Annotated in this window: 34 protein-coding genes, 2 pseudogenes and 2 CRISPR repeat arrays (1 of these 38 running past the window's edge); of the genes and pseudogenes, 19 read left to right on the plus strand and 17 right to left on the minus strand. The window is 59.8% G+C overall.

Features of this window, described 5'->3' with window-relative positions:
- From BMIN_RS02780 to BMIN_RS02790, 3 genes and pseudogenes are all read right to left on the minus strand, one after another.
- On the minus strand, positions 1-1,164 hold a 1,164-nt coding region (locus BMIN_RS02780), incomplete at its 3' end, for an IS3 family transposase (protein WP_034886263.1).
- A gap of 433 nt (positions 1,165-1,597) precedes the next feature.
- A pseudogene (locus tag BMIN_RS02785) lies at positions 1,598-2,548 on the minus strand (ketopantoate reductase family protein); the annotation flags it as partial.
- 781 nt (positions 2,549-3,329) lie between these two features.
- Positions 3,330-4,581: pseudogene (locus tag BMIN_RS02790) on the minus strand (IS3 family transposase); the annotation flags it as partial.
- Between the two features lie 138 nt (positions 4,582-4,719).
- Between BMIN_RS02790 and BMIN_RS02800 the strand changes: the two are divergent.
- Positions 4,720-4,968, plus strand: coding sequence for a hypothetical protein (locus BMIN_RS02800; protein WP_152595243.1), 249 nt, complete (start codon positions 4,720-4,722; stop codon positions 4,966-4,968).
- A gap of 123 nt (positions 4,969-5,091) precedes the next feature.
- Here BMIN_RS02800 and BMIN_RS02805 read toward each other — a convergent pair whose 3' ends face one another.
- On the minus strand, positions 5,092-5,757 hold the full coding sequence (locus tag BMIN_RS02805; RefSeq protein ID WP_022861859.1) for a DUF4232 domain-containing protein: 666 nt from the start codon (positions 5,755-5,757) through the stop codon (positions 5,092-5,094).
- Positions 5,758-6,056: 299 nt separating this feature from the next.
- Between BMIN_RS02805 and BMIN_RS02810 the strand changes: the two genes are divergently transcribed.
- Positions 6,057-6,893 (plus strand): HAD family hydrolase, encoded by an 837-nt coding sequence (locus BMIN_RS02810; RefSeq protein ID WP_162138772.1) that lies wholly within the window; start codon positions 6,057-6,059, stop codon positions 6,891-6,893.
- Positions 6,894-6,995: 102 nt separating this feature from the next.
- On the opposite strand, the gene BMIN_RS02815 is transcribed toward BMIN_RS02810, so the two are convergent.
- From BMIN_RS02815 to BMIN_RS02835, 4 genes are all read right to left on the minus strand, one after another.
- The gene (locus BMIN_RS02815; protein WP_022861860.1) at positions 6,996-8,528 is read right to left on the minus strand and encodes an MFS transporter; all 1,533 of its coding nucleotides are present in this window, start codon (positions 8,526-8,528) and stop codon (positions 6,996-6,998) included.
- 249 nt (positions 8,529-8,777) lie between these two features.
- Positions 8,778-14,120, minus strand: coding sequence for a metallophosphoesterase (locus BMIN_RS02820; protein ID WP_022861861.1), 5,343 nt, complete (start codon positions 14,118-14,120; stop codon positions 8,778-8,780).
- A 330-nt stretch (positions 14,121-14,450) separates the two neighbouring features.
- The gene (locus BMIN_RS02830) at positions 14,451-15,776 is read right to left on the minus strand and encodes an aminotransferase class III-fold pyridoxal phosphate-dependent enzyme (RefSeq protein WP_022861864.1); all 1,326 of its coding nucleotides are present in this window, start codon (positions 15,774-15,776) and stop codon (positions 14,451-14,453) included.
- A gap of 78 nt (positions 15,777-15,854) precedes the next feature.
- Entirely contained in the window at positions 15,855-17,282 is a 1,428-nt protein-coding gene (locus tag BMIN_RS02835) for a phosphotransferase enzyme family protein (protein WP_022861865.1), read from the minus strand.
- A 340-nt stretch (positions 17,283-17,622) separates the two neighbouring features.
- Here BMIN_RS02835 and BMIN_RS02840 point away from each other — a divergent pair, with 340 nt between their 5' ends.
- Positions 17,623-18,975 carry an MFS transporter gene (locus BMIN_RS02840; protein ID WP_022861866.1) on the plus strand — a complete coding sequence of 451 codons (1,353 nt, stop codon included), beginning with the start codon at positions 17,623-17,625 and terminating at the stop codon, positions 18,973-18,975.
- Between the two features lie 121 nt (positions 18,976-19,096).
- Here the strand turns inward: BMIN_RS02840 and BMIN_RS02845 are convergent, their stop codons facing one another.
- The 3 genes from BMIN_RS02845 to BMIN_RS08885 form a co-directional block, all read right to left on the minus strand.
- Positions 19,097-19,930 carry a transporter substrate-binding domain-containing protein gene (locus BMIN_RS02845; RefSeq protein ID WP_022861867.1) on the minus strand — a complete coding sequence of 278 codons (834 nt, stop codon included), beginning with the start codon at positions 19,928-19,930 and terminating at the stop codon, positions 19,097-19,099.
- 170 nt (positions 19,931-20,100) lie between these two features.
- Positions 20,101-20,937 carry an amino acid ABC transporter ATP-binding protein gene (locus BMIN_RS02850; RefSeq protein WP_022861868.1) on the minus strand — a complete coding sequence of 279 codons (837 nt, stop codon included), beginning with the start codon at positions 20,935-20,937 and terminating at the stop codon, positions 20,101-20,103.
- Positions 20,930-22,324, minus strand: a complete 1,395-nt coding sequence (locus tag BMIN_RS08885; protein WP_238565591.1) for an amino acid ABC transporter permease — start codon at positions 22,322-22,324, stop codon at positions 20,930-20,932. The genes BMIN_RS02850 and BMIN_RS08885 overlap by 8 nt, the downstream gene beginning before the upstream one ends.
- Before the next feature lie 710 nt (positions 22,325-23,034).
- Here BMIN_RS08885 and BMIN_RS02865 point away from each other — a divergent pair.
- The 9 genes from BMIN_RS02865 to BMIN_RS02905 all read left to right on the plus strand — a co-directional run bounded on the left by BMIN_RS02865 (position 23,035) and on the right by BMIN_RS02905 (position 42,596).
- A complete protein-coding gene (locus BMIN_RS02865; protein ID WP_022861871.1) occupies positions 23,035-26,238 on the plus strand; it encodes a CRISPR-associated helicase/endonuclease Cas3 in 3,204 nt (1,067 codons plus the stop codon).
- On the plus strand, positions 26,235-27,965 hold the full coding sequence (gene casA / locus BMIN_RS02870; RefSeq protein WP_022861872.1) for a type I-E CRISPR-associated protein Cse1/CasA: 1,731 nt from the start codon (positions 26,235-26,237) through the stop codon (positions 27,963-27,965). Before BMIN_RS02865 ends, casA begins: the two co-directional genes overlap by 4 nt.
- Before the next feature lie 117 nt (positions 27,966-28,082).
- Positions 28,083-28,652: a type I-E CRISPR-associated protein Cse2/CasB gene (gene casB / locus BMIN_RS02875; protein WP_238565592.1), complete on the plus strand. Its 570-nt coding sequence runs from the start codon at positions 28,083-28,085 to the stop codon at positions 28,650-28,652.
- 70 nt (positions 28,653-28,722) lie between these two features.
- Positions 28,723-29,889, plus strand: a complete 1,167-nt coding sequence (gene cas7e, locus BMIN_RS02880) for a type I-E CRISPR-associated protein Cas7/Cse4/CasC (RefSeq protein WP_034886259.1) — start codon at positions 28,723-28,725, stop codon at positions 29,887-29,889.
- The gene (gene cas5e, locus BMIN_RS02885; RefSeq protein WP_022861874.1) at positions 29,886-30,713 is read left to right on the plus strand and encodes a type I-E CRISPR-associated protein Cas5/CasD; all 828 of its coding nucleotides are present in this window, start codon (positions 29,886-29,888) and stop codon (positions 30,711-30,713) included. Before cas7e ends, cas5e begins: the two co-directional genes overlap by 4 nt.
- The gene (gene cas6e / locus BMIN_RS02890) at positions 30,713-31,393 is read left to right on the plus strand and encodes a type I-E CRISPR-associated protein Cas6/Cse3/CasE (RefSeq protein WP_033395818.1); all 681 of its coding nucleotides are present in this window, start codon (positions 30,713-30,715) and stop codon (positions 31,391-31,393) included. Before cas5e ends, cas6e begins: the two co-directional genes overlap by 1 nt.
- Positions 31,394-31,405: 12 nt before the next feature.
- Positions 31,406-32,425: a type I-E CRISPR-associated endonuclease Cas1e gene (gene cas1e / locus BMIN_RS02895; protein ID WP_022861876.1), complete on the plus strand. Its 1,020-nt coding sequence runs from the start codon at positions 31,406-31,408 to the stop codon at positions 32,423-32,425.
- Between the two features lie 6 nt (positions 32,426-32,431).
- Positions 32,432-32,782 carry a type I-E CRISPR-associated endoribonuclease Cas2e gene (cas2e, locus tag BMIN_RS02900; protein ID WP_026647650.1) on the plus strand — a complete coding sequence of 117 codons (351 nt, stop codon included), beginning with the start codon at positions 32,432-32,434 and terminating at the stop codon, positions 32,780-32,782.
- 208 nt (positions 32,783-32,990) lie between these two features.
- A CRISPR array of direct repeats spans positions 32,991-37,163; the repeat unit is 28 nt; unit sequence GTTTGCCCCGCACTCGCGGGGATGATCC.
- 91 nt (positions 37,164-37,254) lie between these two features.
- Positions 37,255-42,034: a CRISPR direct-repeat array (repeat unit 28 nt; unit sequence GTTTGCCCCGCACTCGCGGGGATGATCC).
- A gap of 271 nt (positions 42,035-42,305) precedes the next feature.
- The gene (locus BMIN_RS02905; RefSeq protein WP_022861180.1) at positions 42,306-42,596 is read left to right on the plus strand and encodes a hypothetical protein; all 291 of its coding nucleotides are present in this window, start codon (positions 42,306-42,308) and stop codon (positions 42,594-42,596) included.
- Between the two features lie 224 nt (positions 42,597-42,820).
- On the opposite strand, the gene BMIN_RS02910 is transcribed toward BMIN_RS02905, so the two are convergent.
- Both BMIN_RS02910 and gdhA read right to left on the minus strand, forming a co-directional pair.
- Positions 42,821-44,518 (minus strand): aryl-sulfate sulfotransferase, encoded by a 1,698-nt coding sequence (locus BMIN_RS02910; RefSeq protein ID WP_238565593.1) that lies wholly within the window; start codon positions 44,516-44,518, stop codon positions 42,821-42,823.
- Between the two features lie 1,071 nt (positions 44,519-45,589).
- Positions 45,590-46,936, minus strand: coding sequence for an NADP-specific glutamate dehydrogenase (gene gdhA / locus BMIN_RS02915; protein ID WP_026647470.1), 1,347 nt, complete (start codon positions 46,934-46,936; stop codon positions 45,590-45,592).
- 491 nt (positions 46,937-47,427) lie between these two features.
- Here gdhA and BMIN_RS08020 point away from each other — a divergent pair, with 491 nt between their 5' ends.
- Positions 47,428-48,549, plus strand: a complete 1,122-nt coding sequence (locus BMIN_RS08020) for an MFS transporter (protein ID WP_162177100.1) — start codon at positions 47,428-47,430, stop codon at positions 48,547-48,549.
- 395 nt (positions 48,550-48,944) lie between these two features.
- On the opposite strand, the gene BMIN_RS02925 is transcribed toward BMIN_RS08020, so the two are convergent.
- Positions 48,945-49,313 carry a pyridoxamine 5'-phosphate oxidase family protein gene (locus tag BMIN_RS02925; protein WP_022861175.1) on the minus strand — a complete coding sequence of 123 codons (369 nt, stop codon included), beginning with the start codon at positions 49,311-49,313 and terminating at the stop codon, positions 48,945-48,947.
- 398 nt (positions 49,314-49,711) lie between these two features.
- On the opposite strand from BMIN_RS02925, the gene BMIN_RS02930 reads away from it, so the two are divergent.
- Positions 49,712-50,656 (plus strand): YihY/virulence factor BrkB family protein, encoded by a 945-nt coding sequence (locus BMIN_RS02930; protein WP_081928450.1) that lies wholly within the window; start codon positions 49,712-49,714, stop codon positions 50,654-50,656.
- A gap of 342 nt (positions 50,657-50,998) precedes the next feature.
- Here the strand turns inward: BMIN_RS02930 and BMIN_RS02935 are convergent, their stop codons facing one another.
- Positions 50,999-51,613: an NADPH-dependent F420 reductase gene (locus tag BMIN_RS02935; protein WP_022861173.1), complete on the minus strand. Its 615-nt coding sequence runs from the start codon at positions 51,611-51,613 to the stop codon at positions 50,999-51,001.
- A gap of 253 nt (positions 51,614-51,866) precedes the next feature.
- Between BMIN_RS02935 and BMIN_RS02940 the strand changes: the two genes are divergently transcribed.
- The 3 genes from BMIN_RS02940 to BMIN_RS02950 all read left to right on the plus strand — a co-directional run bounded on the left by BMIN_RS02940 (position 51,867) and on the right by BMIN_RS02950 (position 54,426).
- Positions 51,867-52,418 (plus strand): PadR family transcriptional regulator, encoded by a 552-nt coding sequence (locus BMIN_RS02940; RefSeq protein WP_022861172.1) that lies wholly within the window; start codon positions 51,867-51,869, stop codon positions 52,416-52,418.
- 167 nt (positions 52,419-52,585) lie between these two features.
- Complete coding sequence (locus BMIN_RS02945; protein ID WP_022861171.1) at positions 52,586-53,827, plus strand: trans-sulfuration enzyme family protein; 1,242 nt, start codon at positions 52,586-52,588, stop codon at positions 53,825-53,827.
- Between the two features lie 68 nt (positions 53,828-53,895).
- Positions 53,896-54,426, plus strand: coding sequence for a pyrroline-5-carboxylate reductase family protein (locus BMIN_RS02950; RefSeq protein WP_051126300.1), 531 nt, complete (start codon positions 53,896-53,898; stop codon positions 54,424-54,426).
- An 81-nt stretch (positions 54,427-54,507) separates the two neighbouring features.
- Here BMIN_RS02950 and BMIN_RS02955 read toward each other — a convergent pair whose 3' ends face one another.
- Both BMIN_RS02955 and BMIN_RS02960 read right to left on the minus strand, forming a co-directional pair.
- The gene (locus BMIN_RS02955; protein ID WP_022861170.1) at positions 54,508-55,290 is read right to left on the minus strand and encodes a VOC family protein; all 783 of its coding nucleotides are present in this window, start codon (positions 55,288-55,290) and stop codon (positions 54,508-54,510) included.
- Positions 55,291-55,362: 72 nt separating this feature from the next.
- Positions 55,363-56,166: a pyrroline-5-carboxylate reductase family protein gene (locus BMIN_RS02960; protein WP_022861169.1), complete on the minus strand. Its 804-nt coding sequence runs from the start codon at positions 56,164-56,166 to the stop codon at positions 55,363-55,365.
- Between the two features lie 343 nt (positions 56,167-56,509).
- Between BMIN_RS02960 and BMIN_RS02965 the strand changes: the two genes are divergently transcribed.
- Both BMIN_RS02965 and BMIN_RS02970 read left to right on the plus strand, forming a co-directional pair.
- Complete coding sequence (locus tag BMIN_RS02965) at positions 56,510-57,559, plus strand: uroporphyrinogen decarboxylase family protein (RefSeq protein ID WP_022861168.1); 1,050 nt, start codon at positions 56,510-56,512, stop codon at positions 57,557-57,559.
- Positions 57,560-57,649: 90 nt separating this feature from the next.
- Positions 57,650-57,671, plus strand: partial view of an ABC transporter substrate-binding protein gene (locus BMIN_RS02970; RefSeq protein WP_022861167.1) — the start only. Its footprint extends 1,148 nt past the window's final position; only the first 22 of its 1,170 coding nucleotides appear in the window; the start codon lies at positions 57,650-57,652; its stop codon lies off the right edge, out of view.

A 57,671-nucleotide genomic window follows, 5' to 3' on the forward strand; every position in this document is an offset into this window, starting at 1 on the left:
GAATCCCTCGGCGGCGGAGTTGTCCGGGGAGCAGCCCTTCCTGCTCATGGAGCGGATGATACCGTGCTCCTGGCAGATCCGGATCCACTCGGGCCACCGGTAGTGGCAGCCACGATCCGAGTGCACGATCACCCTGGTATCATCGGGCAGGGTTCCGATCGCCTTTCTGAGCATGGTGTCGGCCAATCGGGCGTTCGGGTGCAGTCCCCTCGTGTAGGCGACGATCTTGCCGTCGTAACAGTCGATCATGGGCGAGACATACACTTTGCCGTCACACGCCTTGATCTCGGTGATGTCGGTCAGCCACTTCATATTGGGTTCTTTGGCACTGAAATCCCGGTGGATCAGGTTGTCGGGGGCTGGCGTGGTCTCACCCTGGTAGGAGCTGTAACGCCTGCGGCAGGGGATACGAGCCACCAATCCCTCCTCCCTCATAATCCGGCGCACCACCTTCTCAGAGAGGTGAATACCCAGAGCGTGATGAAGCCTACGGTAGCCGTAGCGTGAGGACGACTCCTTGAACAATGCTCTCACGCGTACTCGGATATCCGAGTACTTATCCCCGTCTCTTCGAGCGTGGTGATAATGGTAGCTACTCAAGGGGATCGTGAGCCTGCGGGCCAAACAGTGCAGTGAAAACATTGGGCGCAGCCGGTCGATCAGCCTGGTCTTCTCCCGGTTCGAAAGGCGCCCCAGGCTGGCGCCTGGGTCTTTTTTTACCACGTTGACCACCTGGCGCATCAGCGCGTTCTCCAGCTCAAGTTCTCTGATCCGACGGTGCAGCTCACCAACATCATCAGAAACAGGGTGAACCCCGGGTTTCTCTTCTTCGGGCATCGGGGACCTCCTTTGGGGTTGCAATGCTGCCATACCACCCTCACGATACAAGGCCATCCAATGATTCACCACACCAGCACTGACACCCAACTGCGCCGCCGCTGCCTGCTGTTGCAAGCCGGTAAGACACAGGCGTACGGCTCTCACCCGCATGGAAAGCGGGATGATTGGCTTGGGGATTCTCTCCATATACCGGGGATCCTGGTGCAGCCAGCGTTCCAAACACTGACGCGTGGGATAACCTAGATGCTCCACGACCTGCTGGGTCGTCATACTAGTGGAGAGATACAACTCCACGGCACGACCACGCTCCTCTTGACTGAACATAGAATCCTCTCGTTCAATCTCCAAGAAAACGTCCGCAGCCCCCTACCGCTCCATGCCCATTCCAACATATTGTGGATGGCCGAAAAACATGGCTCTCCACTCATGTTTTTCAGAGTAATCTGGTTTTTCCTTAGTTGTCATCCTCGCGCATGTTATGACCGAAAGTAAAAAAATGAATTCGGCGCCTGACCTGGGTCAGGCGCCGAATTCAGTCAGAAACCCGTACAGGATCTGCCAATCTCCAAGGGACGAACCGTCTGCGTGCGGCTTCCATCACGCGTCAATCTGCATTGCCACGCCTAGCCGTCTCAGTCCTCTAATCCTCTGAGTCTGCACTCCTGCTCTGTGCCGTCTTGACGAGGTCCTCGGCATCCTGCACAGCCGTCGCATTCGCCGAATTATTTGCATTGTGCGCTGCCTGAGCAATGTCTGGATTGTGGATTCTGAATGCAAGCTCGGCGAGGTGCACGCCATGCGTGAGGAATTCATGCGTCCTGCATACATAATCGTTTTCGCGTCCGATCTTCGCGATGCATCCGTTGATGAAGTCGACCTCGGTTTTGCGTCCACGGGACATATCCTGATACATCGAAGGATAATGCAGCGGATTGGCGACACGGCTCACATAATCGATGGACTTGAGCTCTTCCTGACGAGTCTCGATAAGCCTGATTCCTGCACGGTCGCATGCATCATACGCCTCGTCGATCAATTGCTTCGCCATGTCCATCGATCCTGGATATTCAATGAACTCGCCCATCGTGATCTGATACATCGTGCACAGCGTGTTGACGACCGAGTTGAAGATTACCTTCGCCATGCACGTGCCGATGAAGTTGGTCGTGATGATCGGATTCATGTTCGAAGCCTTGAAATCCTCGAACATCTCACGCTCGATGTCGGTCGTCTTCTCGTTAAAGGCGCACATATGCATCTCACCGGCACCTGACTTGCCAATGAAGTCGACGTCTCCGGGGCCGTTCAGCACTGTTGCGACCATGGCGGTGCCGCCATAGATGCGATCGTCGCTGAAGTACTTCCTGATTTTCTCGAAATGACCCCATCCATTCATCGCCGAGAACACGACCTGGTGATCCTTGAACAAGGGCGCGCAGCGTCTCAGGATATCGTCGAGCTGCATCTGCTTCACGAAGATGATCCAGACATCAGGATCGCCCTTGTAGCTTTCCGGCGTATAGATGTCTATTGGAACCAGATGACGGTTCTTGCGATCCCGCGATACATAGACTCCGCCCTGCTGGCGAACTGCCGCGATGTTCGGCTCCCATGCATCGATAAAGTCCACCTTGCGCCCGGCATGCTCCTGAATGAGCACACCATAGCGATATCCCATTGCACCTGCGCCAATAACTGCGTATTTCATATTTGTCTTTCCATCATGAGTGCAGCCCGTCGCCATCGCGAGGCATGGCATAGGCGGTCAATCCATGGAATCCGGATCGATTCCGTGCAGAACCCTGCCCATGCTCGCCGTTGCGAGCCCCTTCTTCACCGCGCACTACGAAAGCATGCCACGTCCCATGCACGCATCGCGATCTCATCACATCGTCAATGAAGATGAGGTTGTTAACCTCTGGCAAGACCCCCACTGGCAGTGTCCCAATCCCAGTCTTAAGTCTTCTTCTCAGCGTTTCATAACTGGTGCCAATATGAGCTGATGCAACTGTCATTGGAGATGTTCCAGGAACCTCATTTTTTAACATTTCGTAAAGAGCTGAAGTTACCTTCTTCGTGTGTTCTTGCATCATGCTCACAATAGTATCACAAATATCAAATAAATCGATGCATATGTATCTATTTATTTATAAATAGGTAATTTATGTATCTTATTGATCAATATTAAAATAATCTATGACTGAAATATAGATACTCTAGTAATGTGTTTATACCTTCTATTAGATACTTTTGTTTATGGTTATAAAAGTAGTGATTTTTTGTCAATTGTGAATCCGTAGACTTCTTTTATGATTAAAAGTTCGTGGAGCGACATTGACAGGACAGCAATAGATTTTGTCAAGTCATGGGCCAACGAAACCGAGCCAAGAACGAGCCGAACAAAAGTGGCAGCAGCACTTGGCTTTACTTACCAAGCCATCAAGAAAAAATTCAACTACGAAAATGCACCACTCACTCTGGGCGAATTTGAGGTGGACTGGGTTTTGTTCCCTGTGTTTTATTGGGTGACTGGTGTCACTTGTGATTGATAGTAGCGTGCTTCCACTTCGGCTGGTGTCTGGTAGCCGAGGTGTTCGTGCAGGCGTTCCTGGTTCCACCAGGAGACCCATTGGAAGGTGGCCTGTTCGAGCGCCTGCACGCTGTCGAATGGTTTGCAGCGTTTGATCAGCTCGCTCTTGTAGGCGCCGTTGACGGTTTCGGCCAGCGCGTTGTCGTAGGAGTCGCCCACGCTGCCCGTGGAGGCGAGGATGCCGTGCTCGTTCAGGCGCGTGCCGTAGATCGTGCTGATGTACTGGGTGCCGTGATCCGAGTGGTGGATCAGACCCTGTGTGTCCCCATGCCGGGCCGTCCACGAGATGGACTGGTCCAAGGCGACCAGGGGAAGCTCGCGCGTGCGCTGGCTGGCGGAGACCGCCCAGCCCACGATCCTTCTGGCATACGCGTCGGTGACGAACGCCACATAGGCGAAGCTCCCGTCGGCCAGGCGCACGTACGTGACGTCCGCCACGTGCAGGCGACCCGGGGCGTCGGCCGTGAACGCCCTGTTCACCAGATCCTCGCGTCCTCCCGTGCTCCTGGCGGGCCGCGTGGCGACCGGGATCCTGCCGCGGCGCACGCCCCGGATGCCCAGCCCGCGCATCACGTGCAGCACCTGGTCACGCCCGATGCCCTGCCAGCCCTGACGTTGCAACTGGGCGAACATCTTCCTGTACCCGTAGACCGCCTGGAACCGGTGGGCGTGGATCATGTGGATGTCACGGGCCAGCGTCTCGTGACGCGCCCGCATCATGCTGGAGGCACGACGCTTGGCTTGCCAGTAGGCTCTGGCGGTGATGAAACCGCAGTCCAGCGACGCTTTGAGCGTGCGGCAGATCGGCCCGACCCCGAACCGTGCGCGATACGCGTCCACGTATGCGATCATCAACGCCGTGTCGGGTCGAGCCTTGAGGCGAAAAAAGCCGACGCCGAACTCAAAATCTCGTTCGCTCGACGCAGTTCCACGACCTCCTTGCGCAGTCGCTTCAATTCAACGGACTCCTGCGGGCCTGCGGCGCCCTGGTCGTCCGCCTGAGTGCGCCAGCGGCGCAGCGACTCCGTGGAAACCCCCAGATCCCTGGCCACACCGACCAGCGCCTGCGTCTCCGACGAGTAATTCTCCCGGCTGTCAGCCAACAGCCTGACCGCCCGTTCTTTGAACTCCTTGGTATATCTCGTACTCATAATTCCATCATTCCTTATCGAGGGGAAATCAGGAACAAAACCCAGTCCATATCATACCCGCGTTGATGACCAGTCCATTAACCCGGCCGTGGTTACCACGCTGACAAATAAAACTAGTAATAATGAATAGAGGTGAACATGCAGGTGTTGAATGAGGCGCAGGCCCAGAATCTGGCTGAGACGCTGGTTAGGCAGCAGGGTGACAAGCTGCTGGGCTTTGATCGCATGTACGGCAAGCAATACATCTATAATGTGCTGCCCAAGGAGGCCGCATCCGTTGACGACTGCATCGGGCCGCCGACGCTGGTGCTGGTGAGCGCCAATGGATCGGCTAGGTATGCCACGCCCAGTGAGCAGGAACGATACATTACTGGCAAACTGGTATGACGGCGTGTTTGCCCCGCATGTGCGGGGGTGGTCCTGGGTTGGTTATGTGTCCTTCGTCCGCGTCTGTCTGCCCCGCATGCGCTAGAACGGCGTCGTGCCGTGGCGGAACTCGATCGAGATTCCTCAGCTCTCATCCGCCTTCAGCGCGGTGATCGTGAGAATCGACAGTTTCGTGGAGGCGCAGCCGGTGTAGGCGGTGGTGGCGATGTCGATCGCCGTGGTCTGGTCCGGCGGATAAACGCGGATCGCGGTGGCCTTGCGGGGCTGGCATGTTGTCGTGTCGAAGTTTCCGGTCTGGGTGATGCGCAGCGTGGCGGTCGCCGATCGTCCCGTGGCGAGAACGATCCGCGTGGGGGAGACGGAGGCGTCCCGTTCCGCGGCGGCGCCGATCTGTGAGCCCGATCGTACGAGGGAGACGCCAGGATACCCTTTGATGGCGCACGTCGACCCGGTGTTGGTCAGGACGATGGGGACGTAGACGCTTCCGGCGGCGCCGTCCGCTCTGCCCAGCCGCGCGGTGAGCTGGCTGGACCGGCATGTTGTCGTGGCGGAGTCGGAGGACTGCGACGATGATTCGTCTGATGATGACGAATCGGAATCCTGCGTGGATGATGCGGATCCCGTGGGGCTGGACGTCGTCGATGATGGCGTCGTCGATGTGGTGGAGGTGGATGCCGTCGATGTTCCGGATGATCCGCCGCATCCCGCCAGTGCGAGGACCAGGGCGCCCGTCGTCGCCGCAACCGGCAGAATGCGAAACGTGCGTCCATGTATTGTCTCGCGGCGCATATCGTCCGGATTTGTCGTTCCTCTTCTCATGAGTCCAGTCTAGGCGTCTCATTGGGGTTGAGAGAATAGACCATGATTATCGCTATGGCTATGGCTATGGATGGCTCTGACCGTGATCGGGGACGGCCATACGAATGGACGGCCATGGAATAACGAATGAACGTTGGGCGTATGAATGACGTGCGGTTGGTCTGGGTCCATCCTGTCGACAAGAGTTTGATATGACGCGATGAATGACGACGATGACGATGACGATGACGGGCGGCGACGCCGGCGGCGTGGCAGGAAGGGATACGGACATGACATCGATGGACGGCGATATCGACAACAACGTGGCGGACGATGCGGTATCGGAGTCCGGCATGGCAATGGAACCCGGTGGGGCGACGGGATCCGGCAAAGAGACGGATTCCGACGACCGGCGGCGGTCCTCACGGACGCATGATTCGTCTCAGCGTCCTCGTCAGCCTCGGCCTTCGCATCCAATCCAGCCGCATGAATCCCCGCGTGATCCCATCGACACGGTCATGTTCGATCTGGGCGGCGTCATCTCCATCTGGTCGCCGCAGGACGCCTTATGCTCGCGCTATAGGCCGGAGACGATCCGGCGCTTCTTCGACGCGGTGGACTTCGATCGTCTCAACAGCGATCTCGATGAGGGAATGTCATGGGAGGAGGCCTATGAGAGGGTCGCGTCCCTGCCGTCCGGCGATCCGATATATCCGGAGATGCTGCGCTGGTACCATGACCATTTCGACGACACTCAGGCGGGTCGCATCCCCGGCGCCGCCCAGATGGTCCGCGATCTCAAGGCTGCAGGAATCCGCGTGTTCGGACTGACGAACTGGAACGCCGAGACCTTCCTCAAGGCCGAACCCGCCGCGCCCATCATCGGGTCGTTCGACGACGTTCTGGTATCCGGACGCTGCCATCTGCGCAAGCCGGATCCGCGCTTCTACCAGCTCGCCATCGAACGGTTCTCCCTGATCCCGGAACGGACGCTGTTCGTCGATGACCGGCAGGAGAACGTCGACGGAGCGGCGCGCGAGGGCATAGGCGCTGTTCTCTTCCCAGGAATGGGGGAGCTGCGGCGGATCCTGCGTGACCGGGGAGTGGCGATACCCGCGCTACGGTAGTCGGGACCATGTTTCTCACGCCTCAGCCCTCAAATGTTTCGTACCACTACCGTTCCGATCGTCACCGTTCCACATCTCTGCCGTCGTCATTCTCTTATCCTCTTACCGCACGACCGACCTGTTCGGATCCCGCAAGTTGAGCACCATCATCACCAGCATGATGACTACGACGATGGAGAACACGCCATGCGATCCGTTCAGGATCGCGGAGTCGACCACCGGGTCGTGTGCGGTCGCGGTGCCGGAGCTGATGGTCTCGTTGGCCACGGAGAACGGGATGCCGTGCAGATTGGCACGGATGATGAGAGTCAGTGCGGTGCCGTAGCTTCCCGTCATCACGGTCTGTCCCAGGGATCGTCCGAGCGTGAGAATGCTGGTTGCCGATCCGACGTAGCGTTTCGGCACCAGATGCTGACTGAGCACGGTGTTCATGCTGATGACGATGCCCATGACGGTCCCGTTGAGCATGGCGATGACGTAGAACGCCCAGATGGGGAAGTGCGGCGAGGCGATCGTCAGCGTTAGATAGGTGACGGTCAGCGATCCCGTCAGCCAGAGCGTGACGGTTCGCGGAACCATTCGTGCGATTATGCGTCCGACGAGGAGCGACGCCGCAAGCCACATGACCGAGCTTGACGTCACCACGAGCCCCGCCTGAATGGAATCTACGCGATACAGAGACTGCAGCCAGATGGGGAAATACGACTGGTAGGAGATCAGCACCCCGCTCAGCAGCGTGGTGGTGAGGATCTGGATGCCGAAGGTGGGATTGCGGAACATCTCCGGGGCGATCAGGGGGTCGTCGGCGGAGCGTTCCCGCCGATGCAGCATCACGGACGACAGGATCGCCGCCACGATGAGAGGCACGGCGACGAACGGCCGTCGAACAAGCATCTGGATGCCGAGCAGCAGCGCCACCAGAGCCGTTCCCAGCCAGAGGATTCCGGGAGCATCCAGAGACAGGTGGCCGTTCCTGGATGCTCGGGTGGGTTCGCGGTATCCGAGCAGGATGAGAAGGGTCACGATGACGCCCAGGGGGACGTTGATGAAGAACACCCAGTGCCAGGACAGCCTATCCACGAGGAATCCGCCGATCAGAGGCCCCACCAGTGCGGACAGTCCCCATGCGGTGTTGTTGAGGGCAAGGACGTTGGCCCTCCGCGAGTAGTCGTAGAGATCGGCGATGATTGTGAAGGTCAGCGGCATGACGGAGCCGGCGCCTATTCCCTGAATGGCACGGGCCAGAACGAGTAGCAGTATGTGCGGCGCCAGCCCGCTGAGCAGCGTGCCGACGGTGAAGATGACGACGCCCCACAGGAAGATGCCGCGTCGTCCGACGGTGTCGGCGAGCTTTCCGAACACGGGCGTGGCGATGGCGGTCGTAAGCATGTATGCGCTCATGATCCAACTCTGGTATTCCAGACCATGCAGACTGCTGATAATCGATGGCAGCGCCGTCGTCACGATGGTGACCTCGACGGAGGTCATGAAGGTGGCGATGAACACCGCAGCCATCGTGAGGACCCGATTGCCGGATTGATCAATCGGAGACATCTCGGTGTCCGCGATCCTCTCGTCCGTGATGCCCGTGCCCGTGATGCCCGTGCCCGTGATGTCGTGTCGTTTCCGCTTCATTCTTTCCTATCGCCGTGGTTCACGACGATTATCATGGACCGGTCGGACGGGGCGAGCCGTGAGGACGGCGTGATTCGTCCTTTGGGGAGAACACGTTGTGGCGGTTGCGGCTTGTCCGCGGTCCTCCCATGGACGACCGGGACTGACGACGGGGCCCGGGATGCCGTCTTCCGCATCCCGGGCCCCGTCGGTTACGTTCCCGTCGGTTACGTTCTCGTCGGCGCCGTTCACGTCAGTGGCGCCGACGTGTCAGTGGCGGCGTCTGGAGGAGGAGCGTCGTGAGACGCTTCGAAGAATCGCTCCCGCCAGCACCGTCAGGACGGTCGTGGCGACGATGGACGTCACCGTCGTGCCCGTCGCGCTTAGAGCCGTATCGGCAGTCCCGTCGGACTGCGCGGATGATGACGATGTCTGCGAGGGAGAGCCGGATCCGGGGTTGGATGACCCGTTTGATCCTGTCCATGAATCGCCGTCGGACGTTCCCGAACCCCCGTTCCCTGTTCCGGCTCCGTTGTCCGTGTCCGTGTCCGTGTCCGTGCCTGTGGATCCGTCGGACGTCTGTCTCGACGCGACTGTCACGGTCGACACGGGGCTGACGACGACGCCGGAACCATCGGCGGAGTCATCCGAGGATTCGGCGTATTCGCCCTTGACGACGGCATACCAGCCCTGCGTGCCGGTGGGAGCATTTTTCCATGTCAACGTCGCCGTGCGGGTCGCCGACGTCGCGGATGCCGCCGCCAGCAGCGACCGGCTGCTCGCCAGTGCCCTGGCCTTCGTCGCCTTGACGGTCACCGTTCCGATGACGCTCGCCTTTCCTCCCCGCAGATCGGTGTCGAAGGAGTCCGTCGTCAGCGTCTTCTGGCGGCCCGATGAGGTCACCGGTGTGATTCCGAGCTGCGTGAGGTCGATGGTGAACTCCTCGTCCGACGGCGTGAAGTCGGACGATTCGACGGTCTGGGAACCGTACTTGTCGAGCGACGGCGAGTAAGTGCGCACCTGCATGGTGGCGTTGGCCGTGTTGATGTGCATGAGACGGATGAATCCCATGCCGCCCTCGGTCATCGCCTGATAGTCGAACAGCAGGTTGACGACGTTGCGGTCCGCGACGCCGTCGCCGTCCGTATCGATCTTCGACACGGTCTTCTGCGCGCTGTGGTAGTGACCGGACAGCACCATCTTCACGTTGGCGTTGGGCACGACCACGCGCTTGTAGACCTCCTGAGGGACGAGACCCAGACCTCCCGAGGCGAGCAGATACTCATGGAAGTCAAGGATCGCTATGCGGTTCGAGTACTTTTTCAGCACCTGGTTCATCCAGTCGATCTCGCTGTCGTCGATGCCCCAGCCCATGGAGACCACGACGAAGTCGAGTCCGCCGGCGGATATCAGGTCGTAGTGTCCGCGGTTGTTCTCGTAGCTGCCGCCGTACCAAGGATTCGAGGAGTAGCGGCTTTCGCCGAAGTACGTGGAGAAGCTCGTGTAGTCCTCCTCCTTGTGGCTGACGTCATGATTGCCCGCCAGAACGCCGTAGGGGAAGTGCGCCTCGTCGAGCTTCGCGTACTGGGCGTCGGCGCGTTCCCACTGGTCGCTCTCCTGCGCGTTGTCGACGATGTCGCCGGTATGGAACAGGTACTGGATGTTCATCGCGCTGCGGTTCCTGATCAGCCAGTTGTGGATGTTCTCCTGATGCTGGTAGTAGCCGTCGTTCTCGTAGTTGGCGTTGTAGTACTGGGTGTCGGATTCCCACGCGAAGGTGAAGTCGTAGTCGCTGCGCGGCGTGTCCTCCTGCGAGATGGCATCGTCGTCCATCGTGACGACGGCCTTGCCGTCCGCACCGTCGATCGTCGAGGCGGTCGAGCTGGCGGCGTAGTCGGGGAAGGTGGACGAGGCGGAGGCGTCAGATGCCCCGTCGGTCAGGTCGCCGGAGGAGTAGCCTGTGCCGTTCTGGACGACGACGGTCATCTTCCCGTCGGACAGATGGTTTGCAAGAGCTACCGTGACGTCGATGGATGCATCGCCGTCATCGTCCGCCGTGACCCTGGCGACCTGGTCCCAGACGTTCGTCGACGTGTTCTTCACGTAGGCGTAGATGTCCGACCCGGCCTCGGCCGATCCCTTCCATCGCAGGGCGGTGGAGGCATCGGCGTCCGACGAGACGGAGTCGGGGACCGTCACCGTGAAGCTCTGGTAGGGGAAGCCGTCGTCGGTGCCCGTGGTGGTGACGGTGGCACCGTCATCGGATTTCGCGAGCTTCCTCGCGTCCGAGTCCCCGAGCGCCGTGCCGCCGGTCCCGGTCGAACCGGAGGTCGCCGCGACCAGCCCGGCCTGGGTCGTGGTCCCCTGCGAAACCGTGACGTCGCCGGTTGCCGTGGTCGCCCGCGAGCCCTTGTAGAAGGTCACCGTCAGGGGGTCGTCGCCGTCGTATGCGGCCGTGACGGTCAGCGTAGGGTCGTTTGTGGCCGTTCCCGCCGTGGAGCTCATCGACTCGATCGTCGGCGTCTCGTTGAGCGTGAGGAAGGTTTCGGTTCTGGTCGTGGTGTTCCCTGCCTCGTCGGTCGCAGTGAAGGTTACGGTGTGCTCGCCCGCCGGAAGATCGGCGGAGGAGACGCTGTAGGGCAGGGTGATGGCGGTCGCGTCGTCGGCTCCGTTGGCTAGCGTCGCCGACAGCGCTCCGGTCCCAGAGGAGGGGACTCCGGAGGTCTCGTCGGAGGCCGTGGCGCCGATCGTGATGGTGCCGCGGCGATAGCCGATTCCGGTGGTGGCCGTGGATGAGATTGACGGAGTGATGGTCGGCCTGGTGTTGTCCACCGTGACCGTCGTCGTGGACGACCCCTCCGACGTGGAGGCCGTCACCGTATGCGTGCCGTCCTTCAGCGCCGTGGTGTCCCATGCATAGGCGTTCGTCGTGACGGAGGACGCCGGGATCTCGAAGTCCAGGCGGATGTACTCGTACTGTCCCGCAGTGTCCCCCATCTTGATCGAGCTGGAGGAGTCCGCGACCTCGTCGGTCACGTCCTTCTCCGTGACGGCACCGGAATCGCCGGGGCTCACCGCCGCGGTGGCCTTGCTCGCGGACAGATGGGTGCCGTCGGACAGCACGAGCCGGATGTTGGAGGCGAGGTAGTTGTCCGCGTTCTCGGAGTTGACCGTCCCCGCGTCATCGAGGATGTCGGTGGCGCTGGATTTGGTTCCCGCGTTGAGGTACAGGGACAGCGTCCGGCCGCCGTCGGAGGATTCCTTGAGCAGGCTCAGGGAGACGGGGAACGACACGGTGCTCGTATTGCCGTAGGTACCGTCGTCGAAGCTTCCGATGACGCTGCTCTTCCAGTCGTCGCCGCTGGGCGTTCCGCTGATCGTCTCCTTCGTGGTGAAGGAGTTGAGGAAGAAGATGTCCGTCTGCGTCACCTCGGCCGCGATGTACGGCTCCGATTCGATGGAGGGCGTGATCTTCGACGAGTCCACGGACTTCCCGTCGACCTTCAGCGAGGGCCTGTCGGAGGACGAGGTGCCGGTGGCCCGCACCGTGACCTTGCCGCGGGCGTACTGGCCGTCGCTGAGGTTGAGACGGACGGGCGACCCGTCGTACGACGTCGAGGAGACGGTCCTCTCGTCCGTGCGCACGACGGCGTTGATGCCGTCGCTGGCTTCGAGGTAGTACTGCAAGGACTTCCTGCGCAGCAGGTCGATTTTGTTGATCGTGTAGGAGTACGTGTCGCTTCCCGACGTCTTCGTGAGGTTGTGCTCGGTGAAGCCGTCCTCTCCCGTCGCCTTGGTGAACAGGCTCACCCGCGTTATGGATCCGCCCGTGGAGGTCGCGTCGAAGGAGAACGTGAGGTCCTTATCGGTCCCGAAGGTCGTGGGTGTGGAGTCCGTGACGTCCGGTGTGGATACGTTGGTCGGGAATTCGTAGGCCGTCGCCCGGATGTCCCCGTCCTCCACGGTTCCCGGAGTCGGGTCCTCGCCGGTGCGCACGATGCTGGATTCGGAGGTGCCGCCCGCGTACATGTACTGGATCGAATGCGTGTCGCCCGTCAGGTTCTTCGAGGCGTTGTCGGGATAGGATGCGCTGGACACGAGCGTTTTCGTCTTCGTCTCGATTTTCAGGGCCCGTGCGGAGTTGTTGGCCATGCCGGCCGACTCGATCTCGAAGAGGTTCCTGCCAAGCGTCAGCGCATCCGAGCCCTCCAGACCATAGTTGGAGTTGAAGTCGCCAGCCGTCAGCGCGTCGTTCGAACCGTTGCGGATCCAGAAAACCGCGCTCTCGTGGGCGGCGATGGTGATCCCGCTCTGCTTGGGCGCCCACTCGACGTCGGCCGTGTCCCCCTTGGTGGGGTAGTTGTAGTAGAAGGTGTAGTTGTCGGAGAAGTCCACGGTTCTGCCGGAGAGGTTCGTCACCTCGATGAACTCGTAGGCGTCGGAGCCGGAGCCTTTCGCGTTCGCCGTGTCCACGGCCAGCTCGGTGATCGCCAGCGGCACGGTGGCCGCCTTGACGTCGCTCTGGTCGGCGGTGAGCTCGATGGTCGATGCGCCGTCCCGGCGGGTGACGGTCCCGTCGGAGGCCGTGACGAGGAAGCGGTAGCCGAGGGACGTCCTGCCGGTCAGGGTGCCGGCGGGGATCGTGAAGGACCAGACGTCCCCGTCGTTGTTTCCGTCGAAGCCGGAGTCGACGTAGTCGGAGTCGACGTTCGTCTTCGTATACAGCCGCACCGATCCGATGGTGTCCTTGCCCTGGGAGGAGGTGACCGTCGCCTTGAGATGGATGGCGGCGTCGTCCTTCGTTCCGGCGGGCACGGAGGAGCCGTCGGTGATGGTGATAGTCGGCGAGGTTTTGATGCTCGGCCAGGAGTCGGGGATTTGACTGCCGATGGTGGTGCCGGGTGTGGCGGTGTTGTCGGTGCCCATCGACGCGGTGCCGTCCGAGGAATAGGAGTAGACGAGCGTGGTGTCCGTGGCGCTGCCGCCGTTCGAGTAGCTCACGGTGCTCGTCGCGCCCGTGGACCGCCGGGTGACGGACAGCGTACGGGCCGACGTGTTGGACATCCCCGCGCCCTTGGAGGTGGTGAACAGCGTCGATCCCATGACGAGGCCCGGGTCCGTCCCCGTGACGTTCTTCCAGTAGGCGTTGAAGTCGGAGTCGTCGCTGAGCGCCGGGGTGATGCCGGCATGGGTGACGTTCGCGTAGTTGTCCCAGATGACGATCGACTTGTGGGCGGGGATCGAGACGTCCTTCGTGGAGTCGGAGGCAGCCGACTCGAAGGCCTCGGGCGTCCAGTCGACGCCGTTATACGTCAGGGAGAGATCCCCGATTCCGACCGGTGACGACGACATGTTCGTCAGTTCGATGAACTCGCCGATGTTGACCTTCTTCGTGGCGCCCGAGTCGTCCGTGAAGGTGCCATTGCTCGTCTTCACCGCCAGCTCGGTGATGACGACCGGCATGGCGTTGGTGATGGAGCCCACGTCCGCGGAACCCGACCCCTCATCGGCCACGGCGTTGTCCGCCGGGACGACGGTTATGCCCACTGCCATGGCGGAGATCACCGTCAGAGCGACGAGACACTTCGCCGCACCCATGATTGATGCCGTCATCCGTCCGTGACTAATCCGATTCGTCCAATCCATCCGCGCCGTTCTCTTCCTTGCTTACGCCATCGATCCTTATGCATCCGTGAACCGTTCGGGTCATGCGTCTGACGGATCCGCCCTCGAGGGCGGCGTCAGGGGAGCATCCCATCGATGGGATGCTCCCGTCGACGGATGATCGTTGCATGGTCCCGAACAGTGATAACGGTAGGATCTTCGGCTTTCGCAGCGCGCCGGGCGAATGGGGAATTCATCAGAACGTCGTCGACGATTCACCCGAATTCACCGTGGCGTCATGATGGCAGAAACTGTCGTTCAGATCCCGTGCGCTGTCTCCTAGTCCTCTACGCCCACCATGGCCGCGGCCTGGGGGAGCGCAGTGTCGAGCGCGTCGAGTACGCGGTTGGCGGTCGACTCGTCCATAAGCAGCCCGGCCTTGAACTGGAGAACGTGCTGGTCGAAGTTCGCGCGCATGGCCCACACCCCATTGCGATACAGGGCCGCCATCAGAGCCGTCGAACCCTGCGGGTGGGCGAGTTCGAGTCCCATGATGACGCCACGCTGGCGCACACCGGTGAGGAATCCATGACGTGACTGGATGTCGGCGAGACGGGTGGAGAAGAGGTCGGTGAGCATCGACACGTTCGCCACGGTCGATGGTCTGCTGGTGATGTCGAGTACCGTCGTGGCCACGTAGCAGCCGAGCTCCGAGGAGCTGAACGAGGTGGTCTGCGAGAAGCCGTCGTCCCTGAGCCATTGCCCGGAACGTTCGTTCATGATCACCGCGCTCATCGGGTAGTATCCGCCCGACAGGCCCTTTCCCGTGACTATCATGTCGGGTTCGGCCCCGTATCCGACGCTGCACCACATCGTGCCCGACCTCATGAGCCCGGTCTGGACCTCGTCGGCTATGTATAGCGCACCATACTTGTGCGCAAGTTCGACGGCGTCCTTGAAGTACGTGTTGTGGGGGATCGGGAATCCTGCCGTGGCGGGCAGGCTTTCGATCAGCACGGCGGCCGTGTCGTTGCGGCGCAGCACGTCCTCAAGCTGGTTGAGGTCGTCGTAATCGACCTGGGAGAAGTCGCCCGCGCTTCCCGTGGAATTGAAGAACGCCGCCTGATCCTGTGGTCCGGCCTGCATGGCGAAGCCCGTGGCTCCGTGGAAGCAGCCGTGGACGGTGACCACGCGTCGGCGTCCGGTGGCGTGACGCGCGAATTTGATGGCGGAGTCGATGGACTCGCCGCCGCCGGTATTCACGTTGACGTATTTCATGGAGTCCGGCGAGACGGACAGAAGCCGTTCGACGAAGCGCATCTTGACGTCGGAGGGGAAGTAGTGGTTGCCGGCGTCGTATCGTTCGGAGCCCTCGATAAGGGCCTGACGGACCTCCGGGTTGCAGTGTCCCAGATTGAACACGCCTCCGTTGATGTGCATGTTGATGATGCGCCGCCCGGTCTCGAGGTCCTCGAACTCGTAGCCGTCGCGTTTGCCCAGCACGACGGTGAGACCGTACTGGCGGAAGATGTCGACCCTGTTCGGCTGCCAGTGCTCGTGGGCCTGGTCGTAGATGTCGCGGACGAGCTCAGCCCGATCCGTTGTGGTCGGCGCCGTCGATTGCCCGGCGGACTCCGATGAGGATGGTGCTGTCGTGCTGCTCATGATGCTTTCTCGTTTTCCGTAGTCGTGTCATGTCGTCATGTGGGTTATGTGCGTGTGTATGTGCTTGTGCATTTTCCGTTATGCCGCTCTGGTCGTGGAGGTCGGCGTGGGGACGCTGGCTGTGGGCTCCGGGGGAGTCGTCGTCGCATCGTCCGTCATCGTGATGATCGTCGCGATCGTGTCGCCCGTGGCGGATTCGGGGGCGGGTTTCGGCCGTTTGCCGAATTCCGAGCAGTAGCGTCGGGCGAGCATGGCGGTGCCCTTGCCGTAGAAGGCGACCAGCTCGGGGGATATCTCGGCTCCCTCGTTGCTTCCCGGTGCCGTGTTGTGCATATGGTAGAGGAGGGATTGAAAGAGTCCTACTCGACGCATGAGGATGAACGTCGGTATCTCCGCGCGTTCCACGGGATCGAGCGGCCATACGGACTCGTAGCCGCCCAGGACCTCGGCAAGGACGTCCTGAAGATCCGGGCGATGCTCCATGAATCCCACGATTCCTGCTATGTCGGTCATGTACCACCCATAGGCGCAGTCATCGAAGTCCAGAACCGCCAGGGACGTGCCGTCGTCCAGCATGTTGGAGGGGCGCAGGTCGGAATGGATGAGCCCATATCGCCCGCTTGAGGTGCCATAGGCCTCCAGTCGTCCTCGCATCAGCCGTCGTGCCCTGTCGATCGCCTCGACATCATGGCGGGATAGGGTGCTTGAGCAGTCCCAGTAATGCGATCCGTAGTAGTTGTTCCACTGCGGGCCGAAGGCCGCCTGCCAGTCCCATGAGGCTCGTTTGGAGATCATCGAGGAGTGGGACGGAGCCCATTCTTCCTGATTACGGCGCAGAACGGCCGCTATCTCGCCGAGACGACGATAGAGCCTCCTGTCGGAGTCGTTCATCGCGCTGCGGTGGTTTCCCCGATGGCCGAGAACGTCGTAGATCGCCGCCGCGCCCCGGACGAGCGGAAAGGTCAGCGAATCGGGAGCCGTGCCCAGGGCGGCGAGCAGCGAGCTCATGGATTCTGTGTCATCGGTGGAATCGAGGGGTGCGGTTCCCTCAACCCAGCTGAAGCACACGACGTTGCGGTTCTCGGTTATATCGGCCAGATCGTACATGTGGTTCGTGAGGATGGTCTCCACGAGATTCCCAGCGGTGCTGGCCAGCGGCGTGGCGAGACGAAGATCGGTCGTCTCGTTGAGATGGAGGAGCCATCGCAGTTCGACTTCGATGGAATCCCTGTCCGCATAGTCGAGACGATGCACGCGCATCGCGATGCGAGGAAGACCGGAGTCGTGAGGGGGATCAACCCGGAACGTCGCGTTCTCCGTGAGATTGAGCAGTCTGAGTGTGCTGCCGTCGGGATATCCCCATAACGGCAGCGCTCGCCGGGCGACGTCATGGAGATGGGCCTCCTGACGTGCGAAGGGAAGATCGTTGAACCGCAGCTGCGCGCCGGATCGAGTGTATTTACGGGGTTCATCGTAATCGATGACCATCGTTTCCTCGTCTCGCATGCCATCTCCTCTATCGTCCTGCGTAGACCACCGTCCTGCGTGGGCCACACCTCGGTTCACGATGAATCAGGATTGTTGCCGAAATGTTGAGAGCGTAATAACGATGCTCGCGATCGGTGCTTGTGCACGGTGTGTCCGTTACCCGCAGGCCGCTTGGGCGAAACGTCGTCGGGAAACACTATCTGCACAGGAGAGCGTTGACGTCGTCCGGGAAGAGTCCGGAAATCTCGTTCGTTGGGGTCTTCCGGTTCACGGAATCCGTCCACGGTCATGGGCTGGGACGTCGTGGACGGCGAAAGGATTCGTCTGCTTACCGGTGGAATCCCATCTAAGGAGAGATATGTCGAACACACTGTCACCCGCGGCGCAAGCGCGAGGCGTTTCGCCATTGCCTGCGCTGGAGTTGGATTCGTCGGATGCGGACGATGTGGAAAAGGACCCGACGATGGCGGGACTTCATGAGACCGGTTCGTATACGACCACGGCATACCGGTGGATCGTCCTGGTCAGCGTCGTGCCGATACTCATGATCACCCAGATGTATTGGCTGACTTTCTCCGCGATCGCGCCGCAATCGCAGGCGTATTATCACACGACGCCGTTGGCGATATCCGCATTGTCCATGAGCTATATGGTTGCCTTCGTCGTGTTCACGCTTCCCGCGTCCCTTCTGGCCGATAGGCGGGGTCTGCGTGCGTGCTTCCTGATCGGCGCGCTGATCACCGCCGTCTTTGGCGTGATGCGTGGGTATGTGGCGTCCAGTTTTCCGCTGGTGGTCGTCAGCCAGCTGGGTCTGGCCGTGGCACAGCCGTTCGTGGTGAATCCCATTACGAAGCTCGCCGCGCAATGGTTCCCCGTCGACGAGCGCGCCACCGTGTCGGGTATCGGTTCGGTGGCGGGGTATGTCGGGCTGGCCGTGGCCATGGTCGTCACGCCGATGATGCATGATGCTCTGGGAATGGAGGGGATGCTGCAGGCGATGGGATGGATGGCCGTCATCGTGGGTCTTCCCGTTGTCTTTCTGCTCCGTGAAAGACCGGATCGGCCTGCGGGCCCTAGTGTTCCCGATGATGGTCGGTTCTCCATTCGGGACGTCTGGGGGCTGCGTGCGAACCGTAATTTCGTCATGCTGCTCGTCATCGTGATGATCGCGTTGGGGGCCTTCAACGCCGTGCTCACCTGCCTGTCCGACATGCTTCTGGCCCGTGGGATCGATTCCGAACTGGCGGGTGTGGTCGGCGCGGTGATCATCGTCGCCGGCATCGTGGGCGGAGTCGTCTACCCGCTTCTATCCGACAAGGCCGGACGCCGCCGACCGTTCATCATTCTGGCGACCGCGGCATCCCTGCTGCCTCTGGTCGGACTGTTCTTCCTCGGGTCGTTTCCACTTCTCATCGTCTGCGCCGCGGTCGCCGGATTCCTTCTTATGGGTGCCGGGCCGCTGATATTCGAGTACGGCACCGAGGAGGGCTATCCGGTTCCGGAGGGCACGACCTATGGGCTGATGATGGCGTCGGGCCAGATCAGCGGATTGGTGTTCATCCTGATGGTGTACGGACTCCAGGGTGCGCTTTTCGGCGATGATTCGATGACGCTGCCCATGCTGCTGCTTATGGCGGTGATGCTCGTCGCCACCCTTATGGCGCTGCGCGTCAGGGAGTCGCGGATCGTTGGCATGCCTGGTGCGCGGTAGCCGGAAGGTCCGGGTCTGTCGTGCGGTTCCGCGACCGGTTTTTACGCGAATCTTTTCCGTAAATTCCACGGGGGCGGCGCCATCGGTATGATGACTCCGCCCCCGTGATTCGGTATGGCGATTATTCGATGATGACGTCGTCCGCCTTGATGTCACTGGTGAAGGATGGCGCCAGTTCCGTGTCGTACGCCTCCTTGAAGAATCCGGCCGTGGTCAGCTTCTTGATCTCCTTGTTCGTCCAGGCGAGCAGGCTGGCGTTGCCCTTGCGCACCGCGGGGGCGATGGTCGACTCGTCGCCGAGCGTTTTGATGCCCACCGTGTATCCGGAGTTGTCCTTCGCCCAGGCGTACAGGTACGTGTTGTCGTCGGCGAGCGCGGCTACGCGTCCATCCTTGAAGGCTTGGAACTGCTGGGTTTTGGAATCGTATTTCTTCAGTTCGACGTTGGGATAGTTCTGCGTGAAGTAGGTCTCCGCTGTCGTTCCCTTGGTCACGGCCAGGGCCTTGCCGTCAAGCTGCTTGGCGCTGGTGATCGTCGCGCTGGTGGGCGAAACCACGCCGATGGACACCTTCATGTAGGGGCTGGCGAAATCGACGACCTCCTTGCGTTCGTCGGTGACGGTGAAGTTCGCCAGAACCAGATCGACCTTGTTCGATTTGAGGGAGTCGACGCGGCCGTCGGCGTTGACCTGCACCCAGGTGACTTTGACGCCGAGGTCCTTGGCGATGCGTTTTCCGAGCGCCACGTCATAGCCGGCCCGGGTTCCGTCGTTCTTGACGTAGCCATAGGGGGGCAGATCGCCGAAGGTGGCGATGCGGATGGTTCCGGCCTTTTTTATCTGCTCGACGGTCGATCCCTGCTGCGTCCCGTCGGAGGACGATGATCCGCAGGCGGCGAGCGACGCCGCGGTGACGATGGCGAGTGCTCCGGCGAGGATCTTCTTGATGGTTGTCATGGTTGTTTCTACCTTCTTTTTCTTCTTCTCTGGTTTGTCACGTCTGGTTTGTCGGGGCCGTGCTTTGTCGGGTCCGGTTCTGTCCGATCCGCTTTGCCGGTCCTGATGGTCTGCCGTCGCCTGATCGTCTGATGACTCCTGCTGGTCTGCCGCAGCCTGATCTCCGCGGACTAGTCGTCGGCTATGGGCGCCATGCTTTCCAGGAATCCCCGTGCGCGGTCGGTGCGGGGATCGGTGAAGAAATCATGCGCCGAGCCGCGTTCGAGTATGGTGCCGTCGTCCAGGAACATCACCGTGTCGGCGACCCGTCGTGCGAATTCCAGCTCATGCGTGACGACGATCATGGTCATATGACGTCCGGCAAGCCGCAGCATGAGCTCGAGAACCTCGCGGACCATCTCCGGATCCAACGAGGCCGTGACCTCGTCGAACAGCATGAGCCGGGGGTTCATGGCAAGCGCTCGCACGATGGCGATGCGCTGTTTCTGACCTCCCGACAGTTCGCGTGGATAGGCGTTCCGGTATTCCGTGAGACGCACGTCCTTCAGCAGCGCGTCCATCTGCCGCTCGACATCGGCCTTCGGCCTTTTCTGCACCTTGAGCGGGGCGAGACGGATGTTCTCGGCGACGGTGAGGTTGGGAAAGAGGTCGTAGCTCTGGAACACCATGCCGATGGAGTTCCGCAGACGTCGCCATTCCTTCTCGCTGGACGTGTCGACGGGGGAGCCGTCGAAGATGATGTCGCCGCCCTGGATCGTCTCCAGCCCGTTAAGGCATCGGATGAGGGTGGATTTCCCTGATCCCGAGGGGCCGAGGAGGACGACGACGCCGCCTTCGGGCACGTCGAAGCTTACGTCGTGGAGAACCTCATGGTCCCCGTACGATTTGGAGAGATGCCGGACGGACAGAAGAACGGGGGTCTCGTCGGTTTTCGCCTTGCCCGCGCCGGTTGTTGCGGGCGTATCTGGTGTGGTGGGCGTACCGGTCGTGACGGGTGAATCAGCCATTGTTGCGCTCCTTGGCTCGACGTTCCAGGCTCTGTGCGAGTTTGGCCAGAGGCCAGCAGACGATGAAGTACAGAAGGAATATGAATCCGTAGACCCAGAACGCGGCGTCCGGATGGGTCATCCGGTTCGCCTCCATGATCTGCTGGCCAACCGTGACCACGTCGATGACGCTGATCAGCAGCAGAAGGGAGGTGGTTTTGATGACGCGCGTGGCGAGGTTGATGGTCGCGGGAATCATGAGGTTGATCGATTGGGGAAGCCGAACATGCCATAGCAGCTGCAGGCCGTTCATGCCCAGCGCCTTGCCCGCATCGATCTGATGGTCGGGGACGGAGGCGAGTGCGCCGCGAACCGTGTCGCTCGTTTCGGCCGACACCCAGAGTCCGAACGCGACGACCGCGACCGTCGGACCGGACACCTGCGCGTTGAATTCGGCGGGAAGGATGTAGTAGGCGAGGAACAGCAGCACCAGTGTGGGGATGATTCTGAAGCATTCGAGATAGACCTTCAGAACGGCTCGCACAAGGCGGTTCGGCATGATCCGCAGGGCGCCGAGAACGACCCCCAACGGGACTCCGACGAGAAGCGCGAGCCCGGCGATGCTGATGGACGTCCACAGGCCGCCCAGAAGACGGGTCAGATTGTCCCCGGCGACGAGCACCGAGATGCCGGATCCGGTGGAGCCGGCGAGCGACAGAACGTCAGGCAGAACGTCAGAAAGAACGTCAGGCAGAACGGAAGGAAGCACGGCGCACTCTCCTTTCCAGCAGGTCAGCACAAGCGACAGGGGGATGAGGATGATCGCATAGGCGACGACAAGCTCAAGCAGATACTCGTTCGTGTGGTAGTACATGCCGATGAGGTCCCGGGCCGTATTGGTGAGCTCGGGCACGGCGATGACGGTGAACACCGACGTCTCCTTGACGATGAAGATGGCGTTCGCGGCGATCGCCGGAACGCTGCGCGTGAGTCCCTGGGGCAGCGTCACGTAGCGGATCATCTGCGGCACGGACAGTCCCAGCGCCCGCGCCGACTCGGTCTGCACATGCGGGATTCCACCGAACCCTCCCCGGAACGCCCCCGACATATACGCCGCTCCGAGGATGGACATGCCCAGAACGGCGCAGAGCTCCGCGCTCAGCCTGACGCCGATCGATGGCAGGCCGTAGTACATGAAGAACAGTTGGATGAGCAGCGGGGTGTTGCGGAAGAGCTCCTCGACCGCTGCGCTGATCTGCGAGAGCACTGGAACCCGGTATTCGCGGAATAGGGCCATGACCAGACCAAGAACGGTCGCGAGGACGATGCTGATGGCCGACAGGCGCAGCGTGACCACGAAGGCACGTCCGAACAGCGGCAGGCTTTCGGCGATGACGCTCCAGTCCATGTCCCTCTCTATCCCCTCTTTCTTGGCCGGTCCGGTGTGGTCTGTTGTGGTCTGCTGTCGTCGACGGTGTTGGTTGTCGGCTGTGGCAGACGGTGCTGTTAGTGCTGCCGGTGCTGTCCGTCCGTGGCCGCTCGATTCTCCGTGGTCGTGCGGCAACGTTGGATCAGTCCAGAAACGCCCCCCAGTAAGACTAATGGCTTTTGGAGACCTGTGCCGACGGATGGACAATGGATGGGAGGAAGGACGCGCGGGGACTGGACTGGCGATAGATCCGGAAAGAGGCAGGTCCGGGCGACGATCTCTTTCATCCGTACGCGATAGCGGCTCATTGGCGGCAGACCTTTATGACCTCAGGTTATGCCCGGTCATTACCGATATGTATGGCCGCATTGTGGCGGTGGGGGTGGGGGGAGTGTGTTCGTATAGTCGGTGGCGGAGAGTCAGCATTTCCTCTTATACTGAGTGTGTCATTCAGGTGTGATTGCTTAGATTTGTGCGCCGCACTCGCGGTGGTGAACCTGTTGAGGAGTTCATTCTGATGGCATGCCCCGCACTCGCGGGGTTTTAGTTTATAGATGTAAGATTATCGATATCAATGTTGAAGAGTTAAGAACCTAGGTATATACTCAACGGCGTCGGAGGGGTTCCGATTACGGCGTGGGGGACCCAAGACAGGTTGTCTTTGGGGCCGCATTATTAAGGGGGTTGCTATGGCTCATCGGCACGAGCTTTTCGAGGATGGGATCCCGCGGGATCTGTCCAACACGGCGCGTGCCGTATGGGCCAAAAGCAATATGCAAGATCCGACGGATCGTCATTACCTACGACTGTGGCAGCATCTTGAAGACACGGCATCGACCGCGTCTTTGATATGGGGGGATTTTGTTACCTCTGATGTGAAACGTCTTCTGGCAGATGATCTTGGAGGAGAGGATCTCGCCCGGTGGATTTACCTTTTCCTTGCTTCTATCCATGATGTTGGGAAAGCCTCGCCGGCTTTTCAGGTTCAGTGCTCGTGGCAGGCTGACCGCGTCCGGGAGACGGGGATGCATATCGACCCGGTGTTGGCAGCGAACGAGCGTCGCCATCTTTACCGGCATGAGTTGGTTGGGTATCAAACCATCCTTGAATGGATGAGGACGAAAGGCTTTAGCACCGGCACTCATTCCTTGGCGTACGGATTGGCTTCCATCGTCGCTGGTCATCACGGCTCGGCGATAGATCTCAACAAAGTCAAGTTTCTTGATCAATGGGATGCCTCCATCTTTATAGGTGGAACGGAATGGTCGTCAATCAGAAACGAGCTCATGGATTGGACGGCCCGCGCAACCGGATTTCTGGACGTTGCGCATGAACGTGAGGGACGTCCCATTCCGCCTCGCTCACAGATACTCCTCACCGCCTTGGTCATCATGGCTGACTGGATGGCAAGCAATTCGTATCTGTTTCCTCTTAACGAACCCCTAGAGGACAATGCTGGCGGGAATGATTCCTGGAATGAGACGCATTTTAATTCCACTTCTCGAGCCGAATCCGCATGGCGAAAAATAAATCTTCCCGGACCGTGGCGGCCGGCGCTTGAAACATCCGATCCCGATCGTCTCTTTACGAGTCGGTTCGCCATACCAAACGCGAAGCTGCGGCCCATGCAGCGCGATGTGGTCGATTTGGCCATGACGATGCCTGAGCCCGGGTTGATAATAGTAGAGGGGAATATGGGCGACGGCAAAACCGAAGCGGCACTACTCGCCGCTGAAGTTCTTGCGCAGCGTTTCGGCTGCGGGGGAGTCGAATATGCACTTCCCGGGCAGGCGACAGCGAATGCGATGTTCGGACGAGTGCTGTCGTGGATCGCGCATCTCCCAACCGGCAGCCAGGAAAAGTTCACATCACTTTTCCTCGCGCATGGGAAGCGTGAACTCAACCCTGATTTCGAACGGTTGCGGCAACGATGGTTCAACGACGACGATCCGTCCGCGCTGGACGCTGGAATCACGACGGTTTTCGATGGAGACGAGAAATCCAGAGGCCGCGGGTCGTCGACGCTCGTTCTCAATCCGGCGGTGAATTCCTGGCTGTCCGGAAGAAAACGAGGGAATCTTTCCGATTTTGTTGTGGGGACCATCGATCAAGTTCTTATGGGGGCATTGAGAAGTCGTCACGTTGTGTTGCGCCACCTGTCCTTTGCCGGGAAAGTGGTGATTCTGGATGAGATCCATTCCAACACCGCATACATGAATGTCTATATGGAGACGATGCTCTCATGGTTGGGTGCCTACCATGCTCCAGTCATCATGCTCAGCGCCACTCTGCCACAATCCCGCAGAGAAGCCTTTCTCAAGGCATACCGGCAGGGAGCCCTTGCCGAGAACGCAATTGCCGATTCCGGGGGCGTTGACGATTATGCCTATTCCAACGATTCTCATGATTTGGATGATTTAGAGGATCCTGAGGAAGCCGATGAAGCCGTCACTCCGGCCGGGGACATGAACGCGAGAGGGGAGATCTCTCAATCGGCCAACTCTATGGTTGGCGAAACGAATGGCGAGATAAGCGACGAATCGAAGCTGGACTATCGCTATCCTTTGATTTCCACTTCGTCGGCCTTGGTGGAACCATCATCCAAGACGTCCGCAGTGTCCGGCCGGACAACGGCGATAGCAACCGGTGTGATCGATGATGACGACGAGACCTTGATCGCGTTATTGACAGACAAGCTCCGGGATGGAGGATGCGCTGTCGTGATCCGCAACACCGTGTCTAGGGCGCAACACGCATTTGACGTGCTTAGCGAAGCGTTCGACATCGATGTCATTCTCGATCATTCACGGTTCATAGCCTGCGATCGCGCATCCATAGACCGTGATCTCATATCGAGGTTCGGCAAGGATGGGTCCGCGGAGGATCGCAACGCCATAGTGGTCGCGACTCAGGTTGTGGAGCAGTCCCTTGACGTTGATTTCGATGTGATGGTCAGTGATATCGCTCCCATCGACCTGATACTTCAGCGGGCAGGTCGTCTTCACCGCCATCGTCGTGGCGACAATGAGATGGAACGTCCCAATCCCGTAAGACAGGCCCAATTGTATATTGCTGGAATTCAGGAATGGCGTGATGGTGGTGCTCCAGTGTTCGACAGGGGTTGCGAAAACATCTACACCCGTTTTCAACTGCTCAGGTCTCTTGCCGTGCTTGATCTGTGCAATCGTGGCTCCCACACAGTGGTCACCGTTCCCGATGACATTCCACGACTTGTTCAGCCGGCGTATGCGCATATTCCGTTGGGACCGGATTCCTGGCAGGACGATCTGACCAAGGCGGAACAACAATTCGATCAGAAACGGCAGGAGAGCGAGGATAAGGCTAGGCACTATCGGATTCCTTGGCCGGATGACCAACGCGAAGGCGGAATAAAGGAATGCGATTTATCTGGCTGGCTTACCAACGCTCTTCGTGATCCGGAAAGTGCGAAATCCGGCTCTAAGAATGGGTTTGTGTCCACCGGCGTCAGAGAGGGAGACGATTCCTTCGAGGTCATTGTTCTCGAACGTGATTCCGATGGGCAGATTCGACTCCCGCAGTGGAGCGGATTTTCCTCCGAACCTCTCCCCATAGGCGTCGGGCTCCTGTCGGCTGAGCAGATTCACGACATATTGACATGCACGATCTCCCTTGGACGGTCCGCATTGAAATACGTCGATATGGACGCGGCTATCGCTGCGATTGAGAATTCAGCTCCAGATGTCTGGTTTGACTATCAACAACAGTCGAGCTTGCTGCGTGGGCAGCTGATGCTTCTGCTTGACTCCCAAGGGAAAACTTCGTTAACAATCGACGACCCATCATGGAAAGGACATGCGACTGTTATGACCATTCACTATTCAACGACGAAAGGATGGGAGGTTAGTCAATGAGTGATGATTCTTCGTTCAATCTGATCGACCGCCAATGGATACCAGTCACCATGCGTGATGATGGCCGGGAATGTGAGATGTCGATTGCGCAGGTGTTGGAGGATGCGGATTCGATACTGCAAATCGAAGGAGATATGCCACTCCAACGATTCACCATCACCAGATTCCTGCTGGCGATCATGTATGGAACCTTCAACCATGATTTCGTCACAAAAAGTGGCGCTCACGTTCCTTTCGGGGAACGATTATGGCGCAAACTATTCCAGGAGGGATCTCACGGCGAATTCGCGCGGAAGCGAATATCCTCATATCTTCAGCGGTATCACGATCGATTCGATCTTTTCGATTCTCGTCAGCCCTTTTATCAGGTGGCGGATCTTCACACGTCCAACAACACCGTTTCAGGTCTGGAGAAGTTGATTCTTGACATGCCCAATGGAGAGCCCTTCTTCACAACGAGAATTGGTGAGGGCCTTTCCACGCTCGATGCGGCCGAAGCGGCTCGCTGGTTGATCACCGCGCAAGCGTTCGATCCGTCGGGAATCAAGTCCGGAGCGGTTGGCGATGATCGCGTCACCAACAACAAAGGCTTTCCCATTGGCACAGCCTGGTGCGGGAATCTCGGAGGATTCCTCGTCGAGGGTGAGTCTCTGTGGCAGACGTTGATGCTCAACTTCGTCAGCGAGGAGGTGCTCGGTAACACCTATCCAGGAATCACATGGGCCAATGACAAGCCGGCATGGGAACGACCGGCGCTGACCTCGGCCATTGAGGTTGGTTACGATCAGTCCAAGGAATCGGCAGGTGCCACAAGGTACTTTCACGGTCCGGCAACCCTTCTGACGTGGCAATCGCGGCGCATCAGGTTGAGCCATCAAGGCGAAGTGGTCGATGGCGTTGTTCTTGCCAACGGAGACAGGATCAAACCACAGAACGCATACTGCTACGAGATGATGAGCGGATGGCGAAGAAGCGAGGCGCAGAAAAAGAAATTAGGCGACATCGTGTATATGCCTCGTCTTCATGATCCAGCGCGAGCTCTATGGAGGGGGCTTCCTCTTCTCACTGCTGCCGATTCGGATGGGGCATCAGTCAATGGTCCTGCCGATTATCTGCGTCCATTCGTTCTGGATTGGCTGACGAAATTGAAAATTTCCGATGTTCCAGTGCGGCTGCATGCGTATGGAGTCAGCTACGGACCTCAGGAAGCCGTCGTGGATTCGACCATTGATGACGCCCTTGATCTCAACCTTGTGGTGCTCACCACAACGAATCCCCACATGGGGCAGATGATTAAGAGCGCGGTTGATATGGCCGATCAAGGCGTGAGCGCATTCCGATATTTCGCGGCGACGGTTGCCCAAGCGCAGGGTTTGGATGTTTCAGCACCTCGGAAAAATTCGGGAGATATTGCGTACAGCGCCTTTGATCGAGCATTTCGGGATTGGGTGAGACAGATCGATTCGGAAACTGATCTGACTTCTGCTCGAGACGCGTGGAGTGAACAGGCCAAAAGTCTGCTTCTGCGTCTGGAAAGGAAGTATATGGACCGGGTATCGCCACGCGGCATGGTGGGAAGGACAATACCGCGTAAGGATTCCCGAACCGGCGTCGTGTCAACTCGTCATGTGTCCGCCGCGGCTGCAGACATGTGGTTTAGAAAACAACTCAACAGGATTTTCGTCGGAGACGGCGGTTACGTCGAATCCGCAACCGAAGGGAGGTAAAGCAGTATGGCACATTCCACAAAATCTGGCAGACCGCAACTCGACGAGTTCGGAACATGGGTGGCTTCACGCGCTTCATTGCTGGCGAACGGTGGCGTTCTTCCGGGAGGGACGGTGATGAAGGGGTATCTGGCGAACGGGTCGTATGCCACGGCATCGATCGCCAAACTCAGGCATTGCGTGGGGCATGAGATCGGTGAGGATCCCAGCGTTTTCCCTTGGACTCTTGAAGGTATTCCGAGGCCTGATGATGCACACACGTACGGTCACGAAGACGCGAGTAAAGAGGAGAATGCAGCGTATGTCGCATTGACGCTGTTTGGACTGCATCAGCAGTCGATTCATGACCTGCCCATGCATACCGACGGGAACGTGTCTCTGGGGCGTGCGGTTGGTCAGCTTGCTGCAGGCAATCCCAATGAGGCCGGCATACGAAGAAGATTCGATCAGCTTCAGACGGATCGAGGATGGCCGCAGGTGTATCGCCATGCGCAAGGGTTGATCCGTCTGTTGAAAAAGCCGAAGATCGCGTTGAACTACGGTCTGCTGGCTCAGGATTTCGTTCAGTTGGAGTCAGGGGGAAGCTCCGCCAATGCCGTGCGACTCCGTTGGGGAAGAGATTTCATCTTTGGCTCTATGTCGGAGAGCGTCGACTCGGATGGCGACGGCTCTGCCGGTAACGCCTAGCGCTGTTCTCCGTTCACCATCAAACAATGCGCAACAAATAACAATTGACCATCACAGGAAAGGCAAAACAATGACTAGCAACCGCACCATAATCGAAATTCATATCCTTCAGACCACGGCACCGGGGAACCTCAACCGTGACGATACCGGCAGTCCCAAGACCGTCGTCTACGGAGGCGCGACAAGGGCAAGAGTGTCCAGTCAGGCATGGAAAAGGCCCACACGAGAGATGTTCCGGGATCTTCTCGATCCCAAGGATCTTGGAATCCGCACCAAAAGGGTTGTTGAGGTTCTGGTCGAGCATGTTCTCGACAAGAACCCGCAGCTTGACCACGACGTTGTGATCGACGCCGCTGGGCAGGTGCTCAAGGGTGGAGCGGGAATCAAACTCGCGGCTCCACGAGCCAAGAAGGACGCCGATAATGAGAAGCGTTTTGAACAGTCCACCTATTTGTTGTTCTTGGGGAATAGACAATATGACAAACTCTCGGACATTGTTCTCGATGCTATCGAGTCGGGAGACGTCAAGGCTTTCGTAGCGAAATCCAAAAAGGACATCAAAAAGATCGTCGCTGATGATCGGTCAATGGATGTTGCGCTGTTCGGAAGAATGGTGGCCGATGACACCGATCTTAACGTCGACGCCTCGGCTCAGGTCGCGCATGCGATCAGCGTTCAGGCGGTGGACCCGGAATCCGATTTCTTCACTGCGGTGGATGATGTCAAGCAGGACAGCGAGGAGGAGGGCGATTCAGGGGCCGCCATGCTTGGCGAGGTCGAGTTCAATGCTGCCACCTTCTATCGCTACGCCAATGTGGATGTCAATAGGCTGGATGACACATTGGGAGATGCGGACGCGACCGCCAAGGCCGTTAGAAGTTTTGTCGAGGCGTTTTCCGAAAGCATGCCGCAAGGAAAGATCAATAGTTTCGCTCACGGAACGCTTCCGGAGTTGATTGTTGTGAACGTCCGAGATTCCCAGGCCGTCAATCTGGTCGGGGCTTTCGAACGTCCTGTGCGTCCTGATTATGTGGAGAATGCGACGAAGGCATTGGTCACACGGCAGCAGGAGTTCGACAAGGTGTATGGAATCGCCCCGGTCAAGACATGGGTGGTACGCATCGGGGAAGATACGAAAGCGGCCGATTCGCTGGCGGGAGGATCCTCCTCCATGCGTGAGATGCTGGACGGGGTGCAGGAGCTTATCTCCGCAAGGATCGCACAGGAGCAGGAATGACAGTACTGCTTATCCGTTTGGCTGGTCCGCTGCAGTCATGGGGGAGTTCCAGTAGATTCAATCAGCGTGGCACGGAGCCATTCCCGACGAAGAGCGGAGTGGTGGGGATGATCGCATCCGCTTTAGGAATGTCACGAAGTGAGTCTCTTGAACGTTTTGAAGGGTTGAGATTCGGGGTTCGCGTGGACCAGCCTGGGAGCATAACCTCGGATTTTCAGACTGCCCACAACGACGCAGGCCATAGTATGCCGTTGTCACATCGGTACTACCTTCAGGATTCCGTGTTTTTGGTGGCGTTGGAATCGAAGGATGCTGATGAGTTAGACGAATATCGTCAGGCTCTTCTCCGTCCATATTTCCAGCTGTTCCTCGGACGCAGATCATGCCCACCTGACGGTCCGATCATCACGAGGATCGTTGACGCATCGTTGGAAGACGCCCTGGCATCGGCACCGTGGTGTGCGACAAGAAGTTATCAGCGTTGGGTACGAAAGAACTCCCGATGGTATCCGAGTCTACTGAGTGGGGAGATGATTGTGGAACCCGATGGAGACCACAATGGAGAATCTTTCGCCGATACCTTGAGCGATGAGCCGGTGAGTTTCGATCCTCGTCGCCGTATGTGGACATCACGGCGCATGGTTCGTTTGAATCAGACCGTTACTTTTGTGGCACAAGAGGACTGCGATGCGAAGGACAGCTCCACGGCCGATGTGAAGAATCCGCCGAAGGGGCCGGGGACCGCATCGTCGCTTGGCTCCCGTATGGAAGGTGATTTCTTCGACGCGGTGGCACAGTCCAGCAAAGAGAAAGGAGGCTCGTGATGTATTTCTCGCGTGTGATGATTAACCCGCACTTATGGAATGCGCGGAGAGCTCTGGCATCATTGGAAAGATTGCACGCCATAGTGGCTCGTGCCACCAGTGGAGCGCAACAGGATATCGATGGTTCTGATGAACGCCCCTTGTGGAGGCTGGACCAGAGCGGGGGAGGAAAAGTTCCGAGGCTCTATATTGTCTCACGGCGCGTTCCCGATCTTGGCGTATTGATGGAGCAATTGGGAACTGGCCCGCAAGAACTGGCATTCACCGAATACGAGCCATTTCTGGACCGGCTGCGGAGGGGACAGGAATGGGGATTTAGATGCAGAGCCAATCCAACGAAGTCCATTGGATCGGGACGGTCGGGAGTGCGAGGACGAAGAACCGGCATAGTGCGCCGAGACGAGCAGCTTGACTGGTTCTTTGACCAAGCAAGGAGAAATGGCTTCCATATGCCCATCAATCGAATGGAAGCTCCCGAAGTGCTTATCAAGGAATCCACTCTCGTCAGTTTCAAAAGACATGGCGGTAACGTCACCCTTTCCTCGGTTGTTTTTGACGGTGTTCTTGCCATCGACGATCCCGATGCTCTCAAAGAGGCCATGATCACAGGAATCGGTCGGGGGAAGGGATATGGATTCGGACTCTTGACTTTGGTGCCTTTGGTGGGAAAGAGCTATTGACGGGAGGCTGTGATGGCGAAGGTTCCAGGAGTCAAACCACCGGAGGTTCCCTCACTTGCGCGAATACAGGATCGTTTGACCTTCCTGTATGTAGAGCATTGTGTGGTGAATCGTGAGGACAATGCGGTGACAGTAACCGATAGTCGTGGAACCGTCCATGTGCCTGCCGCCGCGCTCGGTGTCCTTATGCTTGGGCCGGGGAGTACGGTAACCTTCGCCGCCATCAGCCTCCTTGCGGAGTCGAGATCGACGTGTGTATGGGTGGGTGAGAGGGGCGTCAGATACTACTGTCATGGCGCGTCGCTTGCCCGATCGACACGATTGCTTGAGGCGCAGGCCAAGCTGGTGTCGTCGGAAAGAAGCCGAGTCAAAATCGCACGACGCATGTTTGCCATGCGGTTTCCAGGTGAAAACACCAATGGGCTGACCATGCAGCAGCTACTTGGGAAAGAGGGGACGCGTGTGCGGCGAGCCTATGAAAGGGAATCACAACGAACTGGTGTTCCTTGGGCGGGACGATCGTATAAGCCGACAGATTTTGATGCGTCGGATGATATTAACAAAGCTTTGTCCGCGGCGAACACGGCCTTGTACGGGGTCGTTCATGCGGTGATTGTGTCATTGGGTTGTTCACCGGGACTGGGATTCGTTCATGTCAGAAACGAGAGAAGTTTCGTTTATGACATCGCGGATCTTTATAAGGTCGAGATAACGGTTCCCTTGGCTTTCGATCTTGTTGCGGCGAACATACAGGATGTTGGCACGGCTGCTCGCCGTGGCATACGCGACAGGATGAAAGATGGTCGGTTCCTGGAACGTTGCGTTCATGACATTCGGCATTTGCTTCTGAACGAGGACGACAAGATTGACGACTCTTTGGAGGTGGAAGATTTTACGCCGAAATTATGGGCTGGGGCAACGGGAATTGTGGAGGGAGGAAAGAATTACGCTCCAGAGAACAGAGAGTATGTCAGTGGGGACGATGACGTTTTTACTGATGACTCTGATCTGTCCGTAGATATGGATTGGTGACTGATTATGATCGTCGTGGTTGTGACGGCATCTCCGCCCAAGCTTCGTGGACATCTGACGCGATGGCTTTTTGAGATATCGCCAGGGGTTTATGTCGGGAAGGCTTCGGCGAGAGTTCGTGAACTTCTATGGGAACAGATCTGCGAGAATATCGGTTCGGGTAGAGCGATTATGGTTTATTCCTCGAACAATGAGCAGGGGCTTGAATTCAAGACGCATGGACAGGAGTGGGAGCCCGTGGATTACGAGGGCCTTGAGCTTATTCGACGACCCAACAACAATGTGAAACAACAACGTTTGGGTGGCAGGCAGGCGGGATGGAGCAAGGCCTCACGATACCGGCGGTTTGGACGGTGAACATGCTTGCGGAGTGGTGCTTGGGAGGGAGCTGCTTGGGTGCGTTGGAGGAGAGGGGGAGTGATCTTAGATGCGGGGTCCTGTGTGTGGAAAAGAGTGGGTAGCTTTGCATCGGTTTGATATTGGTGTTGATGGCGTTGATGATCTGACTGTCCAAATTAAAGAAAATGCGCCGTCGCGCAGGCGGTTTTCGTTGTAATGTATGACTGTTTGCCCCGCACTCGCGGGGATGATCCCTCGCCGACGACCAATACACCAACCCGATCAGCGTTTGCCCCGCACTCGCGGGGATGATCCGATTGATGGCTGCCTGTTCCGCATCACGCAGATGTTTGCCCCGCACTCGCGGGGATGATCCGAACCTTTGGGCCGCGGTCGCCGCGAACGGCAGGTTTGCCCCGCACTCGCGGGGATGATCCGACGAATACGCCATCGGAAACAGCAGCCAATCCGTTTGCCCCGCACTCGCGGGGATGATCCCACGCTGGCGAGTTCCGCGGCCTGGAGGAGTTCGTTTGCCCCGCACTCGCGGGGATGATCCGCGTCTGCTCGCGGACAAGGTCAGTTGGCAGGCGTTTGCCCCGCACTCGCGGGGATGATCCCCGTTATCACTGGCTTTGGGATCCCAGGAGTATGTTTGCCCCGCACTCGCGGGGATGATCCGATCGTTGAACGTCATGAGCTTGTTCCGAAGATGTTTGCCCCGCACTCGCGGGGATGATCCGTCGAAGCGTGGCGGTTCGGGCGGTTCCATGAGGTTTGCCCCGCACTCGCGGGGATGATCCGCTGGCTGACATGCAGGTTCAATCCGTAAATCTGTTTGCCCCGCACTCGCGGGGATGATCCGGGGACGGCCGTTCCGGTAGCCAAGCCGGCGGCGTTTGCCCCGCACTCGCGGGGATGATCCGTTGAGAACCACAACATGTAGTGCCAATTCTCAGTTTGCCCCGCACTCGCGGGGATGATCCCGCCGACAGCCAGCCCGGTCAGTCAGTCACAGGGTTTGCCCCGCACTCGCGGGGATGATCCGGTGCCTGTGGACTCGGTGTAGGACTCGTTGACGTTTGCCCCGCACTCGCGGGGATGATCCGTATCGTGGCGGGACCGAGTAGAGTTCGGCCTGGTTTGCCCCGCACTCGCGGGGATGATCCTGCTCGACCATGGCCAGACTGCCATGCCCGACGGTTTGCCCCGCACTCGCGGGGATGATCCTTCGATGCGTCCGGGCGTCTCCTCCTCGAGGAGGTTTGCCCCGCACTCGCGGGGATGATCCGAATCGAACCGCCCGTCGCATGCGCGACGATCAGTTTGCCCCGCACTCGCGGGGATGATCCCAGTCCGAAGGGATTCGCCGTAGTGTGAAGCGGGTTTGCCCCGCACTCGCGGGGATGATCCGGACGAGGGAATCAGAGTGCACGTCGCCACTCAGTTTGCCCCGCACTCGCGGGGATGATCCGGATTGGCGACCTTGTGGCAGGCCATGCCGGATGTTTGCCCCGCACTCGCGGGGATGATCCACAGATACAACAGATACAACGGCAACGGCGTTTGCCCCGCACTCGCGGGGATGATCCTGGGTCGATGAAATCGACGGCGGGACAGCCTTTGTTTGCCCCGCACTCGCGGGGATGATCCTACTGCCATGCGGCGGCAAAAGCCCACGGGGCTGTTTGCCCCGCACTCGCGGGGATGATCCGCCTGCAGCCGGACGGCGATGAGCGTCCATTCAGTTTGCCCCGCACTCGCGGGGATGATCCGGAAAAGTCATGAGTAGGAAGAATCTCGTCACGGTTTGCCCCGCACTCGCGGGGATGATCCATCGCTGACGGTCTTTCCCGTTTTCTCCGCGTCGTTTGCCCCGCACTCGCGGGGATGATCCGGCACTGCAGCGGATGCTTGGGCATGCGAGCGCGTTTGCCCCGCACTCGCGGGGATGATCCCAAATTCGAGAAAGGAAATCAGCATGAGTTGGAGTTTGCCCCGCACTCGCGGGGATGATCCGTCTCGACGCGTCGGCCGATTTGGATCGATGAGGTTTGCCCCGCACTCGCGGGGATGATCCGGCCCCTGCCTCCCGTAGGAGACAGGGGCACAGGTTTGCCCCGCACTCGCGGGGATGATCCGGTGAGCAGGCCCAGGATTCGTTTCCTCATTGTGTTTGCCCCGCACTCGCGGGGATGATCCTGGTCGGGTTTGCGGTAACGGACCGTGTACCGGGTTTGCCCCGCACTCGCGGGGATGATCCGTCCGTGTACGTACCCAGATAGGTCGCTCCAGTGTTTGCCCCGCACTCGCGGGGATGATCCGAATCCATCGTCACCCTCCTATCCGCAATAATCGTTTGCCCCGCACTCGCGGGGATGATCCGTATACGGGCGATCCGAGCACCGCATTGTATATGTTTGCCCCGCACTCGCGGGGATGATCCCAGGAGACATCCTCCGCAGTGGACCCCGTCGACGTTTGCCCCGCACTCGCGGGGATGATCCGTAATGGAAACTGATCCACAACGATTAGAATATGTTTGCCCCGCACTCGCGGGGATGATCCGCACACGCGCGTGTAGATGTCGCCCTTCGTGCCGTTTGCCCCGCACTCGCGGGGATGATCCTATCGCACCGGCCAAATTCCTTGAGCCCAATGGGTTTGCCCCGCACTCGCGGGGATGATCCCCAGTTGGTCAACGCCTACGGCAAGCACAGCGGGTTTGCCCCGCACTCGCGGGGATGATCCTTTCATGGCCTTGCTCACGTCGGTCTTGATGCCGTTTGCCCCGCACTCGCGGGGATGATCCGTCAGGTGAGCAGTACCGTTACCCAGAATGCCAGTTTGCCCCGCACTCGCGGGGATGATCCCAGTGCGTCCGTCGCTCGAGCCAACGGCATCAGGTTTGCCCCGCACTCGCGGGGATGATCCTTTGTGGAGTTCGGTCCTGCTCGGCAAGAAACAGTTTGCCCCGCACTCGCGGGGATGATCCGTGGAGCGTCCATACATTAAACCAACCATATGTGTTTGCCCCGCACTCGCGGGGATGATCCTATTCGCGGAGTCTTCAGAGACCACTTTCCAGCGTTTGCCCCGCACTCGCGGGGATGATCCCCGGTTGTACTGGGACTCGTAGCCGATGCCAAGGTTTGCCCCGCACTCGCGGGGATGATCCGCATCATGAGCGCGGTGAGCGCGAGCGCGATCTGTTTGCCCCGCACTCGCGGGGATGATCCGAGTCGCCTGTGAGGCGTCGGTTGACGATGGCCGTTTGCCCCGCACTCGCGGGGATGATCCCCGGGAGCCGATGCTGGCCGAATGCTCGGTGGAGTTTGCCCCGCACTCGCGGGGATGATCCGAAATATGGAGCATCGATGCCATTGCCGTAAACGTTTGCCCCGCACTCGCGGGGATGATCCGGCCGCATGAAAGTAAGCGTGTCGCCCGTCTCCGTTTGCCCCGCACTCGCGGGGATGATCCGGCCGCATGAAAGTAAGCGTGTCGCCCGTCTCCGTTTGCCCCGCACTCGCGGGGATGATCCGGGCGTCGGCGGTTCGGACATGAGCGCGATCATGTTTGCCCCGCACTCGCGGGGATGATCCTGCCATCCCACAGACCCTGAAAGAACCCACTAAGTTTGCCCCGCACTCGCGGGGATGATCCGGGCATGGTGTGGAAGGCGGTGGGGGCCACCGGGTTTGCCCCGCACTCGCGGGGATGATCCGCTTTTCTGGAGCGAGTCACCGAAACCCTGCATGTTTGCCCCGCACTCGCGGGGATGATCCGTGCAACCGATTTCCAGCTCCGATTCTACCGTAGTTTGCCCCGCACTCGCGGGGATGATCCTATGCGCACGTCCGTGAACTTTTGTCCGGTCGGGTTTGCCCCGCACTCGCGGGGATGATCCGCGCAGCACCGGACTGTCATTCGGATGCTCCAAGTTTGCCCCGCACTCGCGGGGATGATCCCATGATGAAGCATATGGTTGGGGTGATGCGATCGTTTGCCCCGCACTCGCGGGGATGATCCTGAGATTCGAGTGCGGGAGGATGGCCGGTTTCTGTTTGCCCCGCACTCGCGGGGATGATCCTACCACTCGCCTTCGCCGTCTGAACCGCTTTAAGTTTGCCCCGCACTCGCGGGGATGATCCTAATCCCGTTCATGCAGGCGTGCGTGTTCACCGGTTTGCCCCGCACTCGCGGGGATGATCCGGGAGCCGACGTGAAGAACAACATGAAGACCGCGTTTGCCCCGCACTCGCGGGGATGATCCCAACGCCTGCCCATCCTCCCACTTGCCGGATTGGTTTGCCCCGCACTCGCGGGGATGATCCCAACCGGTTACCATGCCAGTCGAGCGCCACACCGTTTGCCCCGCACTCGCGGGGATGATCCACTGTTGATAATATCCTTGACCATGCTCTCCCGGTTTGCCCCGCACTCGCGGGATGATCCGCATTTCAGTCTCACCCGATTTCGGCGTGATGGTTTGCCCCGCACTCGCGGGGATGATCCTCGAACGGTCTACAGAGTGAGGAGCAGAAGCAAGTTTGCCCCGCACTCGCGGGGATGATCCGAGCGACCCCAGTTCTTTGCGAAGTCACGACTGGTTTGCCCCGCACTCGCGGGGATGATCCGCAGGCATATTCAGGATTGCATGAAAAGAATTAGTTTGCCCCGCACTCGCGGGGATGATCCTATCTGAACGCTCTACTAGCCGAATTGCAGCAGAGTTTGCCCCGCACTCGCGGGGATGATCCGACCTGAAATGGTGCTACTACATGAAAAGTGACGTTTGCCCCGCACTCGCGGGGATGATCCTATCGGTGGCGGTGGACGTGGGATATTGCAAGCGTTTGCCCCGCACTCGCGGGGATGATCCTGGTGGACGTGTCGTTACCGTGACTGATACGCCGTTTGCCCCGCACTCGCGGGGATGATCCGGAAGTGGACTTCGTCGAACTCAGCACGGGCAAGTTTGCCCCGCACTCGCGGGGATGATCCGATCAAAGAGCATATCCAGGGAGTGTACGAAGCGTTTGCCCCGCACTCGCGGGGATGATCCTACTTGCCACCCTCATCACGGAAGAACGGCATGGTTTGCCCCGCACTCGCGGGGATGATCCGGCCTCAGGCATCCACTCGTTCGCCTGCTGCACGTTTGCCCCGCACTCGCGGGGATGATCCTGTGCGGTATCAGGTGTTAGATAACTAAGCAGAGTTTGCCCCGCACTCGCGGGGATGATCCGAACACAGCCGACAAGAGCTACGCCAAGCACATGTTTGCCCCGCACTCGCGGGGATGATCCTCTGAGAAAGCTCATAAATGGGAGAAGCCGATGGTTTGCCCCGCACTCGCGGGGATGATCCGATTGGTTTTGCCCTGATACTCGTCGGACGTGAGTTTGCCCCGCACTCGCGGGGATGATCCTGGCTATGTCACTCATGCCATAAAAGAAAAACCGTTTGCCCCGCACTCGCGGGGATGATCCGAACTGCGCGTCCAGAACTCGCCACGCCAGACCGTTTGCCCCGCACTCGCGGGGATGATCCGATGCCAGCGACACCCAACATGGATCTTACGACGTTTGCCCCGCACTCGCGGGGATGATCCGCTCCGATACCGGCATCGCCGAACTGGATGAAAGTTTGCCCCGCACTCGCGGGGATGATCCTTGGTAGCAGTGGTCCTCGTCGGGCGTCGCATCGTTTGCCCCGCACTCGCGGGGATGATCCCAGATTGCGATGAAAAGAAGAACCCATGCCAATGTTTGCCCCGCACTCGCGGGGATGATCCGCTCCCGACGCGCCGCCCACAACTCGTCACCCGGTTTGCCCCGCACTCGCGGGGATGATCCCCGCTTGCGCTCCTGCTCGAACCTACGAGTGTGGTTTGCCCCGCACTCGCGGGGATGATCCTGAAGAGCGGGCAGCCGATCGGCACGGACAAGGGTTTGCCCCGCACTCGCGGGGATGATCCGAACGAGCAGAGATCGAACACATCGAGCTCGCTGTTTGCCCCGCACTCGCGGGGATGATCCGGTCTTGATGGCGGCGAAATGCTGGACGATGAGGTTTGCCCCGCACTCGCGGGGATGATCCTGCTACGCCGGGGAGGGTTGCCTCCTCGTTGTAGTTTGCCCCGCACTCGCGGGGATGATCCCGCGGCGCAGAGACTGGCGATCATCGGATGCGTGTTTGCCCCGCACTCGCGGGGATGATCCTGTCTGGAGTGCTTCGAGGATGGTCTGCCAGTCGTTTGCCCCGCACTCGCGGGGATGATCCGAACGCATCCTGGAACTTGTAGCTCAGGGCCTTGTTTGCCCCGCACTCGCGGGGATGATCCATGCCACAGCGGTATGAGGGTAGCGTATGGGTCGTTTGCCCCGCACTCGCGGGGATGATCCTGAAACCATGCCATTCCAGACCGTCCGGAAGAAGTTTGCCCCGCACTCGCGGGGATGATCCGTATGTGGGAGTATTCGACGAGAACAAGCAGTGGTTTGCCCCGCACTCGCGGGGATGATCCCAGCCAACGAGACCCAGAACAAGACCGCCATCAGTTTGCCCCGCACTCGCGGGGATGATCCCCCGACGATGAACGTGGCGATGGCGGGCATGACGTTTGCCCCGCACTCGCGGGGATGATCCTCCCCCGTCGAGCGCGTTCTGCAGCTGGTTGAGGTTTGCCCCGCACTCGCGGGGATGATCCTGGACGCCCTCGGCACGTCCCTCGACTGGCTCTGTTTGCCCCGCACTCGCGGGGATGATCCTTGGGGCGTCGTCTTCGGCACGCTCACCGTCCGGTTTGCCCCGCACTCGCGGGGATGATCCTTACAGGCCGATGGACGCAACGTGGAGGAGAAAGTTTGCCCCGCACTCGCGGGGATGATCCCCTGTCCCCCGCCAGTCTTGCCGCAAACCACCGGTTTGCCCCGCACTCGCGGGGATGATCCTTCCTGGGCGGCAATTTCCTCATCGGTCTGTTCGTTTGCCCCGCACTCGCGGGGATGATCCGGGGGTAACCGATGAGACATGGATATTTTCTAAGTTTGCCCCGCACTCGCGGGGATGATCCGGACGAGCAGCATGTGAGCGTCACGGCGACGATGTTTGCCCCGCACTCGCGGGGATGATCCTAACTCGGTTCCGTTTTCGGTGGGTCCGAGTCTGTTTGCCCCGCACTCGCGGGGATGATCCGCGTCTTGCCGGCCGATCCAGCGGAGTAGGTCTGTTTGCCCCGCACTCGCGGGGATGATCCGCCCATCCGGTCAGCCTCACGATTGAACAATGCGTTTGCCCCGCACTCGCGGGGATGATCCTCCTATCGGGCGAAACGGTGCGCGCTCGTCCATGTTTGCCCCGCACTCGCGGGGATGATCCGCCTGTTCGCCGATAACGACCGCCTGCGCAAGGGTTTGCCCCGCACTCGCGGGGATGATCCTCGTCGAGGATCCACGTCATGCCCGTCCAGTCGGTTTGCCCCGCACTCGCGGGGATGATCCTCCCATGATGCGTTGCGCTCCGGCTTGCGCGATGTTTGCCCCGCACTCGCGGGGATGATCCTCGGGGCGCATTCCGTCCGGCAGATGGGGCTTGGTTTGCCCCGCACTCGCGGGGATGATCCCTGAGGAGGGATGAACAAAGCTGGATCCAAATGGTTTGCCCCGCACTCGCGGGGATGATCCGAATGCCATACGGTGACATTCGGGCTCATACCCGTTTGCCCCGCACTCGCGGGGATGATCCTCGTCGAGGATCCACGTCATGCCCTTCCAGTCGGTTTGCCCCGCACTCGCGGGGATGATCCTGATACGGTGAACGTGGTCCCCGGCCACCCGTCGTTTGCCCCGCACTCGCGGGGATGATCCGATGGGCAGCAGTGCCGTGCCGAGCTTGGCTTTGTTTGCCCCGCACTCGCGGGGATGATCCGCCGGAGCTCGGTCAATGATTGACCCAACGCGGGTTTGCCCCGCACTCGCGGGGATGATCCGAGCTGGCCGAGGATCGCGGCGGTCATGCCGCGGTTTGCCCCGCACTCGCGGGGATGATCCGAACTCACTGCCAGCAGCGACGCGTCCAGAGGAGTTTGCCCCGCACTCGCGGGGATGATCCGTCCGACGGCGGATACATCTCCGGACCTGGGACGTTTGCCCCGCACTCGCGGGGATGATCCTATCAGCCCGTACGGGTTCGGCTGTCCGGCGGTGTTTGCCCCGCACTCGCGGGGATGATCCGGCGCGACGAGGAGAAGCCAACACAGCTCACCAGTTTGCCCCGCACTCGCGGGGATGATCCTATCGGCAGTCTCCTCGACCAGACCGTGCGACAGTTTGCCCCGCACTCGCGGGGATGATCCCACGTACTGGCTTCACGACCTGATCGCCGTGCAGTTTGCCCCGCACTCGCGGGGATGATCCGTCCCGGACGGGCTTGTCCCGGTAGGGTTTCAGGTTTGCCCCGCACTCGCGGGGATGATCCGCCGAAGCCAGCCGATACGCTCCCAACTGCTGTGTTTGCCCCGCACTCGCGGGGATGATCCGGCATTGCCGTTCATGGCGGGTGGCGTGGTCGCGTTTGCCCCGCACTCGCGGGGATGATCCTCGCATACCTGGTTGTGGCGAGAGACGCAGCCCGTTTGCCCCGCACTCGCGGGGATGATCCGGCTTGCCGGTGCGTTGGCTGGTTCCGTTCCACGTTTGCCCCGCACTCGCGGGGATGATCCGGGCACGACCACCGCCATGCAACTTCAGAAAAAGTTTGCCCCGCACTCGCGGGGATGATCCGTGTTAGCGAAATACATGCCGCCCACGGCTACCGTTTGCCCCGCACTCGCGGGGATGATCCGGCGCTCAAGGCCGGAGCGACGGACACCAATAGGTTTGCCCCGCACTCGCGGGGATGATCCGCGTCAGGCCAACATGCAGGGCCGCGCAATCGAGTTTGCCCCGCACTCGCGGGGATGATCCGAACTGGGACAAGGTGAAGCAGGCGGGAGCCGCGTTTGCCCCGCACTCGCGGGGATGATCCTTGTTCGACGCTCACACGTGTCGACTGGTGGAGGTTTGCCCCGCACTCGCGGGGATGATCCGGACCATCACCGTGCAGAGGGCGCCGCTCGTCGGTTTGCCCCGCACTCGCGGGGATGATCCCGACTCGTCCGACAGGCTCACCGTCGTCGAGTCGTTTGCCCCGCACTCGCGGGGATGATCCGGCACCGAGGAGAGACGGGAGAGAGAGTTTGCCCTGCGCTCGCGGGAATGATTTTATACCGACGATAGTCGTTGACATCGATGACGGGGTTCCTCGCACTTGCGGGGGACGATTCTTATTAGCAGCGTCGAATCCCCGAAATTGGACGACGCGACTCCCCGTCGATGCGAACAGCAGCAAAAACAAGTGGGTTATCACTCACCGTTGCAGATTCCGGACGGGTCCGTGAATACGACGCGAACCGGTGGCAATGCGATAGAACCCATCATGGCGTGCATGTCCGAGGCAATCTCTCCATCATCAAAACACGGAAATCGTGTGCGATATGCTCATCCCAATGTTCTATCCCATAGAAAAGAAGGTGATCATGGCCCAGGAAGAAGAACGGCAGCTTGCTCTCCAAGCTCTCGCGATCATGACACCACATCTCAATGAAAAGCTGCGGGTTAGTCTTCAGGCCGACATCGATGCCGGCGAGCCATACGAGGCGCTCATCCCATTGGTGGGTGAGGCACCGAAGTATGGCGTGAGTCTACCTGAGGAACTGGTCCGGGCAACCATGGATATCGCCGAGCAGGACGATAAAGACGACCTCGGGGGAGTCTACGCTTACTAACAGCGTCGCCGCATCCAACTCTTAGCCATCCGAACAGGTGGGTTTTTATGCCCCGAACGGGAAACCGACAGTAAGACCAGTTCCGAGTAGGCAACCAGACGTTCGCGAGAATGGGGAAGTGGACCAATCGCACGAATGGCACGCCCATGCAACACGCCCACGCAATCGGACCGCTGGTTGGCTGCCGGTGGGATTGGCTGCCGGCAGCTTGTGTCAGGCTCGTCTCACGCTTTGGATGCGAAGAAGAAGCCCTTGAAATCGTATTGGTACACCCTGTAGATGTTTCCGCTCTGCATGGCGATTCGCCACTGCTGGATCAGCTTGCCCTTGGCGTTGTAGATGCCGAACAGGCCCTTGGTCCCCGAGTCCACGAGCGTGGTCCCGTCGTCGAGGTCCTGGACGCTGCTGACGATTGGCGAGTAGGGCACGGTGAACGATCTCACGAGCGTGTACGTCCCCTTGGCCTCGTCCACCAGGTACTTGCTGTACTTCGAGTACGTTCCCATGTACCCCGTGTTGATCCCGTCGATCTGGCTCCAGTCGAAGCCGGGCCGCGTGGGGCTGTTGCCGTAGTTGTTGTCGAACATGGTGACGTAGTACTGGCCCTCGGGCAGGGAGTCGTCCTTGACGTACGTCACCGAGTGCTGGCCGCCCGAGTCGGGGAAGTCGCCGACCTTGCTCAGCGAGTACTTCGCGTAGTTGGTGCCCTTCCAGAAGCTGCTCACGCCCATGAGGTATCCGATCGACGGCGTGCCCTCGATGTCGTCGACCTTGATGACCGTCGACGTCTCGCGCGAGGAGAGCAGGACTGACCCGTCGTCCGTGTACTGGATGGTGTTGATGTGCATCCAGTCCCACCTGACCTTGGTCCCGCTGTCCGTCCTCGAGTTCTCCTTGGTCGCGTATATGCTGCCGGTCTTCTTGGTGGTCTTCTTGTACGAGGGGAACAGGTCGCCCAGGTCGAGCACGTGCGTGACCTTGCCCGTGGACGTGTTGAGCTTGACGACCTGGTCCTGGACGGTCTGGTCCTTGCGGGACAGGTCGGTGGCGAGGATGAGGATGTTCTGGTCCCCGTCGAAGACGTAGTCGTGGTGGAGGATGTACTTGTCGGCGAGGTCGTAGATCTTCACGAGTCTGCCCAGGCTGTTCATCGCCGCCATGGTCGTCGTCGCGGCGCTGAACCACATGAGCCCGTTCCTGTCGAAGAGCAGCCGCTGGCTGCGGTAGTAGAGGATTGGTATCTCGGCCCTGAGGACCCCCTGCTTGTCGTAGAGGAGGGTGAAGTCCTGCCCGTCGCTGTCGTTGCCCAGGATCGCGTACAGTCCGTCGCCCAGGTTCTGCTCGCTGCTCGCCTTGGTGCTCGTCAGCCGCATGTCCGCCCATCCCAGCAGGCTGGCGCCCTTGTGCTTGATGGTGCGCGTGTAGCTGGAGCCGTCCCTGTAGGTGATGGTGATGGTGACCGTGTTGCTCTTGCCCGGTATGAGGCCCAGGGCCTGGAACTCATGGGTGGTCTTGTACGTGGCCCCGCCCTTCGGGGTCGCGCTGAAGTCCGGGTACGACTTGTTGGGCGTGCTCACCCGGTAGGACACCTTCGCGGCCCGCGCGGTGGTGAAGTAGACGTACAGGCCGGTCATGTTGGTCCCGTAGGGGTTCTCCTTGGTGTAGATGTTGTCCTGGTCGTGCGATTCGGAGTCGCGGTCGGACACGAGGTCGCTCTGGGCCTTGCTCTGGTACGAGGCCGTGTAGATCCTCTCGACCCTGCTCTTCAGCGCGGCCGCCCGCGCGGAGTCGATCCGCGTGCTGACGGGCTGCCAGGAGAGGAGGACCATCGTGACGACCGCCACCACAGCCACGATGGAGACGGCCAGCCGCCTCGCGCGCCATCTCGCCAATGGATTGCCAACCTGTGGGGGGAGTTTCACGATCGTCCTTCTCTTTTCTGCGTCCGATGGTCCTGTTCTGGTCGATGGAGGGATGCCCTAGCATTCCCCACGGTGGATTTGTATCAGCCTGAGGTATGAGAAAGCTAGGAATATGCCTGTCTTCCGATTGCCGAAAACCGGTGCGATTGGATCCATTCGCGAATTGCTTCGAGTGTTTCTCGCATGGGAATCGAATTAGTTGCGTCTCAAAGTACATCGAAGATGGATATTCTCATCTATTCGTCAGACTATTATTCATTATGCTCGGGAAAGAGGGGGATGATATGAAACGAATATCCGATTGTGGTCCTGTGAGGCGTGCCGTCAATGAAGTATTGAAAATCATCCTTTATTCGATTGCACTGTTCTCTACCGCATTTTCGCTAATTATGGCGGTTCACGGGGAATGGTCCTACTCTCGTTTTTTTCGTATCGGAATATTCACTTTTTCCTTGATTGCGTCAATAGAATCATATGAAAGGTTAAATGGGTCGTCCGCAGGGTCCGGAGGCGTGGGATCGTCGTCTTCGCGGGGCCGATTTCGTTCCCGCCCATCCGCGTCGCGACCATCCACGCGTCGCGCAAAACGGTTCTCGTCCGCTGTTGAGGCGCACAGCCATCTCAATGAGCGCGCGGGGGAGGTGTTCTTCCAATGCCCTTCGTGCCATCACTACAACGCTTTGTACGATGTCGGAGATCCCCATAAGCGCCTGCCGTCGACGATTCGGTGTTCCATTTGCCGAAGGAAGGTCAGGATCGTCGAATAGCGGCATCTGTTGGTTGTCCTGCCTTCGTTGGGCGGATTTGCGGTATTCGGAGTCCGTCGCGTGGGAATTCCCGAATCGCGCGAGGCTCTGAAATGGCGGAATTGCAAGGATTTCGGAGATAATGTTGTCTCGGTCTTCTCAGGGCGCCCGCCCAACGAACCGCAAATCCGCCCAACGAGACAATAATGGCGGCGAAACGGCAAAGAAAGGCTGTCCTGTGTGCCTCCACAGGACAGCCAAATCCCATCAGTGTTGAGTCGTGATCAGTGTTAAGTCGCGATCATTGTCGAGTTTGATCAGTCTGTCACATCAGTCCCTGTGCCGTCATAGCCGAGGCGACCTTGAGGAAGCCGGCGGCGTTCGCGCCGAGCATCAGATCGCCGGCGGCGCCATAACGTTCGGCCGCATCCGCGCATGTGGTGAAGATGTCGTCCATGATCTGGTGGAGCCGTTGGTCCACACCCTCGAACGTCCACGATAGGCGGATGGAGTTCTGGCTCATCTCCAGTCCGGATACCGCCACTCCGCCGGCGTTGGCCGCCTTGGCGGGACCATAGAGCACGTGATGCTCGCGGTAGCGTTCGATGGCTTCGGGAGTGGACGGCATGTTCGCGCCCTCGCAGACCACCGTGCACCCGTTCGCGATCAGCGCGTCCGCATCATCGGCGCCGATCTCGTTCTGCGTGGCGCAGGGCAGCGCCACGTCGCAGGCGATGGACCATACGCCACGGCTGCCCTCATGGTATTCGGCCGAATCGACGCGTTCCGCGTATTCCGCGATGCGTCCATGATGGTCGATCTTGACGTCCTTGAGAACGTCGAGATCGATCCCGTGGGGGTCGTGCACGTATCCGGTGGAGTCCGAGGCGCTCACCACGGTGGCTCCCATCTGCTGGGCCTTCTCGATGGCGAATATGGCCACGTTGCCCGAGCCTGATACCGCCACCGTCTTCCCGTCCAGAGATTCGCCTCGCAGGCTTTCGAGCGCCTTGTTCGTGAAATAGCACAGACCGTATCCGGTCGCTTCGGTCCGGGCCAACGAGCCTCCGAATTCGAGCGGCTTTCCGGTCAGAACGCCCGAGTACTCGTCACGGATGCGCCTGTATTGTCCGAACAGATAGCCGATCTCACGTCCTCCCACGCCGATGTCTCCTGCGGGGACGTCGGTGAAGGGGCCGATGTGACGCTGCAGCTCAGTCATGAACGCCTGACAGAACCGCATCACCTCGCCATCGGATTTCCCTTTGGGGTCGAAGTCCGATCCTCCTTTGCCGCCGCCCATCGGCAGGCCGGTCAGGGAGTTCTTGAAGGTCTGCTCGAAGCCGAGGAATTTGATAATCGACTGGTTGACCGATGGATGGAACCGCAGTCCGCCCTTGTAGGGGCCGAGCACGGAGCTGAACTGGACGCGGTATCCACGGTTGACCCGCACGTGTCCGGCGTCGTCCGTCCACGCCACGCGGAACTGCACCAGACGCTCCGGTTCGGCGATCCGTTCAAGCACTCCGGCATCGCGGAATTCGGGATGCTCGCGTATGACGGGCTCGACCGATGCGAAGACCTCGTGGACGGCCTGGAGAAACTCCGGTTCGTCGCTGTTGCGCCGCAGAACCTCGTCGTAGGCGCGTTGTGTGTATTCGTCCGTAAACATGATCTTCTCCAAGACCTGACCCCCTGCGACAACTGTCTTCATCCGCGCCTTCCTCTACGAAGTACGTGGTCGTCCGACGGCTTGTGGCCATCGAACCGTGCTTTATCGTACATCGTGGTTCGATTATGGCGTATTCGATTCTCGTCGAATTCGTTGTGCGCGGGACCTTCGTAACGGGAATGGCGCGGTGGGAAAAGCAAGGGGATCGAGTAGCCTGCTGCCCGGCATTGGACGGTGGGGAGAGCGCGTGGACCATTCTTCCGATGAAACAGAGGTGATTGGTGACGGGACGAAACGATGATGGCCGGAAACCGCGCGGGGACGCTCGCAGGATGGATGCGCACACGGTGGACGCGCGCACGGGGGACGCGCGCGGAATGGGAACCATGCGCGCAACGGAAGATGCACACGCAACGGGGGACACGCATGGGACGCCGTCCTGCGCATCACACGGGGCATCCGCTTCGGCGTCCCGCCCGCCGACCGCGATCATGGTCGTTCTTCTGACCGGAGGGTTCCTGTCGCTGTTCAACGAGACCATCCTCAACGTCGCGCTGTCGGACATCATGGACGAGCTTCGTGTTGATGCGTCGATGGTGCAGTGGCTGTCGACGGGATACGTGCTCGTGGTCGCCGTGATGGTCCCCGTGTCCGCTTTCCTGGTGCGCACCTTCACCACGCGGCAGCTGTACGTCGGCGCCATGGGCGTCTTCCTCCTTGGAACCGCCGCCGCCGTGGTAGCTCCCACATTTCCCCTGCTTCTCGCGTCCCGCATGGTGCAGGCCGGCGGCACGGGACTGCTCGCACCCATCATGATCGATACGGCGCTGTCCATATATCCGCGCGATCGCCACGGATTCATCATGGGGATATGCACGGCCGTGATCCTTGTCGGGCCATCCGTGGGGCCCATCGTCTCGGGCGCGATCCTGATGGTCGCGGATTGGCGGGCTCTGTTCGCTCTTCTTCTCGTTCCCGTGGTCGTCTGCATGGTGGCCGGATCTCTGGTTCTGGGATCCTCGATACCCGTGACCCGTCCCCGCATCGATGGCCTCTCGATCGTGCTTTCGACGCTGGGCTTTTCCGGACTGGTCTATGCGATGAGCGTGCTGACCGTCGTGGCCGGACGCCTGTTTGATCGCATCGGCGCGCGGCGTCTTATGACGATCGGGCTGATCGTGGTCATCGTGTTCCTCGTCGTCATGGCAACGGTGGGCGCCTCAACCCCGGTCGTGGTCATCATGCTTGTGAACATGGGCGTCTACGTGGGGATCGCGCTGATATGGTCGCCCAATCAGTCCAACGCCCTGGCCCAGCTGTCGATGGGGGATCAGACCGATGGCGTGTCGCTCATCAACACCTTCATACAGATGGGGTCCGCTCTGGGGACGCCGTTGTTCGTGGGAATCATGAATTCGGGGAGGGAGTCCTTCACTGTCGCCAACGCCGAATCCGGGTACCGGGGATCAGCGGCCTTCGTCGCGCGGGCATGGCAGTCCGGTTTCCGGAACGCGATGGTGGTCGCCGCCGTTCTCGTGTCGCTTGCCGCGGTCGTGACTGCGATCGTGGATCATGCGGCCCGTCGCTCGGAGCCGTCGGTGGCCGTGGTCTGATTCGTCGCCAAGCCCGGTTCGTCGCCAAGCCTGATTCATCGTCATGTCGATGAACCAGACAAGACGGGGAAGGGTTTCGCGGGGTTTCGCGAGCGCAAAAAAGGGGGGCGGTGGTGGAGAACGATAAAAGGAAAGGTCCCGGGGGGAAGGGGGGAAACCGGGACCTGCTGATACTATGACGGGTCAATCTGCGCGTTGCATGGGAGAAGAGAGGGAATGTCAAAGGAATGATGTGTCGAAGATGTGTCGGCGACCATTCGCTGGCAGGTGGCCATGCGCTGCCAGTGGCAGGTGGTCACCCGTCAGCGTGGGGGCGGACGGTTCGTGCTCCGGCGCAGGCGTTCATCGGGCGAGGGCGTTCGTTCCTCTCGCGCGATGAACGGTCGATCGGACGATCAGAGGTGGTCGACGCGCTCCACGTCGATGAGGACCGCGTATGCGGGATCCTTCTGCCCGTTGTTCTTGGCCCATTCCACGGCCTCCTGATACACCGGGGTTCCCGGGGCGTGCAGATGGGGGGTGCCGAGGAAGCGGTATCCGGTGTGGTTGGGGAGATCGATCGCGAGGACGATGATCTTCGATCCGTTCTCGATGTTCTTCAGGGTCTGGCGCGCGGTTCGTTCGTTGTAGATGATGTGGGTGTCGTCGTAGCTGCGCAGTGATCCTTTGGGCCCGATGTCCGGAGTCCCGTCAGGGTTGACCGTTGCCTGCACGGCGAGATTGTCGTCGAGGACCTTCTTGGCTTCGGGACTTATCGTGACCATGGCATGCTCCTTCGGTATCTGATGTTTCCGTTCCAGCGCCAATGCTATCGCTCTCATATTGAAAGCCGCCGGTGCTTTCCTCTCGGCGAAGTCGATGCGTTCCCTGGCGCTGAGATACCCGTCCTGAGATACCCGTCCTGAGATACCCGTCCTGAGATACCCATCTTGAGATACCCGTTTTCTGAGATGTTCATCCTGATGTTGCCGGGTGCCTCTTCGACATGGTGACGATTCGCGTTATGCTCCCGTATAGTCGAGAACATGAGCCAGATATCGCGCGACACGGCATCACCGGAGGAGGAACCGGATGATGGTGCGTCACCGGATGATGGCGCGTCACCGGATCATGACTTGCATGATCGCCCGCAAGGGGATCGACGATCGTCACAGGCGCTCCGATGCGGGGGTCTGCGACGTCGTTTCGAGTCCGTGGCGTCGGCCGTGAGGAAGAGCTTCCGGGCGGCATCGCGTTGCGCTATTCGTCGAGGCATGGGACGCTGCTGTCCAATGGGCTGGCGTTCGGCCTTCTTTTCGCCTTCTTCGCGGGGGTGTGGATGGCCGTCAGCGTTCTTGGCGTGGTCGTGTCGGGAAGCGTCCGCCTTCAGACGGCTCTGGTGGCGGCTCTTGAGCGGATCGTGCCGGGAGTGGGTCAGGGCGTGCTGTCGTCGTCCGTCCTCTCCGGCGCGTCGGTGACCTTCACGTGGACGGGCCTCGTCACGCTGCTCATGTTCTGGTGGACCATCGTCGGATGGATGGATTCATTCCGGAGCGCGGTGCGGACCATGTTCGACGTGTCCGATGGCGACGATCCCGTCAGGGACAGACTTCGTGACAATCTCGCCGTTCTTCTGGTGGCGGTTCTGCTTATCATGTCCATGGCCTCGGCTGCCGTCTCCGCCGGTGCGGTGCGTGGCGTCCTCGTTTTTCTGGGGTTCCCGTCTCGTTCCGCGGCGGCGTCGGTGGCGGTCGATGCGGTGGGCGGCGTGGTGGGCGCGGTGCTCAATATCGGGCTTTTCGTGGTGCTTTTCCGGGTCGTGGCGAAAATCGATGCGGATAGGAACCTCGTATGGGGATGTGTCGTCGGTGGTCTGGGGGTGTCGGTTATGCAGCTGCTCGGGACCCGATTGCTGGCCGGAGCGTCGAGGAACCCTTTGCTGGCGCCTTTCGCCACGCTGATCGGTGTGCTGATCTGGTTCAATCTGGTGTCTCAGCTTATGCTCGTGATCGCGGCGGGGATTGCCGAGGCTCAGAGTAGACGCGCCGTTTTCCGCGTGTCGGAGCATGCCGTGTCGGGGCACGTCGTGTCGGAGCCCGCCGTGTCGGAGCATGTTCGCGATCGTTGACGGGCTGTGATCGTCGGCGAATCGCGATCGTTGGTGAACCGTCGAAAGGACGAGCCGCCAGGGAAGACGTGCCATCAGTGGAGACGAGCCGCTGGAACGGAAAAGATGGGCCCGACGAAAAAACGCGGGCCCGACAAAAAGCCGGGCCCGCGCAGAGGAGAGAGAAGAAGGGGTTCAATTATGGGGCTTCGGAAGAAGTCTCGCCAACTTTCGTTGACGGTTTACATATAACCAGTCAAGTATTGGCATAACGATGGCATTCGCTGTGAGTTCTCTGATTTTTGGGATTCTTATGCCGGGGCATATGGCACCGTTTCCCTGAACGCCCCGCCTGCCGGACGGTTACTTGACGATCTTGAAGCCGCCGGTCCATGGGGTCTGCTCGGTTACGCCGAGGAAGATCTGCAGTGCGCCGATTCCCTCGAGGTATGAGGCGCGCTTGAGGGGACCGGCATCCAGAGCGCGCAGTCCGCCGCCCTGGATGAAGTCCGACACGGCCTTCTTGGCGGCATCGTCATCGCTCGCGACGAGGACGGTGGTCGGGGCGCCGTCGTTCTCCCCGCTGGCGAGGGTCGCGGCGAAGGTGGTGTTGAAGGCCTTGACGATGGTGCTGTCGGGCAGCTTGGCGGCGAGTTCCTCGGCCGCGGAGCCTGCGCCCGCGGGAAGCGCGAGGTCGAAGGAGGAGAAGTCGATCGGGTTGCTCACGTCGACGACGGTCTTTCCTGCGAGCTGGGTCGAGTAGGTCGACAGGACGTCGGCATACGCGGGGTAGGGGAGCGCCAGCACGACGATGTCGCCGGTGACGGGTTCTCCGTATGTGGTCGCGGTGGCTCCGCTCACAGCTGACGCCTTCTGCGCGTCGCGATCGATTACCTGCACCGATGCGCCGGACTTGAGCGCGATGCCGGCGACGGCCGATCCGATGTTTCCTGCTCCGATGACGGTGATGTTCGACATTTTTCCTCCTTTGTTGCGACTCGTGGAAAGCCGCTTTCGTTGTGTTGCATGGTCTCGTCCTTAATTCGGGACCGTGCGGCGTTGTTGCCCGCGCATCTCGTCGGATGGTGTGGTGCCGGTGGCGGCACGGGAAGGCGTCCCGTGTTCACCGCCTTGCCATGTCTCTTTTCGAGGTATTGCGTGATGGCATCACTGTACATCGATTCGTAATATATCGAAACGCGGCGTGTCGTTTCGGGGTATACTTATCGGTATGAGCCTAATAGAGACGATGATTCTGGGATTCCTATCCGAGAAGCCCATGTGCGGATATGAGCTGCGCAAGAAGATGGAGCAGCTGCAGGGGTACGCCCGGACGTTCAGTGATGGCGCGGTCTATCCGGCCACGAAAAGGATGGTCGAATCCCGTCTCATCTCGCAGCGCGACGAGATTCGTGACGGACGGCAGCGTCGTGAGTTCTCTCTCCTCGATGCGGGTCGGAGCCGGCTGATAGAGACGCTTCGCGACGCGCATGGCTTCAACATCACCGATTCCAACCGCTGGTCCGTCATTCTCACCTTCCTGTCCGTCGTCCCGGACGTCGGCGACCGTGATGCCGTGCTGCGCAGACGATACGACTATCTCAACAAGACGTCCATACACTTCTTCTACTGCGATTCGGGCCGTGCTCTGGAGACTCGGGAGATCGACGATCCCTACCGCCGGGGGATCATCCATCTGCATGACGAGCAGGTGGCGTCCGAGATTCGATGGCTGGAGTCGGTGCTTGGTTCCGGCGTGTCGGAAACGCCTTCGAGCGAATGAGTTCGGGGTTTTCGCGTCGTTGTCCGCCTACGGGTGACGACGTTTGAGAACCCCCTATAAGAAACCTCTATGTCCGCTGGCTTGGGGAAGGGCGCTCGTTCGCTCTAGGGTCGCGTGAAGAGCGGTCGGTGGACGACCGCACTGACAGACCCAGCGGGAGGTGCTACATGACGAGGTTCAATACCCAGCTGGTCCACGGGCTTTCGGTGAACGACAACACCACCGGTGCCGTGAACCCGCCCATCTACAACTCATCGACGTACGCGTTCGAATCGGTCGACTCCATGCCCCGCTGGGACTACGCGCGCAGCGGAAACCCCACGCGCGAGTTTCTTGAGAGGCAGATCGCGCAGCTTGAGCATGGAACGCGCGGCTTCGCGTTCTCCTCCGGTCTGGCGGCGATCCATGCGGTGCTGTCGATCTTCCGGCCAGGCGACCGGATCGTCGTCGGCGCGAACGTCTACGGCGGCACGTATTCGCTGTTCAACGAGCACTTCTCCGGATGGGGTCTGGGATCGGATCCGGTGGACACCTCGGATCTGGCGGCCGTCGAGTCCGCCATCGCGGGTGATTCGCAGCGCGGCGACGTCCCCGCCAGGGCCGTCTACTTCGAAACGTTGACGAATCCGCTGCTCCGGGTCAACGATGTGGCGGCGATCGCGAGGATCGCGCACCGACATGGTGCCTTGGTGATAGTCGACAACACGTTCGTCACGCCCTATCTGCAGCAGCCGCTCGATCTCGGGGCCGACATCGTCATCCATTCGGCTACCAAGTATCTTGCAGGACATTCGGACGTCATCGCGGGACTCGCCGTCGTCAAAGGCGATGATCTGGCCAAGCGCCTCTACTATTCGCAGAACAGGCTCGGCGGCGTTCTCGCTCCGGCGGAATGCGATTCCGTTCGGCGTGGTATCCAGACGCTGGCGCTGCGCATGGACCGTCAGCAGGAGAACGCGGTGGCGATCGCGCGGTATCTGCTGGCGCATCCGCTGGTCAGGACGGTCCATTATCCGGGGCTGCCGTCGTCGTCCTCATCCGACACCGCGCTGGCGTCGAAGGGTCTGCGCGGTTTCGGCGGGGTCCTGAGCTTCGAGGTCGTTCCGGGCGTGGATCCCTCCGTCATCCTTGACAACCTCCACGTCTTCCGACTGGCCGTCAGTCTGGGCGCCGTCGAAAGCCTCGCGGAGCTTCCCTGTCGTATGACGCATTTCGAACTGCCTCGGGAGGAGAGGCTCAAGGTCGGCATCACCGACGAGCTCATCCGGTTGTCGGTGGGCATCGAGGATGTTGACGATCTCATCGAGGATCTGGGCCAGGCGCTGGACAAGGCGTATGACGCTCTTGGTGTGCCTGGGGTTTCGGTGCATGATTCATTTGCCGATGCCGCGCGGGGTTGCCGCGTGTAGCGGGTTCTCCGCCATGTCGTGCTTCATTGTCACTGTCCGCCGCGGGACGGGGTGCATGTAAGGAGAAGATGATGATGAGGTTTGGCTTTGTCGGTTGCGGCAATATGGGCGGCGCCATATTATCCGGAGCTATTTCCACCGGTGTCCTCGACAAGGAGCATGTCGCCGTGTTCGATGTCAGTCCCACGGTAAGTCGGCATTGGAAGGACGGCGGAATCAGCGTCCTTGGTGACGACGAGCAGGTGACACATTGGGCGGATATCATCATCCTTGCGGTGAAACCACAGGATGCCGTCGAGGCTTTGAAGCAATGTGGCGCCGGTCTTGACGGAAAGGTTCTGGTATCGATTGTCGCCGGGTACTCCGTCGTGCGTCTTTCACGACTTGTCACCGGTACGCCAAGGATTCTTCGTGTTCTGCCGAATACTCCTGCGCTGGTTCGTGAAGGTGCCTTCGCTGTGTCATCGGATAGTGATCTACGGCGGGACGAGCTTGGCGTCGTCGTCGGTGTTCTTGATGCGCTCGGAATCGTCGAGCTCGTTCCCGAGCGGCTTATCGATGCCGTCCGTGCGGGTGCGGAGAAGTCACGCGAGCTGTGATGATGCGTATCGCCTTCCGCGTGTTGGGCCCGGTGTGGATGGTCGATCCGCGCCGGGCCCAACACCATAACCGATGAATGACTATAGGGTGGAGAATCGCGCAGATCCGATGCGCACGTCGAACGGATGTGACGGGGAATCGAACTTAAGATCGACTATCCCGTTGTGGGAACCCTGCTGGATATGCCAGGTGAGGTCTCTACCGGTGACGAGATCGGCGCTTCCGTCCGCATTTACGGTTAGCGGGAATTCGAAGACTTCCGAGAGCCGTCTGGCCGTCCGCTTCGGATCGGGAACTTCCCAGATGGCTTTGCGCGTGCGTATATCCCCATCGGGGTGCTGACGCAGAAGTCCACTGGACTCAAGTGTCCTTTCGTGCGTCGGTTCATCCTCGAGCCAGTCAAGGATGAAGGGGTATCGTGGCTGGTTCTCTTCCGCTTTCGTATCGCGAAGCAGCCAGAGCAGCTTCCATCGGATCTCCCTGCCGTCGGCGGTCGTTCGATTCCCTGGGACGATGGGTCCGGTTTTGATGCCTTGGCGATGGAGCTCATCCGCTCTCGCCTCGATGTTGTTCACGCGAAGACCATGCCGGTAGAATCCTTCGTGCGCAGGGAGCGACCTGGCCGCATCACGATAGATGAGACCGGTGTACTCCCTCTCGTTTTCCGCCTCATCGCGTGAATAGACGGAGAGCAGCTCGACATAGTTCGTACCGAAATATGCCAGAGCGTTTTCGGTTCCGTGACCAACGTGCTTTCCCCCATATGATGCGGTTATTCCCTGATCCGCAAACGCCTTCTGCGCGGAATGAAGGTCGTTGACGAAGGTGACCGTGTGGTCCCAGACGTATGGATGTGTAGTCATGATGTGCTCCTTGGTTCTATAAGGTGGTTTCCGGAATGCGGATTGAGTCTTCCGGATGATGGCGTGAATCCGCTAGTTGGAGTGCTCGCCGAGCGTCGTCGTTTTTTCTACCGCTGCAAGAACGGTGCTCTGTATGGAGGCCGCGAATCCCGTCTTGTTCAGGGTATACGCCTCGGTGATTCCCACTCCGCCCGGTGAATTGTTGATATTCAGCAGGACCTGAGGAAGGACGTCCCGCTGTTTGAGGAATTCGACCCCTCCCACGATGGTGTCCAAGGCGATGGCCTTAGCGATATCCCGCGGGAGGCCCGCGAGCACCCCTGCGTCAATGTAGGCGTCAACGAAGTGGTACACGATGTTCGGCGGATAGAAGCCGGTGATGATGTCGATGAGTTTTTCATCAACGTAGAGCACCTTCCCGAAAGTTCTCAGGAAGGCGTCTACGTTTTCCTTCTTGGCGTGCGTGTTGAGAGCGGCACCGGTGTATCCGTAATCCACGGTCGTTAGCGTGTTGGGGATGATTCTGGCAATTGGGAATTCTTCTCCCAGTGATCTCTGTAGTTTCTCTATCGTGTATCCGGCCACGATGGAAATAACCGTCGTCGATTCACGACTGAATCGTCTGGCAACCGATTGCGCGACTCCCGCGACATCGTCTTGAGGTCGCACTCCGATGACAACGATATCGGCATCGGGGGTGCTATCCGGTGAGACAGGAGTCACCGAGTAGGCGTCTTCCAGGAATCGTGTCCTCTCAGGCGAGATTTCTTCGACATAAAGATGGCCGACGGGGAAGGACTTCCCACGTTTGCGTATCGCTGCGATTATCGCGGTGACCATATTGCCGCCGCCGATGAAATAGATGTTGTTCGCCATATTTTTTCCAATCTGCATGCCCTTGTATAGAGGACTTTTGCGTAGGGGGCCGGATGGGACCGTTGAACGATGCCCGTCATGTGACCACCGTTACGACCATTGTGCCGTCTCTCCATCCTTCAAGCGCGGTGGAAGGGCAGGGACGATATACGTTTTTTTGATAGGGCGTGCAATCGTCGTGATACAGCGAGGAATGATAGAGCCTCATAGGCAATGGCTATAGCCACGAACGCGTTTTCCCCGGGGAATCTGTGTTTAATCAGACGAAGCCGTCGGTGCAGATTCCATGTCGGCGTGACGATGATTCGTCCTTGGATGATTCACCTTGAAAGGGGAACAAGTAATGTCCGATCGTCGTGAAGAGTTTCATGCCATAGCGCGTGACGGGAAAGCCACGGTGCCGTACCTCGTCAGTGCGTGGCAGCATTTGGTGGGGCATGAGTATGGGGCGGCGGATTTCGCCGCAGCCACCATCGGATTCGTCAAGCAGTGGGACTGGGATTGGGTGAAGATCAACCCGCGAGCAATCTACTATTCCGAAGCGTGGGGTTCACGGTATGACCCTTCCGAATACGATGGTTTCGTCATTCCCCGCAAGATAAGCTCAGCGGTGACTTCGCCTGATGATCTGCACGCCATTACCCGACTCGATCCGCATGAGAACCGCCAGCTATCGGAACAATTGGAGGCGGCCGCGGCCATCCGGGATGGACTCGACGACCGTGCGGTCCTCGACACCGTGTTCTCCCCTTTGTCGGTCCTTCTTCAACTGGCTGATCTTCCGCTGTATCCGGGCGACACATATGCACGCCCGTCCGTCACCCGCGATGATCTTGTCTTCGAACATCCCGAGGACGCCAAGCGCGCCCTGCATAACATCGCCGACACCCTTGCGGACTATGCGGCGACTCTTGTAAGCCCTCGGAGCGAGGGAGGGGCGGGACTCGACGGAATCTTCTACGCCGTCACCGGAACGGCGAGTCAGGAGTACTTCAATGCGAGCCAGTACGCGGAGTTCGGGGAGCCCTATGACCGTGTTGTTCTCGATGCGATAGCCAAAGCCAATCCCGATGCGGAGATTCTTCTTCATACGTGTCGTGACCACTCACACCCCGAATGGTTCGTGAATTTCGGGGAACAGATTCTCCAATGGGATCAGTATCAGCAGGGCAATCCACAGATCGATACGGATTTTTCAACGGTTCCGGTCGGAGGACCCAGCAGCGACGATTTCGTCGTCGATGGGAGCGCTGAAGCGGTCTCCCGTGATATCCGTGAGACCGTCCGTCGGCACCGAGGTTCGGCCTTCCTACTGGCTCCGAGCTGTACGGTGCCGACACCGGCAAGTGAGGAGTCCCTGACTATTTTGAGTCAGGCGAAAGTGGCTAATTGAGTCTTTGCCTTTGAGGAAGGGACGTTGCGCCTATTTCCGTGAGGTAATGAAAAGAAATAAGAAAGAGCGAGAGCGAGAGAGAGAAAAATCATGAGAAGAAAAGCTGTCAGGG

It is taken from the genome of Bifidobacterium minimum (genome assembly GCF_000741645.1).
Classification (GTDB): domain Bacteria; phylum Actinomycetota; class Actinomycetes; order Actinomycetales; family Bifidobacteriaceae; genus Bifidobacterium; species Bifidobacterium minimum.

What these genes read in the sequence shown, in the direction of transcription:
- BMIN_RS02800 (WP_152595243.1), top strand. Translation starts at nt 4,720, where the DNA reads ATGCAGGTGTTGAATGAGGCGCAGGCCCAGAATCTGGCTGAGACGCTG.
- BMIN_RS02805 (WP_022861859.1), bottom strand. Translation starts at nt 5,757, where the DNA reads ATGCGCCGCGAGACAATACATGGACGCACGTTTCGCATTCTGCCGGTT.
- BMIN_RS02810 (WP_162138772.1), top strand. Translation starts at nt 6,057, where the DNA reads ATGACATCGATGGACGGCGATATCGACAACAACGTGGCGGACGATGCG.
- BMIN_RS02815 (WP_022861860.1), bottom strand. Translation starts at nt 8,528, where the DNA reads ATGAAGCGGAAACGACACGACATCACGGGCACGGGCATCACGGGCACG.
- BMIN_RS02820 (WP_022861861.1), bottom strand. Translation starts at nt 14,120, where the DNA reads ATGACGGCATCAATCATGGGTGCGGCGAAGTGTCTCGTCGCTCTGACG.
- BMIN_RS02830 (WP_022861864.1), bottom strand. Translation starts at nt 15,776, where the DNA reads ATGAGCAGCACGACAGCACCATCCTCATCGGAGTCCGCCGGGCAATCG.
- BMIN_RS02835 (WP_022861865.1), bottom strand. Translation starts at nt 17,282, where the DNA reads ATGCGAGACGAGGAAACGATGGTCATCGATTACGATGAACCCCGTAAA.
- BMIN_RS02840 (WP_022861866.1), top strand. Translation starts at nt 17,623, where the DNA reads ATGTCGAACACACTGTCACCCGCGGCGCAAGCGCGAGGCGTTTCGCCA.
- BMIN_RS02845 (WP_022861867.1), bottom strand. Translation starts at nt 19,930, where the DNA reads ATGACAACCATCAAGAAGATCCTCGCCGGAGCACTCGCCATCGTCACC.
- BMIN_RS02850 (WP_022861868.1), bottom strand. Translation starts at nt 20,937, where the DNA reads ATGGCTGATTCACCCGTCACGACCGGTACGCCCACCACACCAGATACG.
- BMIN_RS08885 (WP_238565591.1), bottom strand. Translation starts at nt 22,324, where the DNA reads ATGGACTGGAGCGTCATCGCCGAAAGCCTGCCGCTGTTCGGACGTGCC.
- BMIN_RS02865 (WP_022861871.1), top strand. Translation starts at nt 23,035, where the DNA reads ATGGCTCATCGGCACGAGCTTTTCGAGGATGGGATCCCGCGGGATCTG.
- casA (WP_022861872.1), top strand. Translation starts at nt 26,235, where the DNA reads ATGAGTGATGATTCTTCGTTCAATCTGATCGACCGCCAATGGATACCA.
- casB (WP_238565592.1), top strand. Translation starts at nt 28,083, where the DNA reads ATGAAGGGGTATCTGGCGAACGGGTCGTATGCCACGGCATCGATCGCC.
- cas7e (WP_034886259.1), top strand. Translation starts at nt 28,723, where the DNA reads ATGACTAGCAACCGCACCATAATCGAAATTCATATCCTTCAGACCACG.
- cas5e (WP_022861874.1), top strand. Translation starts at nt 29,886, where the DNA reads ATGACAGTACTGCTTATCCGTTTGGCTGGTCCGCTGCAGTCATGGGGG.
- cas6e (WP_033395818.1), top strand. Translation starts at nt 30,713, where the DNA reads ATGTATTTCTCGCGTGTGATGATTAACCCGCACTTATGGAATGCGCGG.
- cas1e (WP_022861876.1), top strand. Translation starts at nt 31,406, where the DNA reads ATGGCGAAGGTTCCAGGAGTCAAACCACCGGAGGTTCCCTCACTTGCG.
- cas2e (WP_026647650.1), top strand. Translation starts at nt 32,432, where the DNA reads ATGATCGTCGTGGTTGTGACGGCATCTCCGCCCAAGCTTCGTGGACAT.
- BMIN_RS02905 (WP_022861180.1), top strand. Translation starts at nt 42,306, where the DNA reads ATGCTCATCCCAATGTTCTATCCCATAGAAAAGAAGGTGATCATGGCC.
- gdhA (WP_026647470.1), bottom strand. Translation starts at nt 46,936, where the DNA reads ATGTTTACGGACGAATACACACAACGCGCCTACGACGAGGTTCTGCGG.
- BMIN_RS08020 (WP_162177100.1), top strand. Translation starts at nt 47,428, where the DNA reads ATGGTCGTTCTTCTGACCGGAGGGTTCCTGTCGCTGTTCAACGAGACC.
- BMIN_RS02925 (WP_022861175.1), bottom strand. Translation starts at nt 49,313, where the DNA reads ATGGTCACGATAAGTCCCGAAGCCAAGAAGGTCCTCGACGACAATCTC.
- BMIN_RS02930 (WP_081928450.1), top strand. Translation starts at nt 49,712, where the DNA reads ATGCGGGGGTCTGCGACGTCGTTTCGAGTCCGTGGCGTCGGCCGTGAG.
- BMIN_RS02935 (WP_022861173.1), bottom strand. Translation starts at nt 51,613, where the DNA reads ATGTCGAACATCACCGTCATCGGAGCAGGAAACATCGGATCGGCCGTC.
- BMIN_RS02940 (WP_022861172.1), top strand. Translation starts at nt 51,867, where the DNA reads ATGAGCCTAATAGAGACGATGATTCTGGGATTCCTATCCGAGAAGCCC.
- BMIN_RS02945 (WP_022861171.1), top strand. Translation starts at nt 52,586, where the DNA reads ATGACGAGGTTCAATACCCAGCTGGTCCACGGGCTTTCGGTGAACGAC.
- BMIN_RS02950 (WP_051126300.1), top strand. Translation starts at nt 53,896, where the DNA reads ATGATGATGAGGTTTGGCTTTGTCGGTTGCGGCAATATGGGCGGCGCC.
- BMIN_RS02955 (WP_022861170.1), bottom strand. Translation starts at nt 55,290, where the DNA reads ATGACTACACATCCATACGTCTGGGACCACACGGTCACCTTCGTCAAC.
- BMIN_RS02960 (WP_022861169.1), bottom strand. Translation starts at nt 56,166, where the DNA reads ATGGCGAACAACATCTATTTCATCGGCGGCGGCAATATGGTCACCGCG.
- BMIN_RS02965 (WP_022861168.1), top strand. Translation starts at nt 56,510, where the DNA reads ATGTCCGATCGTCGTGAAGAGTTTCATGCCATAGCGCGTGACGGGAAA.